Source organism: Luteimonas rhizosphaerae (assembly GCF_002849595.1).
GTDB lineage: Bacteria > Pseudomonadota > Gammaproteobacteria > Xanthomonadales > Xanthomonadaceae > Luteimonas > Luteimonas cellulosilyticus.
Genome location: NZ_NRQR01000023.1, coordinates 1 through 50668 on the forward strand (window position 1 = coordinate 1; position 50668 = coordinate 50668).

General features: G+C 68.7%; 48 protein-coding genes, 2 tRNA genes and 1 pseudogene. 14 read left to right on the top strand and 37 right to left on the bottom strand.

From position 1 onward, the window contains the following. Positions 1–280 precede the first annotated feature (280 nt). Entirely contained in the window at positions 281–1126 is an 846-nt protein-coding gene (gene rpsB / locus CJ022_RS11510; protein ID WP_101926796.1) for a 30S ribosomal protein S2, read from the top strand. A 165-nt stretch (positions 1127–1291) separates the two neighbouring features. After that, positions 1292–2170 carry a translation elongation factor Ts gene (gene tsf / locus CJ022_RS11515; RefSeq protein WP_101926797.1) on the top strand — a complete coding sequence of 293 codons (879 nt, stop codon included), beginning with the start codon at positions 1292–1294 and terminating at the stop codon, positions 2168–2170. Positions 2171–2383: 213 nt separating this feature from the next. Here tsf and CJ022_RS11520 read toward each other — a convergent pair whose 3' ends face one another. Beyond that, positions 2384–2971 carry an SCO family protein gene (locus tag CJ022_RS11520; RefSeq protein ID WP_199171528.1) on the bottom strand — a complete coding sequence of 196 codons (588 nt, stop codon included), beginning with the start codon at positions 2969–2971 and terminating at the stop codon, positions 2384–2386. Positions 2972–3199: 228 nt separating this feature from the next. On the opposite strand from CJ022_RS11520, the gene CJ022_RS11525 reads away from it, so the two are divergent. Next, positions 3200–3727 carry a copper chaperone PCu(A)C gene (locus CJ022_RS11525; RefSeq protein ID WP_101926799.1) on the top strand — a complete coding sequence of 176 codons (528 nt, stop codon included), beginning with the start codon at positions 3200–3202 and terminating at the stop codon, positions 3725–3727. A gap of 255 nt (positions 3728–3982) precedes the next feature. On the opposite strand, the gene CJ022_RS11530 is transcribed toward CJ022_RS11525, so the two are convergent. Continuing rightward, the gene (locus CJ022_RS11530) at positions 3983–5128 is read right to left on the bottom strand and encodes a pyridoxal phosphate-dependent aminotransferase (protein WP_101926800.1); all 1146 of its coding nucleotides are present in this window, start codon (positions 5126–5128) and stop codon (positions 3983–3985) included. A 73-nt stretch (positions 5129–5201) separates the two neighbouring features. Between CJ022_RS11530 and CJ022_RS11535 the strand changes: the two genes are divergently transcribed. The 10 genes from CJ022_RS11535 to CJ022_RS11580 all read left to right on the top strand — a co-directional run bounded on the left by CJ022_RS11535 (position 5202) and on the right by CJ022_RS11580 (position 12612). Then, complete coding sequence (locus tag CJ022_RS11535) at positions 5202–5687, top strand: DUF3293 domain-containing protein (protein ID WP_101926801.1); 486 nt, start codon at positions 5202–5204, stop codon at positions 5685–5687. Positions 5688–5723: 36 nt separating this feature from the next. Next, on the top strand, positions 5724–6365 hold the full coding sequence (gene ccmA, locus CJ022_RS11540) for a heme ABC exporter ATP-binding protein CcmA (RefSeq protein ID WP_101926802.1): 642 nt from the start codon (positions 5724–5726) through the stop codon (positions 6363–6365). Then, positions 6362–7060, top strand: a complete 699-nt coding sequence (gene ccmB / locus CJ022_RS11545) for a heme exporter protein CcmB (RefSeq protein ID WP_101926803.1) — start codon at positions 6362–6364, stop codon at positions 7058–7060. Before ccmA ends, ccmB begins: the two co-directional genes overlap by 4 nt. Before the next feature lie 103 nt (positions 7061–7163). Further along, positions 7164–7928: a heme ABC transporter permease CcmC gene (gene ccmC / locus CJ022_RS11550; protein WP_101926804.1), complete on the top strand. Its 765-nt coding sequence runs from the start codon at positions 7164–7166 to the stop codon at positions 7926–7928. After that, positions 7925–8101: a heme exporter protein CcmD gene (ccmD, locus tag CJ022_RS11555; RefSeq protein ID WP_101926805.1), complete on the top strand. Its 177-nt coding sequence runs from the start codon at positions 7925–7927 to the stop codon at positions 8099–8101. Before ccmC ends, ccmD begins: the two co-directional genes overlap by 4 nt. Continuing rightward, on the top strand, positions 8098–8583 hold the full coding sequence (ccmE, locus tag CJ022_RS11560) for a cytochrome c maturation protein CcmE (protein WP_101926806.1): 486 nt from the start codon (positions 8098–8100) through the stop codon (positions 8581–8583). Before ccmD ends, ccmE begins: the two co-directional genes overlap by 4 nt. A gap of 48 nt (positions 8584–8631) precedes the next feature. Then, positions 8632–10569: a heme lyase CcmF/NrfE family subunit gene (locus CJ022_RS11565; RefSeq protein WP_101926807.1), complete on the top strand. Its 1938-nt coding sequence runs from the start codon at positions 8632–8634 to the stop codon at positions 10567–10569. Further along, positions 10566–11150 carry a DsbE family thiol:disulfide interchange protein gene (locus tag CJ022_RS11570; protein WP_101926808.1) on the top strand — a complete coding sequence of 195 codons (585 nt, stop codon included), beginning with the start codon at positions 10566–10568 and terminating at the stop codon, positions 11148–11150. Before CJ022_RS11565 ends, CJ022_RS11570 begins: the two co-directional genes overlap by 4 nt. Further along, positions 11147–11593 (top strand): cytochrome c-type biogenesis protein, encoded by a 447-nt coding sequence (locus CJ022_RS11575; RefSeq protein WP_101926809.1) that lies wholly within the window; start codon positions 11147–11149, stop codon positions 11591–11593. Before CJ022_RS11570 ends, CJ022_RS11575 begins: the two co-directional genes overlap by 4 nt. Next, the gene (locus tag CJ022_RS11580; RefSeq protein WP_233198736.1) at positions 11593–12612 is read left to right on the top strand and encodes a tetratricopeptide repeat protein; all 1020 of its coding nucleotides are present in this window, start codon (positions 11593–11595) and stop codon (positions 12610–12612) included. Before CJ022_RS11575 ends, CJ022_RS11580 begins: the two co-directional genes overlap by 1 nt. Before the next feature lie 324 nt (positions 12613–12936). Here CJ022_RS11580 and dctA read toward each other — a convergent pair whose 3' ends face one another. The 32 genes and pseudogenes from dctA to trpB form a co-directional block, all read right to left on the bottom strand. Beyond that, a complete protein-coding gene (dctA, locus tag CJ022_RS11585) occupies positions 12937–14355 on the bottom strand; it encodes a C4-dicarboxylate transporter DctA (protein ID WP_101926842.1) in 1419 nt (472 codons plus the stop codon). A 325-nt stretch (positions 14356–14680) separates the two neighbouring features. Then, positions 14681–16789 carry a polyribonucleotide nucleotidyltransferase gene (gene pnp, locus CJ022_RS11590; RefSeq protein ID WP_101926811.1) on the bottom strand — a complete coding sequence of 703 codons (2109 nt, stop codon included), beginning with the start codon at positions 16787–16789 and terminating at the stop codon, positions 14681–14683. Positions 16790–16912: 123 nt separating this feature from the next. Next, a complete protein-coding gene (gene rpsO, locus CJ022_RS11595) occupies positions 16913–17176 on the bottom strand; it encodes a 30S ribosomal protein S15 (RefSeq protein ID WP_101926812.1) in 264 nt (87 codons plus the stop codon). A 142-nt stretch (positions 17177–17318) separates the two neighbouring features. Beyond that, positions 17319–18302 (bottom strand): tRNA pseudouridine(55) synthase TruB, encoded by a 984-nt coding sequence (truB, locus tag CJ022_RS11600; protein ID WP_101926813.1) that lies wholly within the window; start codon positions 18300–18302, stop codon positions 17319–17321. A 96-nt stretch (positions 18303–18398) separates the two neighbouring features. Continuing rightward, entirely contained in the window at positions 18399–18758 is a 360-nt protein-coding gene (rbfA, locus tag CJ022_RS17270; RefSeq protein WP_199171530.1) for a 30S ribosome-binding factor RbfA, read from the bottom strand. Positions 18759–18880: 122 nt separating this feature from the next. Beyond that, on the bottom strand, positions 18881–21499 hold the full coding sequence (gene infB / locus CJ022_RS11610; RefSeq protein ID WP_101926815.1) for a translation initiation factor IF-2: 2619 nt from the start codon (positions 21497–21499) through the stop codon (positions 18881–18883). 76 nt (positions 21500–21575) lie between these two features. Then, positions 21576–23087 (bottom strand): transcription termination factor NusA, encoded by a 1512-nt coding sequence (gene nusA / locus CJ022_RS11615; protein WP_101926816.1) that lies wholly within the window; start codon positions 23085–23087, stop codon positions 21576–21578. An 8-nt stretch (positions 23088–23095) separates the two neighbouring features. After that, positions 23096–23740 carry a ribosome maturation factor RimP gene (locus CJ022_RS11620; RefSeq protein ID WP_101926817.1) on the bottom strand — a complete coding sequence of 215 codons (645 nt, stop codon included), beginning with the start codon at positions 23738–23740 and terminating at the stop codon, positions 23096–23098. Positions 23741–23978: 238 nt separating this feature from the next. After that, positions 23979–24055: transfer RNA gene (locus CJ022_RS11625), tRNA-Met, on the bottom strand. Between the two features lie 116 nt (positions 24056–24171). Then, a complete protein-coding gene (gene nuoN, locus CJ022_RS11630; protein WP_425490872.1) occupies positions 24172–25632 on the bottom strand; it encodes an NADH-quinone oxidoreductase subunit NuoN in 1461 nt (486 codons plus the stop codon). Between the two features lie 31 nt (positions 25633–25663). Next, the gene (locus CJ022_RS11635; RefSeq protein WP_101926819.1) at positions 25664–27175 is read right to left on the bottom strand and encodes an NADH-quinone oxidoreductase subunit M; all 1512 of its coding nucleotides are present in this window, start codon (positions 27173–27175) and stop codon (positions 25664–25666) included. 14 nt (positions 27176–27189) lie between these two features. Further along, positions 27190–29343 (bottom strand): NADH-quinone oxidoreductase subunit L, encoded by a 2154-nt coding sequence (gene nuoL, locus CJ022_RS11640; RefSeq protein ID WP_101926820.1) that lies wholly within the window; start codon positions 29341–29343, stop codon positions 27190–27192. A 7-nt stretch (positions 29344–29350) separates the two neighbouring features. Then, positions 29351–29677 carry an NADH-quinone oxidoreductase subunit NuoK gene (nuoK, locus tag CJ022_RS11645; protein WP_101926821.1) on the bottom strand — a complete coding sequence of 109 codons (327 nt, stop codon included), beginning with the start codon at positions 29675–29677 and terminating at the stop codon, positions 29351–29353. Then, positions 29674–30297 carry an NADH-quinone oxidoreductase subunit J gene (locus CJ022_RS11650; protein ID WP_101926822.1) on the bottom strand — a complete coding sequence of 208 codons (624 nt, stop codon included), beginning with the start codon at positions 30295–30297 and terminating at the stop codon, positions 29674–29676. The genes nuoK and CJ022_RS11650 overlap by 4 nt, the downstream gene beginning before the upstream one ends. Positions 30298–30300: 3 nt before the next feature. Then, positions 30301–30789 carry an NADH-quinone oxidoreductase subunit NuoI gene (nuoI, locus tag CJ022_RS11655; protein ID WP_101926823.1) on the bottom strand — a complete coding sequence of 163 codons (489 nt, stop codon included), beginning with the start codon at positions 30787–30789 and terminating at the stop codon, positions 30301–30303. Beyond that, complete coding sequence (gene nuoH, locus CJ022_RS11660; RefSeq protein WP_101926824.1) at positions 30789–31874, bottom strand: NADH-quinone oxidoreductase subunit NuoH; 1086 nt, start codon at positions 31872–31874, stop codon at positions 30789–30791. Before nuoH ends, nuoI begins: the two co-directional genes overlap by 1 nt. Beyond that, entirely contained in the window at positions 31871–34117 is a 2247-nt protein-coding gene (nuoG, locus tag CJ022_RS11665) for an NADH-quinone oxidoreductase subunit NuoG (RefSeq protein ID WP_101926825.1), read from the bottom strand. Before nuoG ends, nuoH begins: the two co-directional genes overlap by 4 nt. After that, complete coding sequence (gene nuoF / locus CJ022_RS11670; protein ID WP_101926826.1) at positions 34114–35481, bottom strand: NADH-quinone oxidoreductase subunit NuoF; 1368 nt, start codon at positions 35479–35481, stop codon at positions 34114–34116. Before nuoF ends, nuoG begins: the two co-directional genes overlap by 4 nt. Before the next feature lie 15 nt (positions 35482–35496). Beyond that, entirely contained in the window at positions 35497–36024 is a 528-nt protein-coding gene (nuoE, locus tag CJ022_RS11675; protein ID WP_101926827.1) for an NADH-quinone oxidoreductase subunit NuoE, read from the bottom strand. Continuing rightward, complete coding sequence (locus CJ022_RS11680) at positions 36021–37283, bottom strand: NADH-quinone oxidoreductase subunit D (protein ID WP_101926843.1); 1263 nt, start codon at positions 37281–37283, stop codon at positions 36021–36023. Before CJ022_RS11680 ends, nuoE begins: the two co-directional genes overlap by 4 nt. A 53-nt stretch (positions 37284–37336) precedes the next feature. Then, positions 37337–38098 carry an NADH-quinone oxidoreductase subunit C gene (locus CJ022_RS11685; protein ID WP_101926828.1) on the bottom strand — a complete coding sequence of 254 codons (762 nt, stop codon included), beginning with the start codon at positions 38096–38098 and terminating at the stop codon, positions 37337–37339. Beyond that, a complete protein-coding gene (locus CJ022_RS11690; protein WP_101926829.1) occupies positions 38091–38669 on the bottom strand; it encodes a NuoB/complex I 20 kDa subunit family protein in 579 nt (192 codons plus the stop codon). Before CJ022_RS11690 ends, CJ022_RS11685 begins: the two co-directional genes overlap by 8 nt. Then, positions 38660–39016: an NADH-quinone oxidoreductase subunit A gene (locus CJ022_RS11695; RefSeq protein ID WP_101926830.1), complete on the bottom strand. Its 357-nt coding sequence runs from the start codon at positions 39014–39016 to the stop codon at positions 38660–38662. The genes CJ022_RS11690 and CJ022_RS11695 overlap by 10 nt, the downstream gene beginning before the upstream one ends. Positions 39017–39321: 305 nt before the next feature. Beyond that, positions 39322–39406 (bottom strand) — tRNA-Leu (locus CJ022_RS11700). Between the two features lie 63 nt (positions 39407–39469). After that, positions 39470–39904: a preprotein translocase subunit SecG gene (gene secG, locus CJ022_RS11705; protein ID WP_101926831.1), complete on the bottom strand. Its 435-nt coding sequence runs from the start codon at positions 39902–39904 to the stop codon at positions 39470–39472. A 45-nt stretch (positions 39905–39949) separates the two neighbouring features. Further along, entirely contained in the window at positions 39950–40702 is a 753-nt protein-coding gene (gene tpiA, locus CJ022_RS11710; protein WP_101926832.1) for a triose-phosphate isomerase, read from the bottom strand. A gap of 235 nt (positions 40703–40937) precedes the next feature. After that, positions 40938–41891, bottom strand: coding sequence for an isopenicillin N synthase family dioxygenase (locus CJ022_RS11715; RefSeq protein ID WP_101926833.1), 954 nt, complete (start codon positions 41889–41891; stop codon positions 40938–40940). Positions 41892–41906: 15 nt separating this feature from the next. Further along, positions 41907–43256, bottom strand: coding sequence for a phosphoglucosamine mutase (glmM, locus tag CJ022_RS11720; RefSeq protein WP_101926834.1), 1350 nt, complete (start codon positions 43254–43256; stop codon positions 41907–41909). 13 nt (positions 43257–43269) lie between these two features. After that, positions 43270–44160: an acetyl-CoA carboxylase, carboxyltransferase subunit beta gene (gene accD, locus CJ022_RS11725; RefSeq protein WP_101926835.1), complete on the bottom strand. Its 891-nt coding sequence runs from the start codon at positions 44158–44160 to the stop codon at positions 43270–43272. Positions 44161–44301: 141 nt separating this feature from the next. Further along, positions 44302–45080 (bottom strand): annotated as a pseudogene (gene trpA / locus CJ022_RS11730) (tryptophan synthase subunit alpha). 109 nt (positions 45081–45189) lie between these two features. After that, on the bottom strand, positions 45190–45702 hold the full coding sequence (locus CJ022_RS11735) for a hypothetical protein (RefSeq protein WP_143703948.1): 513 nt from the start codon (positions 45700–45702) through the stop codon (positions 45190–45192). A 20-nt stretch (positions 45703–45722) separates the two neighbouring features. Further along, the gene (gene trpB / locus CJ022_RS11740) at positions 45723–46940 is read right to left on the bottom strand and encodes a tryptophan synthase subunit beta (protein ID WP_101926837.1); all 1218 of its coding nucleotides are present in this window, start codon (positions 46938–46940) and stop codon (positions 45723–45725) included. 106 nt (positions 46941–47046) lie between these two features. Here trpB and CJ022_RS11745 point away from each other — a divergent pair, with 106 nt between their 5' ends. Next, a complete protein-coding gene (locus CJ022_RS11745; RefSeq protein WP_101926838.1) occupies positions 47047–47931 on the top strand; it encodes a LysR family transcriptional regulator in 885 nt (294 codons plus the stop codon). A 317-nt stretch (positions 47932–48248) separates the two neighbouring features. On the opposite strand, the gene CJ022_RS11750 is transcribed toward CJ022_RS11745, so the two are convergent. The 3 genes from CJ022_RS11750 to CJ022_RS11760 form a co-directional block, all read right to left on the bottom strand. Further along, positions 48249–48884: a phosphoribosylanthranilate isomerase gene (locus CJ022_RS11750; protein WP_101926839.1), complete on the bottom strand. Its 636-nt coding sequence runs from the start codon at positions 48882–48884 to the stop codon at positions 48249–48251. Then, positions 48881–49669 carry a tRNA pseudouridine(38-40) synthase TruA gene (truA, locus tag CJ022_RS11755; RefSeq protein WP_101926840.1) on the bottom strand — a complete coding sequence of 263 codons (789 nt, stop codon included), beginning with the start codon at positions 49667–49669 and terminating at the stop codon, positions 48881–48883. Before truA ends, CJ022_RS11750 begins: the two co-directional genes overlap by 4 nt. Before the next feature lie 8 nt (positions 49670–49677). Then, positions 49678–50668 (bottom strand): FimV/HubP family polar landmark protein (locus tag CJ022_RS11760; RefSeq protein WP_284700105.1); only part of this gene is annotated, 991 nt, incomplete at its 5' end.

Below are 50668 nucleotides of genomic sequence, written 5' to 3' on the forward strand. Positions count from 1 at the left end.
CGGGCGGCCCGGCGGTCCGCCGCCCGCCCGGTCGCGGCGGCGGCACGGGCCTGCTATAGTCCCGCTGCTGTGCGGGGCGACCCGCCACGCCGATGCCGGGCGTCACCGGTAAATACACACCTGCTGTCATCGCCCGTGCCGGGGTGTCCCGAGGTCCGTCAGGACCCGGGATCTGGCCACGGAGACCGCAGGGAGGCCCAACCCCGGAACCACGCACCCGCAAGGGCGCACCGCCCATCAACCACCGTGGCGGCCGGTTCCACTGTCAGGAGTGTCATCAATGCCCCAGATCACCATGCGCCAGATGCTGGAAGCCGGCGTCCATTTCGGCCACCAGACGCGCTACTGGAACCCGAAGATGGGTCCGTACATCTTCGGTGCCCGCGGCAAGATCCACATCATCAACCTCGAGAAGACGGTTCCGCTGTTCAACGACGCGATGAACTTCATCTCGGGCATCGCCCAGAAGCGCGGCATGATCCTGTTCATCGGCACCAAGCGCAGCGCGCGCGAGCCGATCAAGGAAGAAGCCGAGCGTTGCAACATGCCCTTCATGACCCAGCGCTGGCTGGGCGGCACGCTGACCAACTTCGCCACGGTGAAGAAGTCGGTGTCGCGCCTGAAGGAGCTGGAAGCGGCCGAGACCGACGGCACGTTCGAAAAGCTGGTCAAGCACGAAGTGCTGGGCCTGCGCCGCGAGCGCGACAAGCTGGAAGCCTCGCTGGGTGGCATCAAGGACATGAACCGCCTGCCCGACGCGCTGTTCGTCATCGACATCGGCCATGAAGACATCGCCATCAAGGAAGCCAAGAAGCTCGGCATTCCGGTGATCGCGGTCGTCGACACGAACTACGATCCGGCCCTGGTCGACTACGCGATTCCGGGCAACGACGACGCCATCCGTGCCGTGCAGCTGTACGCACGCGCCGCCGCCGACGCCGTGCTGGAAGGCAAGGCTGCCGCGCCGCAGGCCGCGACCGTGCGCGAGGAAGAGTTCAGCGAAGGCGACAAGGGCCGCTCCAGGAAGCCCGCCGCGAAGAAGGCCGAAGAGAAGCCGGCCGACGACAAGCCGGCTGCCGAGGCCGAGACGGCGGCGGCGCCGAGCGAAGAGAAGACCGCCGAGTAATCGGCCTGCCATGCGGCTGCGCGAGACTGCGCAGCCGCATCGGCGATCGCGCGTGGGCCCGGCCATCCGGCCGCCACGACGTCCGGAGGCGGCGATCCGTCCATCCGGCACCCATCCCGAGGGCGGGCCGCGGCCCGCCATCTCTGCATCACATCGAGGACATCCATGGAAATCACCGCATCCCTGGTCAAGGAACTGCGCGAGCGCACCGGCGCCGGCATGATGGAGTGCAAGAAGGCACTCTCCGAGAACAACGGCGACATCGACACCGCTGCTGAAGCCCTGCGCAAGTCGGGCCTGGCCAAGGCCGACAAGAAGGCCGACCGCGTCGCCGCCGAGGGCCGCATCGCCGCCGCCCAGGGCGACGGCAAGGCCGTGCTGGTCGAGATCAACTCCGAAACCGACTTCGTGGCCAAGGACGACAACTTCCTGCGCTTCACCGACGCCGTCGCCCATGCGGCGCTGGCCTCCGACGCCGCCGATGCCGACGCGCTGAAGACCGCCAAGGTCGAAGCCGGCGACACCGTCGAGGAAACCCGCGCCGCCGTCATCGCCAAGGTCGGCGAGAACGTGCTGGTCCGTCGCCTCGTCCGCGTCGAGACCGCGAACAACGTCGCGGCCTACGTGCACGGCGGCCGCATCGGCGTGCTGGTCGAGCTCAAGGGCGGCGATGCCGACCTCGCGCGCGGCCTGGCGATGCACGTCGCCGCGATGAACCCGCCGTACAACAAGGCGGCCGACGTGCCGACCGAGTTCGTCGAGAAGGAAAAGGAAATCGAACTGGCCAAGATGTCCGAGAAGGACAAGTCGAAGCCGACCGACATCCTCGAGAAGATCATCAGCGGCAAGCTCAACAAGATCGTCAGCGAAGTCACGCTGTACGGCCAGCCCTACGTGCTCGACACCGACAAGACCGTCGAAGCCGTGCTGAAGGCCGCGGGCGCCGAAGTCGTCGGCTTCCAGCGCCTCGCCGTCGGCGAAGGCATCGAGAAGGTCGTCGAGGACTACGCGGCCGAAGTGATGAAGCAGGCCGGCCTGGCCTGATCCATCGCCGGATCGTGTGAGGAGAGAGGGCCGCGCGAGCGGCCCTTTTTCATGGGTGCGGACCGGGCGCCACGCGTGATCGACGCGTGGCGCGGACGCCACCTGCGGGCGCGCGCTCTTGCGCGACGGGTGCATGCGCATGCCCGCCACACATGAGCGCGCGGGCGCGGCGCGCCTGCAGAATCAGCTGGCGCGCGCGCCCGAGCCCTCGCCTCACCCCGCGTCGCGCTGCATGACCAGGCGGATGTCCTCGATCATCTCCTCGCGCGGCTGGTCGTACTGGAACGCGAGCCGCAGGCGCCCGTCGGGGCCGACCAGGTAATTCACCATCGTGTGGTCCATCGCATACGACGACGCCGTCGGCACCTTGCGGTAGGTCACGCGGAAGCTGTTGGCCGCGCGGCGCGTGGCCGCGTCGTCACCGCGCAGGGCGACGAAGCCGGGATCGAAGGCGCCGACGTAGTCGCGCAGGATGTCGGCGGTGTCGCGCTCCGGGTCGACGGTCACGAACACCACCTGCAGCCGGTCGCCGTCGTCGCCGAGCGCGCGCCGGACCTGCGCCGCTTTCAGCAGGCTGGTCGGGCAGACCTCCGGGCAATGCGTATAGCCGAATGACAGCAGCACGTAGCGGCCGCTGAAATCGGCCAGCGTGCGCGGCGCGCCATCGGTATCGGTCAGCACGAGACTGCGGCCGTAGGACGCGTCCGACAGGTCGACTCCATGGAAGGGCCCGTCGTCGCGCGCGCCGCAGGCGGCGAGCAGCAGGCTCAGGACCAGAATCGACGGGAGACGGGCGCGCACGACGGAAGTCCGGGAGTCAGGGGAATGGCGGGCAGCAGCACCGCGGGCGCCGCCGGCCGTGGCAGGCCGCCGCAGGGCCCCGATTCTACGCCGCCGCACTGTCGCCCCCCAGTCGATGCGCTGCGGCATTTTGTCGCAGCATCCGGAACGCCGCCGTGGCGCCGGTATCATCGCCCGTCCCGGGACGCGCGCCGGCGTGTGCCGCGCCCAGCCGATGGAGACTCCCGCATGTCGACCCGCCTCGCCGTCCGCGCCCCGCGCGCCGCGCGCCTCACCCTGTCCCTGCTCGCCGGCCTGGTCCTCGCCGCCTGCGCGCCCGCGGACGAACCGGCCGCGGCTGCGACCGGCAGCGCAGCCGCCGGCGAGGCGATCACGGTGTCCGACGCGTGGATCCGCCAGCCACCGCCGACCGCGGCCGTTGCGGGCGGCTATCTGACGCTGCACAACGCGGGCGCGACCGACGACCGCCTGGTGTCCGTGGAAACGGCGGCGGCCGGGCGCGTCGAGATGCACGAGATGCAGATGGACAACGGCATGATGCGGATGCGCGAACTGCCCGACGGCGTGCCCCTGCCCGCAGGCGCGGCCACCGCCCTCGCGCCGGGTGGCAACCACCTGATGCTGCTCGATCCGCAGCAGCCGCTGGAACCCGGCGCGACGTTCCCGGCGACCTTGACCTTCGAACACGCCGCGCCGATGACGGTCACGTTCGAGGTCCGGCCGATGTCCGGCGAAGCGCCGCATTCCGCCCACTGACGCGGGTCGCTGCGGCACGTCGCAACCGCACGCCCTGGACGCGATCCGGCGGCTGCAACGACGCGCGTGCTTCCGGCGTCGCGATCGCGTTGCGGGAAGGCCCGTGACAGAACGGGCCGCCCCGTCGTCGTCACCGCATCTGGAATGGGCGCCGCGGATTGACCCGATCAGCCTTGCAACTGGCCGCATGCTCCGGCACACGCGATGCGCGGATGACGAATCACGCCACGCCGCGCTGACGCCGCCGCGCGCCGCTCAGAGCGCCTGCAGCCGCGCGATCGCCGCGTCGAGCGTCGCGTCATTCTTCGCGAAGCACAGACGCGCCAGGCGCTGGCCGGGCGGCGGCGCGTCGTAGAACGGCGACAGCGGAATCGCCGCGACGCCCTTCTCGATCGTCAGCCAGCGGCAGAACGCGGCGTCGTCGAGATCGCTGACGGCCGAATAGTCGACCAGCTGGAAATAGCCGCCCGGCACCGGCAGCGGCACCAGGCGCGTGGTCGCGAGCTGGGCGGCGAACGCATCGCGCTTGGCCTGGTAGAACGCGCCGAGCTGCTCGTAGTGCTCCGGATGGTCGCGCAGCATCGCCGCGAACGCGTGCTGGGCGGGCGCGAAGGTGCAGAACACGTTGTACTGGTGGACCTTGCGGAATTCCGCGCTCAGCGCCGGCGGCGCGATGCAGTAGCCGAGCTTCCAACCGGTGCAGTGGTAGGTCTTGCCGAAACTCGAGACGACGAACGCGCGCGCGCGCAGTTCGGGATGGCGCAGGATCGACTCGTGGCGCGCGCCGTCGAAGACGATGTGTTCGTAGACCTCGTCCGACAGCAGCGCGATGCCGGTGTCCTGCAGCAGGTCGGTCAGCGCGGCGATGTCGGCCGCGCCGAACATCGCGCCCGACGGGTTGTGCGGGCTGTTGACGATCAGCATCCGCGTCTTCGGCGTGATCGCATCGCGCACGCGCTGCCAGTCGACGGCGAAGCTGCGCGGATCCAGCGGCACGTGCACCGCGACCGCACCGGCCAGCTCGATCGCCGGCTCGTAACTGTCGTATGCGGGATCGAGCACGATCACTTCCTCGCCGGCGCGGACGACGGCGTGGATCGCATTGAACAGGGCTTCCGTCGCGCCGCTGGTGACGGTGATTTCGGTCTCTGCATCCGGTCTGTGACCGTAGACACGTTCCGTCTTGCTTGCGATGGCTTCTCGCAAAGTCGCGATGCCGGTCATCGGCGCATACTGGTTGTGCCCGGCGCGCATCGCATCGGCGAGTCCGTCGACCAGCGGCCGGGGCACATCGAAATCCGGGAAACCCTGGCCCAGGTTGACGGCGCCATGTTCGCTGGCCAGCTGCGACATCACGCTAAAGATCGTGGTGCCGACCTTGGGCAGTTTGGTCCGGATCATGGACGGGTTTCCGTTACAGAGACTGTGGGGATGCCGAGTCTACGGACCCGGGCACACGGGATAAACCGCCGCCATGACGACGCCTGATCCAGCCATCGACGAAACGCGCCTGCTCGAGCTGCTGCACGCCTACCTGGCGGCGCGCTACCGCTGGCAGTACCGCGGCGACTGGCACGACATCATCATCGGCCTGCCGACGCCCGGCCTCGACCTGCGGTACCCGGAAGCGACCTCGTTCGGCCTGGTGTCGGCGTGGAACCCGCTGTCGGTGATGAAGTCCGGCGTCGAGAACCGCCGCGCCGACCGCCTGCTCGAGCAGAGCCTCGTCGCGACCGGTCTGCCCCACATCCCCGCGTTCGCCAGCGCTTCCGACCGCAGCTGGCGGGAGCCGAGCTGGATCGTGTTCGGCATGCCCGTCGACAGCTTCGACGCGCTGGGCCGCAACTACGGCCAGCTCGGCACCCTGTGGTGGCAGCCCGACCAGGCCGTGCGTCTGCGGATCGATGCGGCACGGCCGCCGGGACTCGAAGGCGACCAGCATGTCGACTGGTTAAGATAGCCGCCCGACGGCCGCTCCCGGTCGGATCTCCGGCCCATGCCTCCTGTCGCTGCACGCCCGCCCCTGCTCGCTGCCCGCGCGCTGCGTTTCTCGCGCGACGAGCGTGCCGTGTTCGGACCGCTCGACTTCGCCGTCGCGCCCGGTGAGGCGCTGCTGGTCCGCGGCGACAACGGCGCCGGCAAGACCACGCTGCTGCGCGTACTGGCGGGCCTGCTGGACGCCGACGCGGGCACGGTCGAAATCGACGGCATTCCGGTCGCGCGTGCGATGCGCGGCGGCACGATGGCGTATCTCGGCCACCTGCCGGGACTGAAGGCGGATCTCGATGCGATCGAGAACCTCGCCTTCACTGCGCAGCTGCACGGCCAGCGCGCCAGCCAGACCCTCGACAGCGCCCTGGCGGTCGTCGGCCTCGCCGGGCATGCACGGCTGCCGGTGCGGCAGATGTCGGCCGGCCAGAAGAAGCGCCTGTCGCTGGCACGGCTATGGCTGTCGCCGGCGTCGCTGTGGCTGCTCGACGAGCCCTACGCCAACCTCGACCTGCAGGGCATCGAACTGGTCAACCGCATGGTCCGCGCCCAGCTCGACGACGGCGGCGCGGCGCTGGTGACCACGCACGGCGCCTACGCCGCGCCGCCGGTGCGCACGCGCGAGCTGGTCCTGGAGCGCCTGGCGTGAAGGCGTCGCACGCGGTCGTGCCGTCCCTGACCGGCACTGCGCGCGCCCTGCTCGCGCGCGACCTGCGGCTGCTGTGGCGGCGCCGCGGCGATGCGTTCCAGCCGGCGCTGTTCGCGCTGCTGGTGGTCGTGCTGTTCGCGCTGGCGCTGGGCAACGACCCGGCGATGCTCGCGCGGGTCGCGCCCGGCGTGCTGTGGGTCGCGGCGCTGCTGTCGGGCCTGCTGGCGCTCGACACGCTGTTCCGCGGCGACGCCGACGACGGCTCGCTGGAGCAGTGGATGCTCGCGCCGGTACCGCTGGCCTGGCTGGTGGCCGTGCGCACCCTGGTGCACTGGGCGACGACGACACTGCCGCTGCTCGTCGCCACGCCGCTGCTGGCCGAACTGCTGCACCTGCCGCGCGCGCAGTTGCCGGTGCTGCTGGCCGGGCTGGCACTCGGCACGCCGCTGCTGAGCCTGCTCGGCGCGGTCGTGGCCGCGCTGACCATCGGCATGCGCCGTTCCGGTATCCTGTTGGCGCTTCTGGCCCTGCCCCTGTACGTCCCGGTGCTGGTGTTCGGTGCCGGCAGCGTCGCGATCGCGGCACAGGGGCACGATCCCGCAGGCGGCTTGCTGCTGCTGGGCGCCGGCCTCGTCGCCGCGCTGGTCCTGGCCCCCGTTGCGGCGGCGGCTGCGATCCGCATCGCGATGCACTGATCCGCCCGCGCCGGGCGCACGGAGCTTCCGGCCGAACGACGCGTGATGAACGCGCCCGCCCGCGACACCTGCTCCGGCATCCGTCGCCAGCCACCGTCCCTGCATGCATCCCATCGTCCGCTGGTTCCATCAACTCGGCTCACCGCCCACCTTCGACCGCTTCGCGCGGCGCTGGGCGCCGTGGGCGTACGGACTGGCGCTGGCGACGATGGCTTGGGGCCTGTACGGCGCGCTGTTCGTGGTCCCGGCCGACTACCAGCAGGGCGACAGTTTCCGCATCCTCTACATCCACGTGCCCAGCGCCTGGATGAGTCTTGCGGTGTTCGCCGCGATGGCGGTCTACGCGGCGATCGCGCTGATCTGGCGCATCAAGCTGTGCGAGATCCTGGCGATGGCCTGCGCGCCGATCGGCGCCGCGTTCACGGTCATCACGCTGGCGACCGGTTCCATCTGGGGCAAGCCGATGTGGGGCACGTGGTGGGACTGGGACCCGCGCCTGACCAGTGAACTGATCCTGCTGTTCATGTATCTCGGCATCATCGGCCTGTACCACGCGATCGACGACCGCCGTACCGCCGCGCGCGCGGCGTCGCTGCTGGCGCTGGTCGGCGTGGTGCTGCTGCCGGTCATCCGCTACTCGGTGGTGTGGTGGGATTCGCTGCACCAGGGCCAGACCATTCGCGTGTTCGGCGAATCGACGATCGACGGCAGCATGGTCGGCCCGCTGCTGTGGATGCTGGTCGCGACCAAGTGCTGGTTCGTCGGCTCGCTGCTGACGCGTGCGCGCGCCGACAACCTGCGGCGCGAAGCCGGCAAGGACTGGGTGCGCCAGCTGGTCGAGCCGCCTGCGCCGGGAGCACGCGCATGAGCTATCTGGAATACGTGATCGCCGCCTACGCGGTATTCGTCGTCGTGCTGGTGTGGGATTTCGTCGCGCCGCGCATCGGCATCGCCCACAGCCTGCGCGCCGCGCGGTTGCTGGCGGCGCGCCGCCGCGCGCCTGCCGCCGCGCCCGCCCCCGATCAGGAGTTGACCCGATGAACCCTATCCGCCGCCGCCGCATGTGGTTCGTCGTCGCGCTGGTTGCGGCGTCGGCGCTGTCGGCCACGCTGATCGCGTTCGCGCTGCAGCGCAACGTCGCCTATCTGTACACGCCGAACGAAATCCTCGGCGGCAGCGCCGGCCCGTCGGTCGCGTCGGGCGACGCGCGGTTCCGGCTCGGCGGCATGGTCTCGGACGGCTCCTTCAGCCGCGCCAGCGGCTCGATGGAAGCGCGCTTCCGGGTCACCGACGGCGACGCGGAACTGCCGGTCAGCTACACCGGCATCCTCCCGGACCTGTTCCGCGAGAACCAGGCCGTCGTCGCCACCGGCCGCATGAACGCCGACGGCGTATTCGTTGCCGAGCAGGTCCTGGCCAAGCACGACGAGACCTACGTGCCGAAGGAAGTCGCCGACAAGATGGGCCTCGCGCACGAGAAGCACGGCATCGAGACGCCGGCCGACGCGGAACGCGCGCAGTGACGGCATCGTCGCGTGCGATGACGGCGGGCCTGCGACCGGTGGACCGCGATGCTGCCTGAAGTCGGCCAGATCGCCCTGCTGCTGGCGCTGGTCGCGGCGTTCCTGCAGACTCTGCTGCCACTGCTGGGCGCGCACCGCGGCATCGCCCCGTGGATCGCCAGCGCGCGGCCGACGGCCTACGCGCAGTGGGCGCTGATGTTCGTCGCCTGGGCGATCCTGACCGCGTCGTTCGTGCAGCAGGATTTCTCGGTGCGCTACGTCGCCGAGAACTCCAACTCGCTGCTGCCGATGGTCTACCGCTACACCGCGGTCTGGGGCGGCCACGAGGGCTCGCTGCTGCTGTGGGTGTTCGTGCTCGCGAGCTGGAACGCGGCCGTCGCCTGGTTCTCGCGCGGCCTGCCGGACGTGGTGCTCGCGCGCGTGCTCGGCATCATGGGCGCGGTCTGCCTCGGCTTCCTCGCGTTCCTGATCTTCACCAGCAATCCGTTCGAACGCATCCTGCCGATGCCGCTCGAAGGCCGCGATCTCAATCCGCTGCTGCAGGACCCGGGGATGATCATCCATCCGCCGATGCTCTACATCGGCTACTCGGGCTTCGTGGTGCCGTTCGCATTCGCGATCGCGGCGCTGCTCGACGGCAAGGTCGATGCGCACTGGCTGCGCTGGACGCGGCCGTGGACCAACGTCGCCTGGGCGTTCCTGACGCTGGGCATCGCGCTGGGCTCGTGGTGGGCCTACTACGAACTGGGCTGGGGCGGCTGGTGGTTCTGGGATCCGGTGGAGAACGCCAGCTTCATGCCGTGGCTCGCCGGCGCGGCGCTGCTGCATTCGCAGGCGGTCACCGAGAAACGCGGCAGCTTCCACGGCTGGACCCTGCTGCTGGCGATCGCGACGTTCTCGCTGTCGCTGCTGGGCGCGTTCCTGGTGCGCTCGGGCGTATTGACCAGCGTGCACAGCTTCGCCGCGGATCCCGCGCGCGGCCTCTTCATCCTCGTGTTCCTCGGCATCATCGTCGGCGGCTCGCTGCTGCTCTACGCGCTGCGCGCACCGGATGGCCGCGACGGCAAGCCGTTCACCGCGGCCTCGCGCGAAACCCTGCTGCTGGCCAACAACCTGTTGCTGGTCGCGGCCTGCGCGATGGTGTTGCTGGGCACGCTGTATCCGCTGCTGGCCGACGCGCTGGACCTGGGCAAGATCTCGGTCGGCCCGCCGTATTTCTCGCTGCTGTTCGTGCTGCTGATGGCGCCGCTGGTGCTGCTGCTGCCGTTCGGCCCGCTGACGCGCTGGCAGAACGAGGACGTCGCGCGGCCGGTGCGCCTGCTGCTGCCCTGGGCGGGACTGGCGATCGGACTGGGCCTCGCCGGCTTCTTCTTCGCGCCGCAGGGCGCGTGGAAGGTGGCGATGGGCCTGGCCGGCGCCGGCTGGGTCGCGGCGGGCACGCTGCGCTTCGTCTGGAGCCGCTTCCGCGCACAGTCCAAAGGCGCGCGGTTCACCGCCGAGATGCTGGGCATGTCGCTCGCCCACTTCGGCATCGCCGTATTCCTGGTCGGCGCCTTGCTGGTCGAGGCGCTGAACATCCAGCGCGAAGTCGCCCTGGCGCCCGGCCAGTCGCTGACGATCGGCCGCGACAGCTTCCATCTCGACGGCGTCGCCCACCACGAAGGTCCGAACTACACGTCCGATCGCGGCACCGTGCGGCTGCTGCGCGACGACCGGCTCGTCGCGACCCTGCATCCGGAGAAGCGCGCCTACGCCAGCGGCGGCCAGGTCATGACCGAAACCGCAATCCGGCCGGGCGTGGGCCGTGACGTCTACGTCGCGCTGGGTGAACCACTCGGCGATGGCGCGTGGGCGGTCCGCGTGCACATCAAACCCTTCGTCCGCTGGGTCTGGGCGGGCGCCTTCCTGATGGCGCTCGGCGGCTTCGTCGCCGCGACCGACCGGCGCTTCCGCCGGCCGCGGCCCGTCACCGGAGCCCCCGCATGACGGCGCCGGTCACGACACACCGGTCGCTCGGCCGCTGGCTGCCGTTGCTGGCCTTCGGCGCACTGATCGCCCTGCTCGCCGCGGGCGTCTGGCTGAGCCGGAATCCCGACCGCGATGCCCTGCCGTCGCCGCTGATCGGCAAGCCGGCGCCCGCATTCGATCTTCCCGTGCTCGGCGCACCGGCGCAGCGGATCGCGTCCGACTCGCTGCGTGGCGAACCGTATCTGCTGAATGTCTGGGGCAGCTGGTGTCCGGGCTGCCGCGAGGAACATGCGGTCGTCACCCGCGTCGCCGAGACCGGGCGCGTCCGCGTGATCGGCTACAACTGGAAGGACGAGCCCGGCGATGCCACGCGCTGGCTCGAACAGTTCGGCAATCCCTATACGCTGGTGCTGGCGGACTACGACGGCCGCTACGCGATCGACTGGGGCATCTACGGCGCGCCGGAAACCTTTCTCGTCGATGCCGGTGGCACCATCGTCTGGAAGCACGTCGGGCCGATGACCGACGCGACCGTGCGCGAACAGCTGCTGCCCCTGCTCGACCGGATCGCGCCCGCGGCGCAGGCAGGGTCGCGATGATCCGCGCCGCCCTGCTCGCCCTGCTGCTGTGGTGCGCCTGGCCCGCCACCGCGCAGGCCCAGGTCGCGGTCGACGCCGCGCCGCTCGTCTTCGACAGCGCCGCGGAGGAAACACGCTTCCACGCGCTCGTGGCCGAACTGCGCTGCGTGATGTGCCAGAACCAGTCGCTGGCGGATTCGAACGCGCAGATCGCCCACGACCTGCGCCGCGAAGTGCTGACGCTGATGCGGCGCGACCTCGACGATGCCCAGATCAAGGACCACCTGGTCGCGCGCTACGGCGACTTCGTGCTCTACAAGCCGCGCATCGATCCGCGTACCTGGCTGCTGTGGTTCGGCCCGCTGCTGCTGATCGCAATCGGCGGCGGCGTGATCTGGCGCATCGTGCGCACGCGCAACCGCGGCGCCGATCCGGTGCCCGTCGACGAGACCCAGGAGTGGTGATGCCGCTGTTCGTCGCAATCGCGGTGCTGATGACGCTGGTCACGACGACCGCGCTGGTCTGGGCACTGCGACGCGGTGCATCGGGCGCGATGCTCGGCATCGCCTTCGCGGTGCCGGTGCTGGTGGCCGGTCTCTACGTGCTGGTCGGCACGCCGGCCGCGCTCGATCCCGACGAACTGCAGGCGCCCGAATCGCTCGCCGACGCGGTGGCGCAACTGGAGCGCGATCTCGCACGCGATCCGCGGCAGCCCGAAGGCTGGCTGCTGCTCGGCCGCGCCTACGCCGACATGCGCCAGCCCGACAAGGCGCTGCAGGCGATCGAGCGCGCCGCGCAGTTGCTGCCCGACGAGGACAGCGTGCAGGTCGAATACGCCCAGGCGCGCGCCGATGCCGATCCGGCGCGTCGCTTCGACGACGTCGCGGTGACGACCCTGCGCGAGGTGCTGGCGCGCAACCCGGCGCAGCAGCACGCGCGCTGGTATCTCGGCATCGCCCAGCGCCAGGCCGGCGACAACGCCGGCGCCGCCGAGACCTGGGCGCCGCTGCTGACCCAGCTCGACGGCACGCTGGCGGTCACGCTGCGCGAGCAGATCGACGTGGCGCGCGCCGCCGCCGGACTGCCGCCCCTGCCCGCGGCGGCGCCGGCCGCATCGCCGACGGAGGCCGGCGCGCATGCGATCAGCGTGCGCGTCGCGCTCGATCCCGACTTCGCTGCGCGCGTGCGCCTGCCCGGCGAGACCAGCGTCTTCGTCATCGCCCGTGTGCCGGGCGGCCCGCCGATGCCGGTCGCGGTGCAGAAGCATCGGCTGCAGGATCTGCCGCTGGACCTCCGGCTCGGCGATGGCGACAGCCCGATGCCGACCCAGGTGCTGTCGGCACTCGACGAGGTCGAGGTGTTCGCCCGCCTGTCGGCCAGCGGCGATGCGAGCCGTCAGGCAGGCGATCTGGAGTCCGCGCCGGTGCGCGTGACGCTGCCGGCGTCGACGCCGGTCGATCTGGTGATCGGCGCCGGGGACTGACGGGCCGGCGATTCCGATATGTCGTGGCGGGTGTGCTGCGAAGCGTGCGACGACGCGCGCGCTGGAGGTCCGCAAGCACGACCCGCCACGTGCAGAGTCCTGACGCTGTCGGCTGTCGGCCACGGAGAAGGCGCGACACGAGCCTCGCCTCCGATGTCCGGCACGACCCGTGTCGCGGTCGATACGCGCCGTCGCCCTGCCGATGATCGGAACCGGCCGAGCCGGTCGATGGCTCCTGCACGCGCCGCAGGCTCGACGCCTCGCCTGATCCGGCGAGCCGCCGGAGCGCGGGATGCGTCGCCGTCAGCCACCAGTCTTCGTCGCTCATCGCGACCTGGGCGATCTGCGCCCCGCACCTTGCCTGCGGTCAGGCGCGAGGCGACTCGACCACGACGTCGGGCGCCGTCGCCGTAGCAGGGAGGGATCGTCGAGCACTTCGGCCAGGCGCGCGCGATCAAGCTGGCCGGTCCAGCGCGCCACGACCAGCGTGCCGATGCCATTGCCGGCGAGATTGGTCAGCGCACGGCCTTCCGACATGAAGCGGTCGATGCCGACGATCAGCGCGATGCCGGCCAGCGGAATCACGCTCTCGAAGGCCGCCAGCGACGCCGCCAGCGTCACCAGGCCCGCCCCCGACACGCCGGCCGCGCCGTTCGACGAGATCAGCATGAAGACCAGCAGCGCGATCTGGGTGCCGATGGGCACTTCGATGCCGAAGGCCTGGGCGATGAAGATCGCGCCCATCGCCATGTAGATCGCCGTGCCGTCGAGATTGAACGAATAGCCGGTCGGGATCGTCAGGCCGACGACGGACTTCGGCACGCCGGCGCCCTCGAGTTTGGCCAGCATCCGCGGCAGCACGGTTTCCGACGACGAGGTGCCGAGCACGATCAGCAGCTCGTCGCGGATCATGCGCAGGTACTTGAAGACATTGAAGCCCGACCACCAGCAGATCGGCCCCAGCACCAGGAACAGGAACAGCAGGCAGGTCAGCCAGAAGCTCAGCATGAAGTAGCCCAGCGAGCCGAGGATCGCGCCGCCGTACTCGCCGATGGTGAAGGCCATGCCGCCCATCGCGCCGAGCGGCGCGAACCACATGACGATCTTGATGACGCCGAACATCACCTGCGCCACCGTGTCGAGCGCCGCGACCGCGGGCTTGCCGCGTTCGCCGAGCATCGAGATCGCGCAGGCGACGAGGATCGCCATCACCAGCACCTGGATCAGCTGGCCATCGACGAAGGCGCCGAGAAACGAGGTCGGCACCAGGTGGAGGAGGAAGCCGGTCAGCCCTTCCCCGGCAGCGGCACCCGCGCTCGCCAGGGTGCCTTCCGCCGCGGAGGCGTCGAAGGTCGCCATGTCCAGCCCGAGGCTGCGGCCCGGGCCCAGCACGTTGATGACCACCAGGCCGATGCCCAGCGCGAACACGGTCGTGACGTTGAAGTAGACGACGGTCTTGAGCGCCAGGCCGCCGGCCTTGGCCAGGTTGCCGAGTCCGGCGATGCCGACCGCGACGGTGGCGAAGATCGTCGGCGCGATGACCACCTTGACCAGCTTGATGAAGAGATCCGCCAGCCACTTCATCTGCGCACCGACCTGCGGCGCGGCGAGGCCGATGACGATGCCGGTCGCGATGCCGACCAGCACCCAGAAGTACAGGTGCTGCCAGAACCGCTTGCGCGGTGCGGCGGGTCCGGGCGTCGGGGCGTTGACGGGTGTGTCGGGGTGCGTATCGGTCTGCATGGCCTCAGCCTGCCAGAAGCGCCGCGGCGGCGCGCTCATCCAATGGGACTAGATCGGCCCGGATGCCCGGCGTCGCGCGCGTGGGCGGTGGCGAGCACGGTGGCGCCGTCCACAGCTGGGCCTCATGTGCGCGGATCGGGACGTGCCTTCGCGTCCAGGACGATGCGCGACCTTCGTCCGTTCCGGCAGCAGGCGTCGCGCCATCGACGTGTCAGCTGGCGACCGCAGCGCTGCGGATGCGATCGGGCATCAGCCCCCGAACGACACGCACAAAAAAACGGGCCTGTCGGCCCGTTTTTTTTGTCGCTCACGATGCGTCGGCGGATTACTCGGCCGGCGTGCCTTCGCCTTCGGCGACGGCCTTCATCGACAGGCGGATGCGGCCCTGCTTGTCGACTTCCAGCACCTTGACCTTGACCACGTCGCCTTCCTTCAGCACGTCACCGACCTTCTCGACGCGCTCGTTGGAGATCTGCGACACGTGGACCAGACCGTCCTTGCCGGGGGAGATCGTCACGAATGCACCGAAATCCATCAGCTTGACGACCTTGCCCTCGTAGATACGGCCCGGCTCGACGTCCGACGTGATCTGCTCGATGCGTTCCTTCGCGGCGCGGCCGGCGGCGGCGTCGACCGAGGCGATCGTGATCGTGCCGTCGTCCTGGATGTCGATCTGGGTGCCGGTCTCCTTGGTGATGCCCTGGATGACCGAACCGCCCTTGCCGATGACTTCGCGGATCTTGTCGGGGTGGATCTTGATCGTGATCAGGCGCGGCGCGAACTCGCTGAGTTCGGTACGGGCCGTGGTCAGCGCGTTGCTCATCTCGTTGAGGATGTGCAGACGACCCTGCTTCGCCTGGGCCAGCGCGACCTTCATGATCTCTTCGGTGATGCCCTGGATCTTGATGTCCATCTGCAGCGCCGAGATGCCGTTCGTGGTGCCGGCGACCTTGAAGTCCATGTCGCCGAGGTGATCCTCGTCGCCCAGGATGTCGGACAGCACGACGAAGTCGTCGCCTTCCTTGACCAGGCCCATCGCGATGCCCGCGACCGGTGCCTTGATCGGCACGCCCGCGTCCATCAGCGCCAGCGAGGAACCGCAGACCGACGCCATCGACGAGGACCCGTTCGACTCGGTGATCTCGGACACGACGCGGATCGTGTACGGGAACTCTTCCATCGTCGGCATCACGGCGAGCACGCCGCGCTTGGCGAGGCGGCCATGGCCGATCTCGCGACGCTTCGGACCCATCATGCGGCCCGCTTCACCGACCGAGTACGGAGGGAAGTTGTAGTGGAACAGGAAGTGTTCCTTGTACTCGCCGGCGACCGAATCGATGATCTGGCCGTCGCGGGCGGTGCCCAGCGTGACCGCGACGATCGCCTGGGTCTCGCCGCGGGTGAACAGCGACGAGCCGTGCACGCGGGGCAGCACGCTGACGCGCGAGGCGATCGGGCGGACGGTGTCGAGCGCGCGGCCGTCGATGCGGATCTTGGTCTTGAGGACCGACTCGCGCATCGTCTGGTATTCCTGCTCGCCGAATTCCTTCGACAGCTCGCCCGACGACCAGGCATTGGCTTCGGCCTGCGGGGCCAGCGCTTCGACGATCGCCTTCTTGAGCTTGGAGATCGCGTCCTTGCGCTCGAGCTTGTCGCGCACCTGGAAGGCGCTGCCGAGCTGTTCGCCGACGGCGTTACGGATCGCGGCGACCAGGCCTTCGTTGGCGGCCGGCGCGGACCATTCCCACTTCGGCTTGCCGGCTTCGGCGACGAGTTCGTTGATCGTGTTGATCGCGACCTGCATCTGCTGGTGGCCGAACATCACCGCGCCCAGCATGACGTCTTCCGACAGTTCCTTCGCTTCCGACTCGACCATCAGCACCGCGTTGGCGGTACCGGCGACGACGAGCTCCAGATCGGAGTCCTTCAGCTCGGTCACGGTCGGGTTGAGCAGGTACTGGCCGTTCTTGTAGCCGACCTTCGCGGCGCCGATCGGGCCGTCGAACGGTGCGCCCGACAGCGACAGCGCGGCCGAGGCGCCGAGCAGCGCGAGGATGTCGCCGTCGACGTCCGGGTTCATCGACATCACGGTGGCGATGATCTGGACTTCGTTGCGGAAGCCGTCGGGGAACAGCGGGCGGATCGGACGGTCGATCAGGCGCGAGATCAGCGTTTCCTTCTCGGTCTGGCGGCCTTCGCGCTTGAAGAAGCCACCCGGAATGCGACCGCCGGCGTAGAACTTCTCCTGGTAGTCGACGGTCAGCGGGAAGAAGTCCTGCCCTTCACGGGCGGTCTTGTTGGCGACCGCGCTGACCAGGAGCACCGTGCCTTCGCACGAGACCATGACCGCGCCGCCGGCCTGACGTGCGATCTCGCCCGTTTCGAGCGTGACCGTCTGGTTACCGAACTGGAAGCTCTTTGTCACTTTTGCCACGTTGGAATTCCTTGGATGACTCTTGCGATGAACCGGTGCGGGACCCATGCCCCGGCCGGGTGGATGCGGCGAGCACATCCAAAAAGAACCGCGGCGCATTTCTGCGCCGCGGTGGGAAACGGATTAGCGACGCAGACCGAGCTTCTCGATCAGGGCCTTGTACCGGACTGCATCCTTGCGGTGCAGATAGTCGAGCAGGCTGCGACGACGGTTGACCATCATCAGCAGGCCGCGGCGGCTGTGGTGGTCCTTCTTGTGCGTCTTGAAGTGCTCGGTCAGGTGCACGATGCGTGCGGTCAGCAGGGCGACCTGGACTTCCGGGGAGCCGGTGTCGTTCTCGCCGCGCTTGTTGTCTTCGATGATCTTGCTGTTGTCGATCGTGGTCATTGCAATGCCTCGTGACGCGGGTCCGGCAGAAACGCCAGCGTGTCGGAGACCCGACTGCGTACCGCGGGGACCGCCTGTGGAATGGATGCTGCGGATTTGCCCTGAAAAAGGCTGCAAAAGTATACCGCCGGGGCGACCCCGGTCACAAGGTGCCCGGCCCGATGGCGTCGGCACGCCGAAACATGCGCTGGGCGCGCAGTTCGCCGGCGGCATTGACCTGGCCCAGGCCTTCGGCCCGGCCGCCGGGGCCGAAGACGGCGACCTCGCCTGCCGGCCGGTACGGCCCGTTCAGGTGCTGGCCGTGCTGGAGCCGGGCTGCCTGGGCGGCATCGACGTGGACGGCAGGCCAGGCCAGCATCCCCGCTTCGACATCCAGCAGGCTGGCCAGGAGGTTGTGTTCGCCGCGGACGGCCAGGGCCTGGAGTTCCTCTAGCGTCCACATCCGGGGATCGCGGAACGGGTCGACCCACAGCCGCCGCAGTTCCGCGACGTGCGCCCCGCAGCCGAGCAGCTCGCCCAGATCCCGGACCAGGCTGCGGACGTAGGTGCCCGAGCCGCATTCGACATGCAGCCGCAGCAGCGGCCCGCCATCGGGATCGAGCACCGGATCGAGCAGGTCGGCGGCCGACTGCAGTTCGAAGGCATGGACATCGACCGGCCGCGTGTCGATCTCGACGATTTCGCCGCGCCGCGCCTTCGCATACAGCGGCTCGCCGCCGCGCTTGAGCGCCGAGTAGATCGGCGGACGCTGCTGGATGCGCCCGGTCAGCTGCCGCAACGCGGCGTCGATCTCGGCGATCCGTAGCGCCGGCACCGGGCGCTCGCGCAGCGGCTGGCCGTCGGCGTCGTCGGTATCGGTGACCACGCCGAGCCGGGCGACGGTGTCGTAGGCCTTGCGCGCGCCGAGCAGGCCGCCCGCGATCTTGGTCGCCTCGCCGAAGCAGACCGGCAGCAGACCGGTGGCCAGCGGATCGAGACTGCCGGTATGCCCGCCCTTGTCGGCCCGGAACAGGTGGCGCACGCGCTGCAACGCCTGGTTGGAACTCATGCCGGTCGGCTTGTCGAGCAGCAGTATGCCGTCCAGCTTGCGGAACCTGGTGCGTGGCCGGTCGGGCTGCCGCGTCATGGCCGAACCCCGCGCATGATGCGGCCGCCTGCAGGGCGCCGGCAGCCGATCGGAAACGCAGGAAATGCCACGCGGGACCGGATCATCGGTCCCGGGTCACTCGGACGAACCGGGACCCAGGTCGCGCAGCAGATTGTCGATGCGCTCGCCGCGATCCACCGAATCGTCGTACTGGAAATGCAGTTCGGGCACGTGGCGCATCTTCACTGCCTGCGCGAGCCGGTACCGGATCTCGTGCGCGACCGCCTTGAGCCCCTTCATCGCCTCGTCGGCGCGCTCGGACTGCAGCGCGGTGACGAAGACCTTGGCATGCGCCATGTCGCGCGTGACCTCGACGTCGGACACGCTGACCGACGGCAGGCCGTGTTCGGACACGGCCTCGCGGACCAGGGTGCCGAGTTCGCGGCGCAGCTGGGCGGAGACGCGGTCGGTGCGATGGAAGGATTTCTGGGCCAAGAGAGGTCTTCGTGAGCGGAGGAAACGGAAAAACGGAAAACGCCGCGCGACCGGAGCCGTGCGGCGCAGGCGCCGCCGGACCGCGCGTGCGCGGATCCGCTGCGGCCGGTCGCAGCGCCCCTTTACAGGGTGCGCTGGACCTCGATGCGTTCGAAGCACTCGATCTGGTCGCCCGGCTGGACGTCGTTGTAGGCCTTCACGCCGATACCGCATTCGGTGCCGTTGCGGACCTCGTCGACGTTCTCCTTGAAGCGACGCAGCGACTCGAGTTCGCCCTCGAACACCACCGTGTTGTCGCGCAGCACGCGGATCGGCTTGGTGCGGCGGACCACACCCTCGACGACCATGCAGCCTGCGACCGCACCGAACTTGGAACTGCGGAACACGTCGCGGACCTCGGCGGTACCGATGATCTCCTCGCGGATTTCCATGCCGAGGATGCCCGACGCGACCTGCTTGACCTGGTCGATCACGTCGTAGATCACCGAGAAGTAGCGCAGGTCGAGACCGTTGCCTTCGATGACCTTGCGCGCCGACGCATCGGCGCGGACGTTGAAGCCGATGATCGTGGCCTTCGCCGCGGCCGCCGAGTTCGCGTCGGATTCGGTGATGCCACCGACGCCGGAGACGATGATGTTGATGCGGATCTGGTCGTTCGACAGCGCGGTGAGTGCCTGGCGCAGTGCTTCCGAGGAGCCCTGCACGTCGGCCTTGATGACCAGGTTGAGCGACAGCTGCTGCTCGCTCTGGCCCATCTGCGCCATGATGTCTTCCATGCGGTTGCCGGCGGCCTGCACGAGACGCGTCTCGCGACGCTTGGTCTCACGCTGCTGCGCGACTTCCTTGGCCAGGCGTTCGTCCGCGACGACGACGAAATCGTCGCCCGCTTCCGGCACGCCCGACAGACCGAGCACCTGCACCGGGATCGACGGACCGGCCGTCTGCACCTGGCTGCCGGTCTCGTCGAACAGCGCCCGCACGCGACCGTACTGGATGCCGCAGACGAGGTAGTCGCCGCGCGCCAGCAGGCCGTTCTGCACCAGCACCGTCGCCACCGGGCCACGACCCTTGTCGAGCGAGGATTCGATGACCGCACCGCTGGCGCGACCTTCGGCCACCGCGCGCAGTTCGAGCACCTCGGCCTGCAGCGAGATCGCATCGAGCAGATCGTCGACGCCGTCGCCATTCTTGGCCGACAGTTCCACCATCTGCGTGTCGCCACCGAACTCTTCGGCCACGATCTCGTGCTCGAGCAGTTCGTTCTTGACGCGCGACGGGTCAGCGCCCGACTTGTCGATCTTGTTGATCGCGACGATCAGCGGCACCTTCGCCGCCTTCGCCAGCTTGACCGCCTCGACCGTCTGCGGCATCACGCCGTCGTCGGCCGCGACCACCAGCACCACGATGTCGGTGATCTTGGCGCCGCGGGCACGCATCGACGTGAACGCTGCGTGGCCCGGGGTGTCCAGGAAGCTGATGACGCCCTTGTCGGTTTCGACGTGGTACGCGCCGATGTGCTGGGTGATGCCGCCGGCTTCACCGCTGGCCACCTTGGTGCGGCGGATGTAGTCGAGCAGCGAGGTCTTGCCGTGATCGACGTGACCCATGATCGTGACGACCGGCGGACGCGTGCTCTGGTCGCCCTGGGCTTCGCCGGCGTGTGCGATCAGCTCGCTCTCGGCGTCGTCGGCCTGCGCGCGGACCGGGTTGTGGCCCAGTTCCTCGACGATCAGCGCAGCGGTGTCGTGGTCGATGCTCTGGGTGATGGTCGCCATGACGCCCATCTTGAACAGCGCCTTGACCACGTCGCCGCCCTTCATCGCCAGCTTCTGGGCGAGATCGGCCACGGTGATCGCATCGCCGATCGCCACTTCACGGACCATCGGGCCGGTCGGACGCTCGAAGCCGTGCGGGCCACCGCCGCTGCGCGACTGGTTGCCGGAACGCCGCGGCGGCGCCGAACGCGCCTTGCCCCGCGCACTGCTGCGGCGGGCGCGGTCCGAGGCACTCAGGTGCAGCTGACCGGCGAAACGCGCGGTGCTTTCGTCGTCCTCGACGCCGGCGACCATGGCATGCGAGCCACGGTTGCCCTTGCCGCCCGGCTTGGCGGCGTTGCGATCGTCGGCGCGCGGCGCGGCCGGCGGCTTGTGGCCATGGCCATGCGTCGCGGCGGGCGCCTTGCGGGCGACCTCGGCCTCGTCGGAGGTCACGACCGCCGCGGCGGCGATGACTTCCTTGCGCAGGCGCTCGGCTTCCGCTTCGGCGTCGCGCTTCTTCTGCGCGGCCTCGTCGGCGCGGCGCTGGTCCTCGTCGGCCAGGCGCTGCTGCTCGGAAAGATTGCGCTGGCGCGACTCTTCCAGCTTGCGCAGGATGTCGGCGCGCTCGCTGTCCGGGTCGGCGATGGCCGCCCGCATGGCGTCCTCGCTCGGCTTGACCAGCGTGACTTTCTTGCGCACCAGCACGTCGACCGTCTGGCGATTCTTGCCACCGCCAACGGTCAGTTCCTGCTTGCGGCTACGGTTGAGCGTGATCTTCTTCGGCGCGGCGACTTCCTCGACCGGGGCATCGCCCTTGCCGTGCGCGCGCTTCAGGAAACCCAGCAGCTTCAGCTTTTCCGCGCTGGTCACGACCTGGTCGGGATCGCTGAACGGCATGCCCGCTTCGGACAGCTGCTCAAGCAGTTTCTCGACCGGCGTGTTCACCAGTGCGGCCAGCTTGCGGATGGTGGTTTGTTGCGACATTCGTGATTCGTATCCCGTTCGCGCCGGCCGGAACCGGCGCATGAGTGATGCATTCTACCCGCGACGCGCTCCGGCCTCAGCCTTCACGTTCCAGACGGGCGATTTCCTCGGCACGTGCGGCCAGGATCAATGCGGCGGCGCGGGCGTCGTCGAGCCCCTCGATGCCGAACTCCACGACTTCGTCGGCGCCCAGGTCCGACAGGTCCTCGCTGGTGCGCACGCCGTGCGAGGCCAGCGCGAACGCGGTCTCGTCGTCCATGCCCTCGAGTGCCAGCAGGTCGTCGGCGGGGGCGTTCTCGTCGACGCCCTCCTCGACCGCCAGGGCGTCGTTGAGCAGCGAATCGCGGGCGCGGCCACGCAGTTCCTCGACGATGTCCTCGTCGAAGCCCTCGACCGCCAGCAACTCGCCGACCGGCACGTAGGCGATTTCCTCGACCGTGCTGAAGCCTTCGGCGACCAGGATGCCGGCGATTTCCTCGTCGACTTCCAGCTTCTCCTGGAACAGGGCGCGCGCGGCGTTCTGTTCCGATTCCGATTTCGCGGTGACCTGGTCCTGGGTCATCACGTTGAGCTGCCAACCCGACAGGCGGCTGGCGAGGCGCACGTTCTGACCGCCCTTGCCGATCGCCTGGGCCAGCTTGTCCTCGGCGACCGCCAGATCCATCGAGTGCTTGTCCTCGTCGACGACGATCGACTGGACTTCGGCCGGCGCCATCGCGTTGATGACGAACTGCGCCGGGTTGTCCGACCACAGCACGATGTCGACACGCTCGCCGTTCAGTTCGTTCGACACCGCCTGCACGCGCGAACCGCGCATGCCGATGCAGGCGCCGATGGGATCGGTGCGGGTGTCGTAGGCCAGCACGGCGATCTTGGCGCGGTCGCCCGGATCGCGGGCGCAGGCCTTGATCTCGACCAGGCCCTGGCCGACTTCCGGCACTTCGAGCTTGAACAGCTCCATCATGAATTCCGGCGCGGCGCGGCTGATGAACAGCTGCGGGCCACGCGGCTCGTTGCGCACGTCGAACAGGTAACCGCGGATGCGGTCGCCGGCGCGGACGACGTCGCGCGGAATCGCCTTGTCCTTCTGGATCAGCGCTTCGGCGTTGCCGCCGAGGTCGACGTAGACGTTGCCGCGCTCGACGCGCTTGACGACGCCGGTCACCAGTTCGCCGACGCGATCCTTCCAGGCATCGACGACCTGCTGGCGCTCGGCCTCGCGGACGCGCTGCACGATGACCTGCTTCGCGGCCTGGGCGGCGATGCGGCCGAAGTCGACGTTCTCGATCTGCTCTTCGATGTAGTCGCCGACCTCGACGCCGTCGGCTTCGTCGATCGCGTCCATCATGCGGATCTGGCGATCCGGCGATTCCATGACGACGTCGTCCGCCACCACTTCCCAGCGGCGGAAGGTCTCGTAGCTGCCGTCCTTCGCATCGATGGTGACGCGGGTCAGGACGTCCTGCTCGTGGTAACGCTTCTTGGCGGCGGTGGCCAGCGCGGCCTCGATCGCTTCGAGGATCACGGACTCCGGCACGCCCTTCTCATTGGCGACCGCATCGACGACCAGCAACAGTTCCTTGCTCATCTTTTCATTCACTCCGCAGCGGTCGGCTTGGGCGCCGACGGCGTGTTGTCACGTGTTGTGTTGTGTTTCTTGCCGGCCGCGCCATTGGCGCGCCCCTTCTTGTCTTTCGATGGCGCCAGGCCCAGCGCCGCCCAGTCGGGCATCAGCCGGGCTTTTTCGATGTTGTCCATGCCGACGACAAACGCGGCGCCATCGACGTCGAACGTGATGGTGTCGCCGTCGACGGCCACGATGCCACCCTGGAGACGGCGGCGGCCGTCGTGCGGCAGCTTCAGATTCACCTTCGCCCGCTCGCCGAGCACGCGCGCGAACTGCGCCGCCGTGAACAGCGGACGGTCGACGCCCGGCGACGAGACTTCCAGCGTGTAGTTGCCGGTGATCGGATCCTCGACGTCCAGCTGGGCCGACACCTCGCGGCTGACCGCTTCGCAATGCTCGATGGTCACGCCCTGCACGGCGGGCGCGTCACTGTCGACGGACGGTGCGGCGTCGCCGGAAACCGCTGCGTCAGCGCTCGCGTCGTCGCGGTCGATGTACAGGCGCACCAGCGCGCCACCGGGCGCCGGCAGGTATTCGATGCCCAGCAGTTCGAGCCCGAGGGCTTCCACCGTCGGTGCCAGCAATGCCGTGAGTTGTGTCGCCTTGTCCGCCACTGATCCCTCGTCCGTTGCCGCAGTGCAGGTGATGCGTCGGTTGCTGCCGGGCCATCCGACCCGGCCCGGTAGGCCCGGTCGCCGCGATCCGATCGCGGAAAACGACAAAGGGCCCGAAGGGCCCCTTGTCCGATACCACTGGATGTCGGCGCCGAAGCGAAGCAGTTGCTTCGGCAAAGCCCAGACTTTCCGTATCGGCATGTTCTCCAGAACGAACATGCCGCAACACTCGAAAAGTTGGTAGCGGGGGCAGGATTTGAACCTGCGACCTTCGGGTTATGAGCCCGACGAGCTGCCAGACTGCTCCACCCCGCATCAGGAGCGGAATTATGAAGTTCCCTGTCGGGAAATGCAAGAGGTAAAGAACGATTCCGCCACCATTCCCTACCCCGCTCCGCATCGGACACGCATGCGGAGCGAACCTGCGTAGTTTAACCGAATGCGGTCTGGCACCACACCATCAGCGGACTCCAGAACAGGCCCAGGCCGAGCAGCGCGAGCGCATTGACCGCGAACATCGCCTGCAACGGGCGGCCCGGACGCTGCTGCATCGGGGTCGCGTTCGGTGTGTCGAAGTACATCACCTTGATGACGCGCAGGTAATAGAACGCGCCGATGACCGCGAACACGATGCCGACGATGGCCAGCCACATCAGGTCGCCCTCGAGCGCCGCCTGCAGCACCACCAGCTTGGCCCAGAAGCCGAGGAACGGCGGCACGCCGGCGAGCGAGGCCATGATGCACAGCACCAGGCCGGCCATCCACGGGCTGCGGGCGTTGAGGCCCTTGTAGTCGTCGATGCGGTCGGCCTCGAAGCCTTCGCGCGACAGCATGACGATGGCGCCGAACGCGGCCAGCGACATGATCGCGTAGGCGATCGCGTAGAACATCGCGGCGGCATACCCGTCCGGACCGCCACCGGCGAGCCCCAGGAACAGGAAGCCCACGTGCGACACGGTCGAGTAGGCCAGCATGCGCTTGAGGTTGGTCTGCGCGATCGCGAACAGGTTGCCGACCGCCAGCGACAGCGCGGCGAGCAGCGCCAGCAGCAGCTGCGTCTGCTCGTGCACCGGGCCGAGCGCGACGTCGAGCAGGCGCCAGGTCATGCCGAATGCGGCGAGCTTGGGCATCGAGCTGATGAAGGCGCTGATCGCGGTCGGCGCGCCGTGGTACGCGTCGGGCAGCCACATATGGAACGGCGCGGCGCCGAACTTGAACGCGATGCCGACGACGACGAAGACGGTGCCGGTCAGCAGCAGCACGCGCCCGTCGCCCGACAGTCCGGCGATCGCCTCGTTGATACCGGTCAGCGACAGCGTGCCGACGGCGCCGTAGATCAGCGACATGCCGAACAGCAGCATGCCGGACGCCAGCGAGCCGAGCACGAAGTACTTCATCGCACCTTCGGACGACATCGCGTTGTCGCGGTCGCAGGCGACTAGCGCATAGGAACACAGCGCCAGCAGCTCGAGGCCGACGTAGATCATCGTCAGGTTGCCCGCCGAGACCATCAGCATCATGCCGGCGGTCGCGAACAGGAACAGCACCGGGATCTCGCCCTGGTAGAGGTTGCGCTCGCGCAGGTAGGGCCAGGCATAGGCGAGCGCGCCGGCGGACACCAGCAGGGCCGCGACCTTCAGCACGTCGGCAGCGTTGTCGCGGACGAACATGTCGGCCAGCGCACTGCCCTGCCCGCCCGTGCCCGTCGCGATCAGCGCGGCGGCAGCCAGCAGCGTCAGTACCGCCAGGACATGCGTGACGACGCGGCGGCGCGGATCGATGAACAGGTCGAGCATCAACAGGGCGAACGCGCCGAGGATCACGACGAGCTCGGGCACCAGCGGGCCGAGCTCGGCGATCGTGCGGACAGGAGGTGTCATCGGAGCGGAAATCATCGCGGCGCGGCTCTCATCGAAGTCTGACTCACAGCTTGCTTGCGGCGATCACGTTCGCCAGTTGCGCGATGGACGGCTCCATCAGGTCGGTCAGCGGCTTGGGGTAGATGCCGATGGCCAGCACGCCGATCGCGAACACCGACAGCACCAGGATCTCGCGGCCGTTGATGTCCTTGAGCTCGGCGACGTGGGCATTGGCGACCTCGCCGTAGAGCACGCGCTTGACCAGCCACAGGGTGTAGCCGGCACCGATCACCAGGGTCATCGCGGCGAAGAACGCGAGCATCGGATTGCTCTGGAACGCGGCCAGGATGACCATGAACTCGCCGACGAAGCCCGAAGTGCCCGGCAGGCCGGAGTTGGCCATCGCGAACAGCACGAAGAACGCGGCGAACCACGGCATCAGGTTCGCCACGCCGCCGTAGTCGCGGATCATGCGGGTGTGCATGCGGTCGTAGAGCACGCCGACGCAGGAGAACATCGCGCCGGAGATGAAGCCGTGCGAGATCATCTGCACCATCGCGCCCTGCAGGCCGAGTCGCGCCGCGTCGGTCGCGCCGACGTCGCGGACCAGCGCGAAGGCGATGAACACGCCCAGGGTGACGAAGCCCATGTGCGAGACCGACGAATACGCGATCAGCTTCTTCATGTCCTGCTGGACCAGGGCGACCAGACCGACGTAGACGATCGCGATCAGCGACAGCGCGATGACGAGCCAGGCCCACTCGTGGCCGGCGTCCGGCGTGATCGGCAGGCTGAAGCGCAGGAAGCCGTAGCCACCGATCTTCAGCATGATCGCCGCCAGGATCACCGAGCCGCCGGTCGGCGCCTCGACGTGGGCGTCGGGCAACCAGGTGTGGACCGGGAACATCGGCACCTTGACCGCGAACGCGGCCAGGAACGCGAAGAACAGCCACATCTGCTCGGTCGCGCTGAGCGGCACCGCGTACAGGTCGGGCAGCTGCCAGCTGCCGGCCTGGAGGTACAGGTAGATCAGCCCGACCAGCATGAAGACCGAGCCGAGGAAGGTGTAGAGGAAGAACTTCACCGACGCATACACACGGCGCGGACCGCCCCAGATGCCGATGATGATGAACATCGGGATCAGCATGCCTTCGAAGAACACGTAGAACAGCAGCGCGTCGACGGCCGAGAACACGCCGATCATCAGGCCCTCGAGGATCAGCATCGCCGCGTAGTACTGGTTGACGCGCTTGTCGATCGAGGTCCACGCACCGACCAGCACCAGCGCGGTGGTCAGCGTGGTCAGGATGATCAGCGCGACCGAGATGCCGTCGACGCCGAGGTGGTACTCGATGTCGAACGCGGGAATCCACTCGCGCCGCTCGGCGAACTGCATCGCGGTCGCGGTGTAATCGAACGCGGTGAACAGCGGCAGGCTGACGACGAACACCAGCAGCGCGATCGCCAGCGACACCCAGCGGGCGGCGCCCGGCCGCGAGTTGCCGAGCGCGAGCACGAGCGCACCGCCGAGAATCGGCAGCCAGATCAGGAGACTGAGAAGAGGCCAGTTCGACACGTATCGTTATTCCGTCAGCGCCAGTACTTGATGAGGATGGCCAGAAGCACGATCAGGCCGACGATCATCGCGAATGCGTAGTGGTAGAGATGCCCCGACTGCAGGCGGCGCGCCAGGCTCGACGTCAGGTCGACGACGCGCGCCGAACCGTTGACGAACAGACCATCGATGACCCGCGTGTCGAACATCCGCGAGAGCTTGCCGAGCGCGACGCCGCCACCGGCGAAGCCGCCGATCCACAGGTCGTCCATGCCGTACTTGTTCTCGAGCACGCGAATGGGCAGGCGGAACACGTGCGCGGCCTTCGCCGGCAGCTCGGGCTTCCACCAGTACATGACGGTCGCCAGGACGAAGCCCGCGACGACCAGCCAGAACGCCGGCGCGACGAAGCCATGCATCGCGAACGCCGCCGGGCCGTGCCACAGCTCTTGCTTCAACGCGGCGAGCACGTCGTTGGAGGCCAGCACGTGGATCACGCCGTCGAAGAAGCCGCGCGCCTCGTGATGGCCGGTCCAGTCGGTACCGAACAGCATCGGACCGGCGGTGAAGTAGCCGATCAGGATCGAGGGGATCGCCAGCAGGATCAGCGGCAGCGTCACGACCCACGGGGATTCGTGCGGCTCGTGCGCACCGTGATGCCCATGGTCGTCGTGCGCGTGGGCGTGATGGCCGGTCGCGGCGACCGCATGGCCGTGGCCGTCGTCGTGCAGCGGCTCGTGATGCGTTTCCTGCGCATGTGCGTCATGCGTGGCGTGGGCGTCGGACGCATGCGCGTCGCGGAAGCGCTCCTTGCCGAAGTACGTCATGTAGAGCAGGCGGAAGCTGTAGAACGAGGTCACGAACGCGCCGAGCAGCACCGACCAGTACGCGTACTGGAACACCCAGCCGCCGCCGTCGCTGGCGTGCTTGGCCGCCTCGATGATCGTGTCCTTGGAGTAGAAGCCGCTGAAGAACGGCGTGCCCACCAGGGCCAGCGTGCCGATGACGCTGGTCCAGAAGGTGATCGGCATGTACTTGCGCAGGCCGCCCATCTTGCGCATGTCCTGTTCGTGGTGCATGCCGATGATCACCGAGCCTGCCGCCAGGAACAGCAGCGCCTTGAAGAACGCGTGCGTCATCAGATGGAACACTGCGGCCGAATATGCCGACACGCCGAGCGCGACGGTCATGTAGCCGAGCTGCGACAGCGTCGAATACGCGACGACACGCTTGATGTCGTTCTGCACGATGCCGATCAGGCCGGTGAAGAAGGCCGTGGTCGCACCGATGAAGAGGATGAACTGCAGCGCGGTCTCCGACAGCTCGAACAGCGGCGACATGCGCGCCACCATGAAGATGCCGGCGGTGACCATCGTCGCGGCGTGGATCAGCGCCGAGATCGGCGTCGGGCCTTCCATCGAATCGGGCAGCCACACGTGCAACGGGACCTGGGCCGACTTGCCCATTGCACCGATGAAGAGGCAGATGCAGACCAGGGTCGCGACCGACCATTCGAAACCGGTGAACAGCTCGACCGTCTGTCCGCCGCCGATGGTGGAATCCGCGGCCGCGAACACGGTCGCGTAATCGAGGCTGCCGAACCAGTACAGCACGCCGGCGATGCCGAGCAGGAAACCGAAGTCGCCGACACGGTTGACCAGGAACGCCTTCATGTTGGCGAACACCGCAGTCGGCTTCTTGAACCAGAAGCCGATCAGCAGATACGACACCAGGCCCACCGCTTCCCAGCCGAAGAACAGCTGCAGGAAGTTGTTGCCCATCACCAGCATCAGCATCGAGAAGGTGAACAGCGAGATGTAGCTGAAGAAGCGCTGGTAACCCGGGTCCTCGGCCATGTACCCGATGGTGTAGACGTGCACCAGCAGCGCCACGAAGGTCACCACGACCATCATCATCGCGGTGAGGTTGTCGACCAGGAAGCCGACATGCGCCGAATAGTTGCCGACCTCGAAGAACGTGTAGACGTTCTCGTTGAACGCGGGCGCGCCCTGCAGCAGCTGCCACAGCACGTAGACCGACAGCGCGCAGCTGACGGCGACGCCGGCGATGGTCACCGTGTGTGCGCCGGCGCGTCCGACCTGGCGTCCGAACAGGCCCGCGACGATCGAGCCCAGCAACGGCGCCAGCACGATCGCCAGCAGCATGCCTTGGGAAATTGCGTACTCCATGCCCGGCTCAGCCCTTCAACGTGTCGAGTTCGGCGACGTTGATCGTGCGCCGGTTGCGGAACAGCGTGACCAGGATCGCCAGGCCGATGGCGGCCTCGGCGGCGGCCACGGTCAGGATGAAGAACACGAAGATCTGCCCGGACGCATCGGCGAACTCGCGCGAGAACGCGACGAAGTTGATGTTGACCGCGAGCAGCATCAGCTCGATCGACATCAGCAGGATGATCACGTTCTTCCGGTTGAGGAAGATGCCCGCGACGCTGATGCAGAACAGCACCGCACCCAGCGACAGGTAATGGCCCAGCGCGAGGCCTTCGCCGAAGATCTCGGTCATTTCGTCTCTCCTGCGCCGCCCGTCGCCGCGACCGGCTGCATCGACACCACGCGCACGCGGTCCGAGGCCTGGACCCGCGCCTGGGCGCCGGGGTTCTGGTGCTTGGTGCCGGGCCGGCGACGCAGCGTCAGCATCACCGCCGCGATCACCGCGACGGTCAGGATCACCGCCGCGATCTCGAACGGCAGCAGGAAATCGGTGAACAGGCGACGCGCGATCCACACCGTGTTCGACACACCGGCCGCTTCGACCGGATCGGTAGCGAACGGCACCATCTTCGCCTTGACGCCGATCAGCGTGACGATCTCGACCAGCATCACCACCGCGACGATCAGGCCGACCGGAAGGTAACGCACGTAGCCTTCGCGCAGCGGGGCGACATCGACGTCGAGCATCATCACCACGAACAGGAACAGCACCATCACCGCGCCGACGTAGACCAGCACCAGCGCGATGCCGAGGAACTCGGCGCCGGCCAGCAGCCAGGTGCAGGCGACGGAGAAGAACGTCAGCACCAGGAACAGCGCGGCGTGCACCGGGTTGCGGGCGCTGATCACCGCGACCGCGGACATCACGGTGACCGCGGCGAAGACGAGGAATGCAATCAGGTCGAAATTCATGACTTACCTGTACGCGGAGTCGGCGGCGCGGCGGTCGGCGATCTCGCCTTCGAGGCGATCGCCGATGGCCAGCAGCTGCGGCTTGGTCACGATGTTCTCGCCGCGGTTCTCGAAGTGGTATTCGTGCAGGTGGGTCTCGACGATCGAGTCCACCGGGCACGATTCCTCGCAGAACCCGCAGTAGATGCACTTGAACAGATCGATGTCGTAACGCGTGGTGCGGCGGGTGCCGTCCTCGCGCTGTTCCGAGTCGATGGTGATCGCCAGCGCCGGGCACACGGCCTCGCACAGCTTGCAGGCGATGCAGCGCTCTTCGCCGTTCGGATACCGACGCAGCGCGTGCAGACCGCGGAAACGCGGCGACTGCGGCGTCTTCTCCATCGGGTACATCAGCGTGTACTTGTCGCGGAACAGGTACTTGAGCGTCAGCCACATGCCGCCGAGCAGCTCGAGCAGCAGCAGGCTCCGGAACCAGGAAATGAAACCGCCCATTACTGCCCTGCCTCGAAGACGCCGAAATATGCCATCAGTGCGGTGACCACGATCCAGCCGATGCTGATCGGGATGAAGACCTTCCAGCCCAGACGCATGATCTGGTCGTAGCGGTAGCGCGGGAACGACGCGCGGAACCAGATGAAACAGCTGGCGAAGAAGAACACCTTCGCGAACAGCCACCACCAGCCGTCGACCGACAGCAGCGGAATGCCCAGCCCCTGGAACGGCGACAGCCAGCCGCCGAGGAAGAACGTGGCGGTCAGGAAGCTGATCAGGATCATGTTCGCGTATTCGGCGAGGAAGAACAGCGCGAACGCCGACCCCGAATACTCGACCATGTGGCCGGCGACGATTTCCGACTCGCCTTCGACGACGTCGAACGGCGCGCGGTTGGTCTCGGCCACACCGGAGATGAAGTAGATGACGAACAACGGCAGCATCGGCAGCCAGAACCAGTCGAACAGGCCCTTGCCGCCGGCCTGCGCCATGACGATCTCGGTCAGGTTCAGGCTACCCGCGCCGACCATCACGCCGACCAGGGCGAACCCCATCGCGATCTCGTAGCTGATCATCTGCGCCGAGGCGCGCATCGCGCCGAGGAAGGCGTACTTCGAGTTCGACGCCCAGCCCGCGAGGATGATCCCGTAGATCCCGAGCGAGGTCATCGCCAGCAGATACAGCAGGCCGGCATTGGCGTTCGACAGCACCAGCTGCGCGTCGAACGGCACCACGGCCCAGGCCGCGAACGCGGGCGCGAGCGTGATCAGCGGAGCGAGCACGTACAGCACGCGCTGCGCGTTGGTCGGCTGGATGACTTCCTTGAACAGCAGTTTGAAGACGTCGGCGAAGGCCTGGAAGATGCCCATGCCGACGTACATCGGTCCGTGGCGCACATGCATCCAGCCGATCAGCTTGCGCTCCCAGACCACGTAGAACGCGACGGCGATGATCACCGGCATCGCGATGACGACGATCTTCAGCACGATCCAGAGGATCACGCCGATCGCGCCCAGCGACATCAGCCAGTCGTGCAACGGCGCGGTGGCCTCACCGAGCAACGTCGCGGTATTCGTCACGCTCATGCCGCCACCACCTTGACCTTGCCGGCCGACAGCGCCGCCGTGGCGCCGTAGCCCGATTCCACCCATGCCGCACCCGCGCCGACGCGATCGTCGATCGTGACCTGCAGCGTCGCGGTACCGGCCGCGTTGGAGACCTTCGCCATGCCGTCGTCGGCCACGCCGACCGCGGCCGCATCGTCGGGATGCAGCACGAGGCGCGGCCCCAGGGTCAGCGGATGCGCCTGCAGTGCCGCCGCACGACGGGTCAGGCCGTCGACGCGGTAGATCGCCTGGGTCACGGCCAGTTCGAGACCGTCACCCGACAGCGTGGGCACAGCCGACGCCTGCACCGCGACCTGCTTGTGCGCCAGGCCGTCGCGCAGCCCGGCCAGATCGGTGAACTCGAAGCCCGGCACGGCGAGCTCGCCGCCCAGCGCGCGCAACACGCGCCAGCCGGCACGCGCCTCGCCCGGCAGCTTGCCGGCCGCGACGGCGCGCTGGTCGCGACCGTCGAGATTGGTCAGCGTGGCGTCGATCTCGGCCAGGGCGCCGATCGGCAGGATCACGTCGGCCACCGCACGCGTCGACGCGCAGGCGAAGTGGCTGAAGGCGACGACCTGGGCCGCGCCCAGCGCCTGCAGCGCCTGCGCCTGGTCGGCGAAGTCGAGACCCGGCTCGATGCCGTAGATGACGTAGGCGCTGCGGCGCTCGGCGAGCATCGCATTCGCGTCGCGCGTCGTCGGCAGCACGCCATGGCGCGCCAGCCCGAGCGCGTTCGCGCCCTGCGGGATCCGGCACAGCGCGGCGCCGGTCGACGCAGCGAGCGTCGCGGCCGCGGCGCGGATGTCGGCCGCATGCAGGCTGGCTTCGGCCTGATGACCGACGAGGATCGCGGCGTGGCTGGCGCCGCGCAGCGCATCGGCGAGTTCCGTCGAGCGCAGCATCGCGGCGATCTGCGACGGCGGCACGATCGCCTTGTCGGCGATGTCGAAGGTGAAGTCGAAGTCGACCGGATTGACGACGTAGACCTTGGCGCCACGCTTCCACGCCTGGCGCACGCGCTGGTGCAGCAGCGGCACTTCGTGGCGCAGGTTGGAACCGACGATGACGACCGCATCGGCCTTGTCGAGTTCCGCGACCGGCATCGCGAACGCTTCGGCGACCGCGCCATCCGACAGGTCGCGCTGGGCGATGCGGTGGTCGAGGTTGCCGCTGCCGAGCGCGTCGGCGAGGCGCGCGAGCAGCGCGCCCTCTTCGTTCGAGGTCGCGGGATGCACCAGCAGGCCGAGTTCGTCGGCGGGGTTGTCGCGCAGGATCTTCGCCGCACGCGCCAGCGCCTCGTCCCACGAAGCCTCGCGCCAGCCGTCATCCGAACCGCTTGCGTTGTCCTTGACCATCGGCCGCAGCGCGCGGTCCTCGGCCGACAGGCCCTGGTGCGACCAGCGATCACGATCCGACAGCCAGCACTCGTTGACGGCCTCGTTGTCGCGCGGCACCGCGCGCATCACGTCGCCGCGGCGCAGATGCAGGAACAGGTTGCTGCCGAGCGCGTCATGGCCGCCGAGCGACTCGCGCGCGATCAGCTCCCAGGGGCGGGCGCGGAAGCGGAACACTTTGTTGGTCAACGCGCCGACCGGGCACACGTCGATGACGTTGCCCGACAGCTCGGTCGTCAACGGCTTGCCGTCGTAGGTGCCGATCTGCAGGTTCTCGCCGCGCTGCATGCCGCCCAGCTCGTAGGTACCGGCGATGTCCGCGGTGAAACGGACGCAACGCGTGCACTGGATGCAGCGCGTCATCTCGGTGGCGACCAGCGGGCCGAGATCCTCGTCGGCGACGACGCGCTTGCGCTCGGCGAACCGGCTGACCGAACGGCCGTAGCCGAGCGACAGATCCTGCAGCTCGCACTCGCCGCCCTGATCGCAGATCGGGCAGTCGAGCGGATGGTTGATCAGCAGGAACTCCATCACGTTGCGCTGCGACTTCAACGCCTTTTCGCTGCGCGTGATGACCTGCATGCCGTCCATCACCGGCGTGGCGCAGGCCGGCGCGGGCTTGGGCATCTTCTCGACCTCGACCAGGCACATGCGGCAGTTCGCCGCGATTGCCAGCTTGTCGTGGTAGCAGAAGCGCGGGATCGGAATGCCGGCCTTGTCGGCGGCCTGAATGATCATCGAGCCCTTGGGCGCGGCCAGTTCGACACCGTCGATGAAGACGGTGACGTGGTCGGGCTGCAGGTTCGGATTCACGGGCTGTGCGCTCATGCGGCGGCCCTCTTCTCGACGACGGTGCCGTCGCGCCGGTCGTCCACCAGGAAGCGGCCGTTGACGATCGCGTACTCGAATTCGTCCCAGAAATGATGCAGGAAGCCCTGCACCGGCCACGCAGCGGCTTCGCCGAACGCGCAGATGGTGTGGCCTTCGATCTGGCCGGCGGCGGCCCGCAGCATCTGCAGGTCGTCCAGCGTGGCCTGTTTCTCGACGATGCGGGTCAGCATGCGGTACATCCAGCCGGTGCCTTCGCGGCACGGCGTGCACTGGCCGCAGCTTTCCTTGTAGTAGAACCGCGCGATGCGCTGGCAGGCGCGCACCATGCAGGTGGTCTCGTCCATGACGATCACCGCGCCCGAGCCGAGGCCGGAGCCGGCCTTCTGCAGCGCGTCGTAATCCATCGTCAGGCCCATCATGGTCTCGCCGGGCAGCACCTTCATCGACGAGCCGCCGGGGATCACGGCCTTGATCGCACGGCCGTCGCGCATGCCGCCGCACAGCTCCAGCAGATCGGCGAACGAGGTGCCGAGGCGGATCTCGTGGTTGCCGGGCCGGGCGACGTGGCCCGATACCGAGAAGATCTTGCAGCCGCCGTTGTTCGGCTTGCCCAGGCCCATGAACCACTCGGCGCCGTTGCGCACGATCGCCGGCACCGAGGCGAAGGTCTCGGTGTTGTTGATCGTCGTCGGCTTGCCGTAGAGGCCGAAGTTCGCCGGGAACGGCGGCTTGTAGCGGGGCTGGCCCTTCTTGCCTTCCAGCGACTCCATCAGCGCGGTTTCCTCACCGCAGATATAGGCGCCCGCGCCGAGCGCGTTGTAGAGGTCGATGTCGACGCCCGAGCCCAGCACGTTCTTGCCCAGCCAGCCATGCTTGTAGGCTTCGGCGGTGGCTTCCTCGAGATGTTCGAAGGGCTCGTGGTGGAACTCGCCGCGCAGGTAGTTGTAGCCCACCGCGCTGCCGGTCGCGTAGCAGGCGATCGCCATGCCTTCGATGACCGCATGCGGGTTGTAGCGCAGGATGTCGCGGTCTTTCGCGGTGCCCGGCTCGGATTCGTCGGAGTTGCAGAGGATGTACTTCTGCATCTCGCCCTTGGGCATGAAGCTCCACTTCAGGCCGGTCGGGAAACCCGCGCCGCCACGGCCGCGCAGGCCGGACTGCTTGACCATCTCGACGACGTCGGCCGGCGCGATCTTCTCTTCGAGAATGCGGCGCAGCGCGCTGTAACCACCCGTCTTGAGGTAGTTCTCGTAGCTCCACGGCTTGTCGAAATGCAGCGTGGTGTAGACCGCCTGGTGCTCCTTGGGCGCCGGTCCGACGGGACCGTAACCTTCGGAAGCATGGGGATGGTGATGTGCCATGTCCGCGCGTTCGCCTTACTTCAGACCGTCGAGCAGCTCGTCGACGCCTTCGGGCGTGAGCTTCTCGTGGTAATGACCGTTGATGACCACGACCGGCGCACCGCAGCAGGCCGCGACGCACTCTTCTTCGCGCTTGAGGAACACACGGCCGTCCGCCGTCGATTCGCCGAGCCTGCAGCCCAGCTTCTTCTCGGCGTGCGTGACCAGATCCTCGGCGCCGTTGAGCCAGCAGCTGATGTTGGTGCAGAACGCGACGTTGTTGCGCCCGACCGGCTGGGTCTCGAACATCGAGTAGAACGTCGCGACCTCGTAGGCCCACACCGGCGGCAGGTCGAGATACTTGGCGACGCCGGCGATCAGCTCGTCGGTCAGCCAGCCCCCGTTCTGTTCCTGGGCGGCGAACAGGCCCTGCAGCACCGCGGAACGCTTGCGGTCCTCGGGAAACTTGGTCAGCCAGTGGTCGATGTGCGCGCGGGTGTCGCCGGTCAGGACGACCATCGGGTCCACGTTGCGTGCGTTCTCGAAATTGCCTGTCGCTCTCATCGGTCAACCTCACCGAACACGATGTCATAGGTCCCGATCATCGCCACGACGTCCGACAGCATGTGTCCCTTGACGATCGTGTCCATCGACGACAGGTGCGCGAAGCCCGGCGCGCGCAGATGCACGCGGAAGGGCTTGTTGGCGCCGTCGGAGACCAGGTAGCAGCCGAACTCGCCCTTGGGCGCCTCGACCGCGCTGTAGGTCTCGCCGACCGGCACGCAGTAGCCTTCGGTGAACAGCTTGAAGTGGTGGATCAGCGCTTCCATGTCGTCCTTCATCGATTCGCGCGATGGCGGCGACACCTTGTAGTTGTCCAGCATGACCGGACCGGGATTCGCCCGCAGCCAGGCGACGCACTGCTCGATGATCCGCACCGACTGCCGCATCTCGACGATGCGCACCAGGTAGCGGTCGTAGCAGTCGCCTTCCACGCCGACGGCGATGTCGAAGTCGACTTCGGCGTACTTGGCGTAGGGCTGGGTCTTGCGCAGGTCCCATTCGATGCCCGAGCCACGCAGCATCGGGCCGGTCATGCCCCAGGCCAGCGCCTGCTCCGGCGGAATCACGCCGATGCCGACGGTGCGCTGCTTCCAGATGCGGTTGTCGGTCAGCAGCGTCTCGTACTCGTCGACGCGGCTGGGGAAATCCTTCGCGAACGCCTCGAGGTAATCGAGCATCGAGCCTTCGCGCCACGCATTGAAGCGCTTGAGCTTGGCGCCCTTGCGCCACGGCGACTCGCGGTACTGCGGCATGCGGTCGGGCAGGTCGCGGTAGACGCCACCGGGACGGTAGTAGGTCGCGTGCATGCGCGCGCCCGAGACCGCCTCGTAGACGTCCATCAGTTCTTCGCGCTCGCGGAACGCATACAGCATCACCGCCATCGCACCGAGGTCGAGCGCGTTCGACCCCACCCACATCAGGTGGTTGAGGATGCGCGTGATCTCGTCGAACAGCGTGCGGATCCACTGCGCACGCGCCGGCGCCTCGATGCCCATCAGGGTCTCGATCGCGCGCACGTAGGCGTGCTCGTTGCACATCATCGACACGTAATCCAGACGATCCATGTAGCCGATCGACTGGTTGAACGGCTTGGATTCCGCCAGCTTCTCGGTGCCGCGATGCAGCAGGCCGATGTGCGGATCGGCGCGCATGACGGTTTCGCCGTCCATCTCCAGGATCAGGCGCAGCACGCCGTGCGCGGCCGGATGCTGGGGACCGAAGTTGAACGTGTAGTTGCGGATTTCCTGCTTCAGCGCCATGGCGTCGGGGGTGGCGACGGCCTGGTGCAGCGAGGTGGTGGTCGGCACGGCGCTCACTTGGCGGGCTCCTCGGCATTGCGCGACATCCGCTCGCCGTACGCGGTGGCGTAGCGGGCATCGTCGCGGATCACGCGCGGCACGCCGACGCGCGGCTCGACCGACGTCACCGGCTCGTACACCACGCGCTTGCGCTCGGCGTCGTAACGCACTTCGACATTGCCGATCAGCGGAAAATCCTTGCGGAACGGATGCCCGACGAATCCGTAGTCGGTCAGGATCCGGCGCAGGTCCGGATGTCCTTCGAAAATGATGCCGAACAGGTCGAACGCCTCACGCTCGAACCAGTTGGCCACCGGCCACAGACCGGTCAGCGACGAGACGAGCGGCAGGCCGTCGTCGGGCGCGAAGCACTTCACGCTCAGGCGCTGGTTGTGCTGGACCGACAACAGCTGCGCGACCGCGGCGAAGCGGCGCAGAGGTGCGGGAATGACATCGCTGCCGCCGGGCTGCGCGACCTGCCGGCTGTGGGTTTCGCCGAACTTGAAGCGGCCCGCGCCGCGGCCTTCGACGCCGCGGCTGAAACCCTCGGACGACACGTCGGTGTCCCACTCGTCGCTGCCGTGGCCCAGGTAGTCCAGGCCGCAGACATCGATCAGTGACTCGAAGCCGAACTCGTTGCGCAGGACGCGGCAGGTGTCGAGCCAGTCGCCGCCGGTGACGAGGAAGACCTCGCCCCGCGGCAGCGCCACGGAGACGTCGGCATCGGGAAACCGCGCGCGCAGGCGCGCGGCGAAGTCGGTATTGGACTCACGCATCGCGCAGCCCCGTCTTGGTCTCGCCGAAGTTGGTCGCGCGGCGGATCTTCTTCTGCAGCTGCAGGATGCCGTAGACCAGCGCCTCGGCCGTCGGCGGGCAGCCCGGCACGTAGACGTCAACCGGCACGATGCGATCGCAGCCACGGACCACCGAATACGAGTAGTGGTAGTAGCCGCCGCCATTGGCGCAGCTGCCCATCGAGATGACCCACTTCGGGTCCGGCATCTGGTCGTAGACCTTGCGCAGCGCCGGGGCCATCTTGTTGACCAGCGTGCCGGCGACGATCATCACGTCGGACTGGCGCGGGCTGGGACGGAACACGACGCCGTAGCGGTCGAGATCGATGCGCGCGGCGCCGGCGTGCATCATTTCCACCGCGCAGCAGGCCAGACCGAAGGTCATGGGCCACATCGAACCCGTACGCGCCCAGTTGAGCAGCACGTCGGAACTGGTGGTGACGAAGCCGCGCTCGAGCAGCGGATTCTCGCCTTCCGGGCGCAGGATGTCGTCGACCCGGCCTTCCGGCAGCGGGTTGTTCATCAGGCGCGCGACGGTCTGGTTCATTCCCATTCCAGCGCTCCCTTCTTCCACACGTAGACGAAGCCGAGCAGCAGCATGCCGGCGAAGATGCCCATCTCGATCAGGCCGAGCACGCCGAGTTCGCGGAACACGGTGGCCCAGGGCACGATGAAGATGATTTCCAGATCGAAGACGATGAACTGGATCGCGATGAGGTAGTAGCGCACGTCGAACTGCATGCGCGCGTCTTCGAACGCCTCGAAGCCGCACTCGTAGGGCGAGAGCTTCTCGAGCGTGGGACGCTTGGGCCCGATCAGGTTGCCCACAACCAGCAAGGCAATGCCGATTCCCGTGGCAACGATCAGGAACAGCAGGGTCGGCAGATATTCGGCCAGCACTCGGATGTTCTCTCGGCTACTCGCCGCGTGATGCGGCATTGGCTCGACGTCGACGACGTCGCGTGCGAAGCGCGCTCGCTTCGTGGTGCGCCCGGACAGACTGGACTGGAACGCGTCCGCGTCCGGGTCACGACACGTGCACGCGCACCGTTGCCCGCGCCTGTTTCGCCGCGCGGCGCGGCCCCGCGTGTACGAGCCTCATCGGCACGCCGGATGCGTCCTGGCGCGAGCAGCACCCAGACGCGAAAACCCCGCTCGCGCGGGGTTCCGGGTGAAGCGCGCATCCTGCGATGCGGTGTTGCAGATGGTGCCCAAGGGGGGACTCGAACCCCCACGACCGAAGCCGTTACCACCTCAAGGTAGTGCGTCTACCAATTCCGCCACCTGGGCATTGTTGCGAACCGCGTTCCGTCGGACCGTACCGGCGCCGGGGAGCCGCGCATTATAGCGGGATCAATCGGCTTGCGGTGCATCCGCAGGCGGCGCAGGTGCATTTTCCTGCACCGGCGCTGCAGGCACGGCACCGGCGTCGGGCGCAGGCGCCTGCGTACCCGTCGGCGCGGCGGGCACTGCGCCCGAGGGCGCCGGCGCGGCAGGAACCTGGCTCGGCTGCGACATCACGCCCAGATCCATGTCCAGCGCGTTCGGGTTGGCGCGGTGCATCGCGTACCACGCCATGAACAGGGTGACGCCGAAGAAGCTGATCGCCAGCCACTTCGTGGCCTTCGACAGGAAGTTCGACGAGCCGCGCGCACCGAACACGGTGGCCGACGCGCCACCGCCGAAGCCGGAGCCGGCCTGGGCGCCCGCACCGCGCTGCATCAGGATCAACGCGATCATGGAGATCGCGATGATGACGAACAGGATGTTGAAAATCGTCAGCAGCATTGCGTGGGCGCTCTGGAACGTAGGGTGGAAACGGGTCTGCCGGCCTCAGCGCGCCGCGGCGACGAGGAGAGCCAGGAAATCGGGAGCCGCCAGCGAAGCGCCTCCGATCAGACCGCCATCGACATCGGGCTGCGCGAACAGCGCGGCGGCATTGTCCGGCTTGCAGCTGCCGCCATACAACAGCGGCAACGCGTCGGCGATTGTAGCATCGCGGCGCGCGACCTCGCCACGCAGGAAGGCGTGCACCTGCTGGGCGAGTTCCGGGCTCGCGGTCAGGCCCGTGCCGATGGCCCAGACCGGCTCGTAGGCGATGATGCCGCCCGCCAGCGCCTCGACGCCGGCCAGCGCGAGCACCGGCGCCAGCTGTCCGGCGAGGACCTCCTCGGTACGCCCGGCTTCCCGTTCCTCGCGGGTCTCGCCCAGACACAGGATCGGGACCAGCCCGGCGGCGCGTGCGGCCACGTACTTGCGTGCGACCAGATCGCTGCTCTCGGCGTGGTACTGGCGCCGCTCGGAATGCCCCACCAGGGTGTGGGTGGCGCCGATGTCGGCCAGCATCGCCGCGGCGACCTCGCCGGTGTAGGCCCCCTTCTCGTGCTCGCTGACGTCCTGCGCACCGAAGGCGACGCCGCGTCCACCGCGGCTGGCGACCAGGCCGGGCAGATACGGGAAGGGCGGCAGCACGATCGCCTCGACGCCATTGTCCGGCAGGCCTGCGGCGATCCCGTCGACCAGGGATTCGGCGAATGCACGGCTGCCGTGCAGCTTCCAGTTACCGGCGACGATCCTGCGGCGCATCGGGCCACTCCTTGCGAAAACGTGCCGCAAGGATAGCCGATGCCTGGTTTTCGGCCTCCCGGCGAGGCGTTCGAGGCAGTGCCGCGATGCGGCGACGGCGCGCGGCAGGTCCGGCAAACAGGGGCAGCGGCGACGAGGGCCTCCCGCGACGCCCTCGCGGCACGCCGGCGCAAAAGAACGCCGCGCTGTCGAGGCACGTCTGTGCTGGCGCAGCCCGGCGGCCGGTAGCGTCGCCCTACTTGAGCTTGATCTCGCGCAGCCGTTCTTCGAGATATCCCTGCGCGGTGATCGCCTCGGGATACCGGCTCGGGTTGTCGGCGGTGACCGTCGCCGGCAGCACGTCGATGACGAAGTCCGGGTTCGGATGCAGGAAGAACGGCACCGAATAGCGCGGCTGGCGCGCGGCCTCGCCGGGCGGGTTGGTGACCCGGTGGGTCGTCGACGGATACACGTGGTTGGTCAGGCGCTGCAGCATGTCGCCGATATTGACGACGATGGTGTCGGCGTCCGATGTGAACGGCACCCACTCGCCCTGCGACGACTTCACTTCCAGGCCCGCCGCGCTCGCACCGACCAGCAGCGTGATCAGATTGATGTCCTCGTGCGCGCCGGCGCGCACGTTGGGAATGTCGTCGGCGGTGATCGGCGGATAGTGGATCGGCCGCAGGATCGAATTGCCGCTGTCGGTCTTGTCGACGAAATAGTCCGCCGGCAGGTCGATGTGCAGCGCGAGCGCCGACAGCACCTGCGCGCCCAGCGCATCGAGCCGCTGGTAGAGGCCGTAACCGTGTTCGCGGAACCCGGGGACCTCGTCGGGCCACAGGTTCGGCGGCATCACCTCGCGGTACGGCGAATCGTCCGGTATCTCGCGGCCGATGTGCCAGAACTCCTTGAGGTCGAAATGCGTGGCGCCCTTCGCCGTCTCGACGCCGAACGCGGTGTAGCCGCGCGCGCCGCCGCTGCCGGCGAGGTGATAGCGCTGCTTGGTCGCTTCCGGGAGCGCGAAGAACGCCTTGAACACGCGGTAGGCGGCGTCGATGTCGGCTTGCGGGATGCCGTGGCCGCTGATGCCGGCGAAGCCCCATTCGCGGTAGGCCGCGCCGAGTTCGGCGACGAAGGCCGCGCGGTCGCCGGCGTCGACCGGGTGGGTGAATCTGCGGATGTCGAGGGTCGGGATACGGGCGGTCATGACGGGCTCTCGTGGTCAGGCGGCAGCGGCGCGCACGGCGTCGGCCAGGGGATCGAGGGTCGATTGCATCAGCGCGTCGTCGTCGGCCTCGACCGTGACGCGGACCACGGGCTCGGTGCCCGACGGACGCAGGAACGCGCGTCCGCGGCCCTGCACCGCGGCCTGGGCGGCCGCGAGCGCGGCCTGGACGGCGGGCGCCTCGGCGGGCTTCGCGGTGCCGGCGTAACGCACGTTGACGGTCTTCTGCGGCACCTTCGACAGGCCGCGCAGCGCTTCCTGCAGGCCGATGCCGCGACGGCGCAGCACTTCGAGCACCTGCAGTGCACTGATGATGCCGTCGCCGGTGGTCGCACGATCCAGGCACAGCAGATGCCCGGAGGTTTCGCCACCCAGGACGCCGTCGTGTTCGAGCAGCATCTTGTGCACGTAGCGGTCGCCGACCTTGGCGCGCGCGAAGCCGATACCGGCCTCGCCGAACGCGCGTTCGAGACCGAAATTGCTCATCAGCGTGCCGATCACCGGGCCCTGCAGCCGGCCGGACTGCTGCCAGTCGCTGGCGAGCACGTACAGCAGGTCGTCGCCGTCGCGCACGGTGCCGTTGCTGTCGACGAACAGCACGCGATCGCCGTCTCCGTCGAAGGCGATGCCGAGGTTCGCACCGCTGTGGGCGACGCGCGCGGCCAACGCCTCGGGATGGGTCGAACCGACACCGTCGTTGATGTTGACGCCGTTGGGCTCCGCGCCGATGACCTCGACCTGCGCGCCCAGTTCGCGCAACACGATGGGGCCGACCTGATAGGTCGCGCCATTGGCGCAATCGACGACGATGCGCATGCCGCCCAGGTCGAAGCCGCGCGGCACCGAACTCTTGCAGGCCTCGACGTAGCGACCGACCGCGTCGCGCGTGCGCACGGCCTTGCCGAGTTTTTCGGACGCCACGGTGCGGAACGGCGACTCCAGCGCGGCTTCGATCGCCAGCTCGGTCGCGTCGTCGAGCTTCTCGCCCTGCGCGGAGAAGAACTTGATGCCGTTGTCGTGGTGCGGATTGTGCGAGGCGGAGATGACGATGCCGCCATCGGCGCCGAGCGAGCGCGTCAGATGCGCGACGGCGGGCGTCGGCATCGGGCCCATCAGCTGCACGTCGACACCGGCCGCGACCAGCCCGGCTTCCAGCGCCGCCTCGAACATGTAGTTGGAGATGCGCGTGTCCTTGCCGATCACCACCTGCGGCCGGCGCCAGGCACCAGCGCGCGAATGCAGCGCGTGGCCGTAGGCGTTGCCGAGGCGCAGCACGAAATCGGCCGAGATCGCACCCTCGCCCACCCGGCCGCGAATGCCGTCGGTGCCGAAATACTTGCGTGTCATGGCGTCTCCGGAGTCAGGCCGCGACGGCCGGGTCGGCCTCGACCGGCGGCTGGCGCAGCATCATCGCGGTCAGCCGGGCGATGCGTTCGCGCAGCTCGCGGCGGTCGCAGATCTGGTCGATCGCGCCGTGCTCGAGCAGGAACTCGCTGCGCTGGAAGCCTTCCGGCAGCGTCTCGCGCACGGTCTGCTCGATGACGCGCGGCCCGGCGAAGCCGATCAGCGCCTCGGGCTCGGCCATGTTGATGTCGCCCAGCATCGCGAACGACGCGGATACACCACCGGTCGTGGGGTGGGTCATCACCGAGATGTAGGGCAGGCCCGCGGCGCGCAGGCGCCCGAGCGCGGCCGAGGTCTTGGCCATCTGCAGCAGCGAGAACAGGCTTTCCTGCATGCGCGCGCCGCCGCTGGCGGAGAAATTGACGAAGGGCGAACCGATCTCCAGCGCGCGCTCGGCGCCCCGGGTGAAACGCTCACCGACGACCGAGCCCATCGAGCCGCCCATGTAGGCGAAATCGAAGGCCGAGGCCACGATCGGGCGGTGCTTGAGCAGGCCCTGCATGACGATCAGCGCGTCGCGCTCGCCGGTGGCACGCTGCGCGGCCTTGATGCGGTCGACGTACTTCTTCTGGTCTTTGAACTTCAGCACGTCGGTCGGGCCGAGTTCGCCGCCGATCTCCTGGCCGGAGCCCGGATCGAGGAACGCCTTGAGCCGCGCTCGCGCACGGATCGGACGATGATGGTTGCACTTCGGGCACACCTCGAGGTTCTCCTCGAGCTCGGGCCCGTACAGCACCGCGCTGCAGCGCTCGCATTTCTCCCACAGGCCCTCGGGAACGCTGCGCTTGCGGACCGCGGCCGAATCGGTGCGGATACGCGGCGGCATGATCTTCTGCAACCAGGACATGGCGTCTCACTCTTGCGTCCGCCCGTCAGGGCGTGAAGCGCGGGAGTTTAGCGCACCGCCCGAGTCCGACCGTTCGCCCCGGACGCACCGCGGCCGGGGCGCGGTTCCAGCCTGTTCAGCTCGCCGCGCGCCGAAGCCCGGTCAGGCCGGCGTGTCGAGCGCCTCGCGCAGCGGAACGAGGAAGGCCTTGGCGCGCGAGCCCGCGTCCTCGGCATCGACCGCACCGTCGAGGGCCGCGACCAGGGCACTGCCCACGACCACGCCATCGGCGTCGACCGCCATCGCCGCGGCGCTCGCCGCGTCGCGGATGCCGAAGCCCGCGACGACCGGCGCGACGCTGGCCTGGCGCAGCTGGCGCAACCGCGTCGAGGCCTGCACCGTGTCGAGCCGGTCGGATGCCCCGGTCACGCCGGCGAAGCTGACGTAGTACAGATACCCCTGCGCCTGCGCGCACAACGCGTCGAGCCGCACGTCGGTGGTCCGTGGGCGGCGAAGCCGGCGCGGAACTCCCCTGCTTCTTCCGGGGGCAGATCGACGAGCAGCACGCCATCGACACCGGCCGCCTGCGCGTCCGCCGCGAACGGCGCGGCGCCGCGGATGTCGATCGGATTGAGATAGCCCATCAGCACGACCGGCGTGATGTCGTCCTGCGTGCGGAACTCGCGTACGGCGTCGAGCACGTAGGCCATGCCCGCGCCCCGCCCCAGCGCGCGCTCGGAACTGCGCTGGATCGTCGGGCCGTCGGCCATCGGATCGGAGAACGGCACGCCGAGCTCGATGACGTCGGCCCCGGCCGCGACCAGGGCGTGCATCACCGGCACGGTCGCTTCGAGCGAAGGATCGCCAGCGGTGAAGAACGGGATCAGGGCCTTGCGGCCGGCGTTGCTGAGCGCGGCGAAACGGGTATCGATGCGGGACATGGCAATGAACTCTTCGAACGCATGGAACATGAAAGAAGGTGTGCGCTCGAGCCGGCGACGCACGATGACGGTTGCGATAACGAGGGAAACCAGGACAAGGGCGGTGACGTCAGGCGCAGCCTTCGCTCAGCCTCACCGCATCAATCTGCCACCAGAGGATGACGTCGACGAATCGGCCATCCGCGATCTGGACGCGGATCGCGCGACTCCGTAGTACGTCGTACCAGTTGACGGAGTAGCCACCCGGCCAGTGGTACTTGTGTTCTTCGATGATCACGCCGGAGGGCAGCCGCGCCATGGCCTCGGCCATGCGCATTCCCGTTCGCAATCCGAACGGTGCGCGGGGCTCCAGCGTCGGTACAACGGCGTGGGACGAGAAGATCTCGAATCGCGCGATCCGCCCGTCCCTGACCATCATGGAGATGCCCTCTGGGAGACTGCCTCCCAGCACTTGCGTGCACGCCGTCGGCTCAGGCCAGTCCTCCATACGCCAACGAGGATCGCCAGGCGGAATCGGAAACGGATCGCCGATACGCAGGCCGGAAACGCTGTCGGTCAATCCAGCCGGGCCGGCGACTGGCGTCTGTGCGGAGGATGTGGCGGCAGCCAGTGCGGCAGTCACAAGGAATGCCGCGGTGAACCTCACAACACGAAGCCCTCCCGCTGCGCGATCGTGTGGACGTCCTTGTCGCCGCGGCCGGACAGGTTGGCGAGCACGAGCGCGTCCTTCGGCAATTCGCGGGCCAGCTTGATCGCCTGCGCGATCGCGTGGCTGGATTCGAGCGCGGCGAGGATGCCTTCGGTCCGGGCCAGCTGGTGGAACGCGGCCAGCGCTTCGTCGTCGGTGATGCCGACGTACTGCGCGCGGCCGGCGTCGGCGAGGAAGGAATGCTCGGGTCCGACGCCCGGGTAATCGAGGCCGGCGGAGACCGAATGCGTTTCGGTGATCTGGCCATCGTCGTCGCAGATCACGTAGGTGCGGTTTCCGTGCAGCACGCCCGGGCGACCGGCGGCGATCGAGGCCGCGTGCCGGCCGGTGTCGATGCCGTCGCCTGCGGCTTCGGCGCCGACGATGCGCACATCGCGATCGTTGAGAAACGCATGGAACAGGCCGATCGCGTTGCTGCCGCCGCCGACGCAGGCCGTGATCGCATCCGGCAGACGGCCGTACTCGGCCAGCATCTGCTCGCGTGCTTCGCGGCCGACGATCGCGTTGAAGTCGCGGACCATGCGCGGATACGGATCGGGACCGGCGACGGTGCCGATGATGTAGAAGGTGTCGGCGATATTGGTCACCCAGTCGCGCATTGCCTCGTTGAGCGCGTCCTTGAGCGTCGCCGAGCCGCTGGTCACCGGCACCACGGTCGCGCCGAGCAACTGCATCCGGTAGACGTTGATCTTCTGGCGCTCGATATCGGTCGCGCCCATGTAGACCACGCATTCCAGGCCCAGCCGCGCGGCGACGGTCGCGCTGGCCACGCCGTGCTGGCCAGCACCGGTCTCGGCGATGATCCGGGTCTTGCCCATGCGGCTGGCGAGCAGTGCCTGGCCGACAGTGTTGTTGATCTTGTGCGCGCCGGTGTGGTTCAGGTCCTCGCGCTTGAGCAGGATACGCGCGCCGCCGACCGCGTCGCTGAGCCGCTCGGCGTGATAGATCGGGCTCGGCCGGCCGACGTAATGCGCCAGATCCTTGTCGAAGGCCTGCTGGAACGCGGGATCGGCCCGGGCGGTGTCGTAGGCCGCCGCGAGTTCGGCGATCGGCCCCATCAGGGTCTCGGCGACGTAACGCCCGCCGTAGCGGCCGAAATGGCCGTCGGCATCCGGGTAGGCGTGGAAATCGGGAATCGGTGCTGCGGACATGGCGGTGGACGGCGGGCCGTCTGGATCGGGGGAGAACGCACTCTAGCGCACGCATCGCCTCGACAGAATCGATAAGATCGCGTCGATACGTCAGGAAAACTCACCAATGCCGCTGCCCGCACTGCCACCGCTCAATGCGATCCGCGCGTTCGAGGCCGCGGCGCGCCTCGGCAGCCTGAGCCGCGCGGCCGACGAACTCCACGTGACCCACGGCGCGGTCAGTCGCCAGGTGCGGCTGCTCGAAGAAGCCATCGGCACCGCATTGTTCACGCGCGCGGGGCGCGGCCTGCGCCTGACCGATGCCGGTATGCGGCTGCGCGACGCAGCCGGCGACGCTTTCGACCAGCTGCGCGGCGCGATCACCACGATCCAGCGCACCGCGGGCAGCAGCGCTCTGGTGCTTGGCTGCCCCGGCAGTCTGCTGGCGCGCTGGATGATTCCGCGGCTGCCGGACCTAGCCACCGCCCTGCCCGCGCTGACCCTGCACCTGTCGCCGCACGAGGGCGCATTCCCGCCGACGCTCGCCGGTATCGACGCGGCGCTGCTGATCGGCGCGGCGCCCTGGCCCGACACCTGGCGGGTGCAGCCACTGGCGGCCGAGCGGATCGGGCCGGTGCTGAGCCCGCGTGTGGCCGACGCCGCGCGGCTCGCGGCGCTGTCGCCCGCGCAGTTGCTGCGCGAGCCGTTGCTGCACACGACCTCGCGCCCGCAGGCCTGGCCGATCTGGGCGGCGCGGTCGGGCGTCGATGCCGCGCCGCGACTCGGGACCGGCTTCGAGCACCTGTATTTCCTGCTCGAAGCGGCGACGGCCGGTCTCGGCGTCGCGATCGCGCCGCAGGAGCTGGTCGCCGGCGACATCGCCGCGGGCCGGCTGCTCGCGCCCTGGGGCTTCGTCGAAACGGACGCGCACTGGGTGCTGGCCACGCGACGCGACGACACCGATGCGCGGCTCGATCAGCTGACGACGTGGCTCAGAACGCAGCTGGCATGAGCGTTCCCGCGCGTGCGCAGCTGTCGGCATCGGCGGGGCCATGACGGAGCATGCAGGAGCGCGCGCGACCAGGCGTTTCCCTGCGACGTCTCATCGCGCGCAAGCGCGCTCCGACAGAGGATGACGGCGGGGTCGGCCGCGACCTGGCCATGCGCGCGACGCTCCGCGAGTCGACACATTGCCGAACGCAGCTGCCCTGCAGGAGCACGCTCGCGCGCGACTGGGGACATCCTCGCGAGGCCCTGCCGCGCGCCTACCGCCGGCCTCTTCCGTCGGCACGATGGCCGATGGCGCCACCGCCCGCGCAGCGGCATGCGTTATCGCGCGCTGCGCACCGCGTCGACGAATGCGCGCATCCGCGCGGCCTCCTTGATGCCGGGCGTGGATTCGATGCCGCTGGAGACGTCGACCCCGTCGGGGCGCGCGGTGGCGATCGCCTGCGCGACGTTGCCCGCATCCAGGCCACCCGCCAGCCAGAACGGCCGGTCCAGCGCCTGCGGCAGCGCCTGCCAGTCGAACGCATGCCCGCCGCCGCCGGGCGCGCCGGCCGCGTGACCGTCGAACAGGAATGCGGCCGCGGTCGGGAATGCCGGCAGCGAGGCCAGCGCAGCGGCCGGATCCCCACCCATCGCGATCGCCTTCCAGTACGGCAGGCCGAAGTCGCGACAGAACGCGTCGTCTTCGCCGCCGTGGAACTGCAGCACCTCGGGCGCGAGCGTCTCGACGACGGCCGCGACCTCGGCGGCCGGGTTGTCCATCATCAACGCGACCAGCGCGACCTGCGCCGGCACCGAGGCCCGCAGCGCGCGCGCGGCGTCGAGGGTCAGCCGGCGGCTGCTGCGCGCAGCGAACACGAAGCCGATGCAGTCGACGCCGAGCGCGACCGCCGCGTCGATATCCGCGGCACGGGTCAGGCCGCAGAACTTGATCCGCGTGGCCGGCGATGCGCTCATGCGGCGAGCGTCACTTCGGCCGGCAGTCCCCACGCGGGCTCGTACAGCGGCCCGAGAAAGACCAGACCCGCCGACGGCGCGGTCGGTCCGGCGACGGTGCGGTCGCGGCCGGCCAGCAGCGCGCCGATCCACGCCTCGGGCTGCGCCCCGGCGCCCACTTCCAGCAGCGACCCGACGATGTTGCGCACCATGTGGTGCAGGAACGCATTCGCCTGCACCTCGACGATCACCTCGTCCTCGTCCCGCCGCACCGAGATGCGCTGCAGGTTGCGGCGCGCGTGCGGCGCCTGGCAGTGCACGGTGCGGAAAGCGGAGAAATCCAGCTCGCCAATCAGCACCTGCGCCGCGCGATGCATCGCGTCGGCGTCGAGCGGCCGCGCTTCCCACGACAAGTACTGGCGGTGCAGCGCCGGACGGATCAGGCGATTGAGGATGCGGTAGCGGTACTGGCGCGCGCGCGCCGAGAACCGGGCGCTGAACTCGTACGGCATCGGCTGGCACCAGCGCACGCAGACCTGCGGCGGCAGCAGCGACGTGGTGCCCAGCATCCAGGCGCGCGGCGTGCGCGTGGCCTCGCTGTCGAAATGCACGACCTGGCAGCGTGCGTGCACGCCGGCGTCGGTACGGCCCGAGCAGGTGGTGCCGACGGGATGGTCGGCGATCCGCGACAGCGCCGTTTCCAGCGCCGCCTGTACCGACTCGTTGCCGCCCTCGCCCGCCTTGCTCAGGCGCTGCCAGCCGAGGAAGCCATGGCCGTCGTATTCGACGCCAATCGCGTACCGCACCGCGCGCCTCAGCCCAGGGTGCGCAGCAACGCCGCGGCGTCGGCGCCGGCAGCGGCGTCCGGGCCGTCGATGACTTCCTGCAACAGGCTGCGGGCGGTCGCGGTATCGCCGAGTTCGATGTAGGCGCGGGCCAGCTCGATGCGCTCGACACCGACCGGCGCCGACTGGCCCGGCGTCGCGTCGCCGGCCGCGGGCGCCGACGGCGCGTCGGACGGCAACTCGTCGTACGGCGGCACGTCGGATTCGAGCGGCGTCGCGTCGTCGAGCGGCATCGCGTCGTCGATCGGCGCTGTCTCGTCCAATGGCGGTGCGACGGACGGAATCACCGGTTCGCGTGCAGGCGCATCGCCGGCGTGCCACGCGGGCGACGCGCCCGAAGCGACCACGGGAGCGGCCGCGGCCACTGCGGTCGGCGCGGCCTTCACGAATGCGGGCGCCGGATCCGCCGCGGGTGCGGCGCCCGAACGGGACGTGGAGCCGGTCGACGTGCCTGCCGCGAATCCCGCCGGCTTGCCCACGCGCGGCGTGGCGACGGCACCGCCGCGACGACCGAGCAGGAAGGCCAGCGCGCCGACGACCAGCAGCGCCAGACCCAGCCAGATCCACGGGAATCCGCCACCGGCCGCCGGCGTCTGCGCATTGCTCTCGGCCATGCGCTGCTGGGCGGCGGCGAGCTCGGCATCCTTCATTTCGATGAGCTGTGCCTGCTGCGCCTGCAGTTGCTCGAGATCGGCCAGACGCGCCTTGAGTTCGTCGATTTCCGCGGTCCGCGCGGCGACGGTCTCGTTGGCCTGTTGCAGTTCCTGACGCAGCATGTCTCCCCCACCCCCGGCATCGATGCCGGATTGCGTTCCCGCCTGTTGGCCGTCACCCGACGGCGGTGTGATTTCGAGCCGCGCGTCGGCCGGTGCCCGCACGGGCGCCGGCGTTGCGGCCGCCGGCGACGCGGGTGCCGGCGTGGCGTCCTGCGTCGCCACCGGCACGTCCGGCTGCGGCGCG

Coding starts and splice junctions, on each gene's coding strand:
- rpsB (WP_101926796.1), top strand. CDS start 281: ATGCCCCAGATCACCATGCGCCAGATGCTGGAAGCCGGCGTCCATTTC.
- tsf (WP_101926797.1), top strand. CDS start 1,292: ATGGAAATCACCGCATCCCTGGTCAAGGAACTGCGCGAGCGCACCGGC.
- CJ022_RS11525 (WP_101926799.1), top strand. CDS start 3,200: ATGTCGACCCGCCTCGCCGTCCGCGCCCCGCGCGCCGCGCGCCTCACC.
- CJ022_RS11530 (WP_101926800.1), bottom strand. CDS start 5,128: ATGATCCGGACCAAACTGCCCAAGGTCGGCACCACGATCTTTAGCGTG.
- CJ022_RS11535 (WP_101926801.1), top strand. CDS start 5,202: ATGACGACGCCTGATCCAGCCATCGACGAAACGCGCCTGCTCGAGCTG.
- ccmA (WP_101926802.1), top strand. CDS start 5,724: ATGCCTCCTGTCGCTGCACGCCCGCCCCTGCTCGCTGCCCGCGCGCTG.
- ccmC (WP_101926804.1), top strand. CDS start 7,164: ATGCATCCCATCGTCCGCTGGTTCCATCAACTCGGCTCACCGCCCACC.
- ccmD (WP_101926805.1), top strand. CDS start 7,925: ATGAGCTATCTGGAATACGTGATCGCCGCCTACGCGGTATTCGTCGTC.
- ccmE (WP_101926806.1), top strand. CDS start 8,098: ATGAACCCTATCCGCCGCCGCCGCATGTGGTTCGTCGTCGCGCTGGTT.
- CJ022_RS11565 (WP_101926807.1), top strand. CDS start 8,632: ATGCTGCCTGAAGTCGGCCAGATCGCCCTGCTGCTGGCGCTGGTCGCG.
- CJ022_RS11570 (WP_101926808.1), top strand. CDS start 10,566: ATGACGGCGCCGGTCACGACACACCGGTCGCTCGGCCGCTGGCTGCCG.
- CJ022_RS11575 (WP_101926809.1), top strand. CDS start 11,147: ATGATCCGCGCCGCCCTGCTCGCCCTGCTGCTGTGGTGCGCCTGGCCC.
- CJ022_RS11580 (WP_233198736.1), top strand. CDS start 11,593: ATGCCGCTGTTCGTCGCAATCGCGGTGCTGATGACGCTGGTCACGACG.
- dctA (WP_101926842.1), bottom strand. CDS start 14,355: ATGCAGACCGATACGCACCCCGACACACCCGTCAACGCCCCGACGCCC.
- rpsO (WP_101926812.1), bottom strand. CDS start 17,176: ATGACCACGATCGACAACAGCAAGATCATCGAAGACAACAAGCGCGGC.
- truB (WP_101926813.1), bottom strand. CDS start 18,302: ATGACGCGGCAGCCCGACCGGCCACGCACCAGGTTCCGCAAGCTGGAC.
- infB (WP_101926815.1), bottom strand. CDS start 21,499: ATGTCGCAACAAACCACCATCCGCAAGCTGGCCGCACTGGTGAACACG.
- nusA (WP_101926816.1), bottom strand. CDS start 23,087: ATGAGCAAGGAACTGTTGCTGGTCGTCGATGCGGTCGCCAATGAGAAG.
- nuoL (WP_101926820.1), bottom strand. CDS start 29,343: ATGGAGTACGCAATTTCCCAAGGCATGCTGCTGGCGATCGTGCTGGCG.
- nuoK (WP_101926821.1), bottom strand. CDS start 29,677: ATGACCGAGATCTTCGGCGAAGGCCTCGCGCTGGGCCATTACCTGTCG.
- CJ022_RS11650 (WP_101926822.1), bottom strand. CDS start 30,297: ATGAATTTCGACCTGATTGCATTCCTCGTCTTCGCCGCGGTCACCGTG.
- nuoI (WP_101926823.1), bottom strand. CDS start 30,789: ATGGGCGGTTTCATTTCCTGGTTCCGGAGCCTGCTGCTGCTCGAGCTG.
- nuoH (WP_101926824.1), bottom strand. CDS start 31,874: ATGAGCGTGACGAATACCGCGACGTTGCTCGGTGAGGCCACCGCGCCG.
- nuoG (WP_101926825.1), bottom strand. CDS start 34,117: ATGAGCGCACAGCCCGTGAATCCGAACCTGCAGCCCGACCACGTCACC.
- nuoF (WP_101926826.1), bottom strand. CDS start 35,481: ATGGCACATCACCATCCCCATGCTTCCGAAGGTTACGGTCCCGTCGGA.
- nuoE (WP_101926827.1), bottom strand. CDS start 36,024: ATGAGAGCGACAGGCAATTTCGAGAACGCACGCAACGTGGACCCGATG.
- CJ022_RS11680 (WP_101926843.1), bottom strand. CDS start 37,283: ATGGCGCTGAAGCAGGAAATCCGCAACTACACGTTCAACTTCGGTCCC.
- CJ022_RS11685 (WP_101926828.1), bottom strand. CDS start 38,098: ATGCGTGAGTCCAATACCGACTTCGCCGCGCGCCTGCGCGCGCGGTTT.
- CJ022_RS11690 (WP_101926829.1), bottom strand. CDS start 38,669: ATGGGAATGAACCAGACCGTCGCGCGCCTGATGAACAACCCGCTGCCG.
- secG (WP_101926831.1), bottom strand. CDS start 39,904: ATGCTGCTGACGATTTTCAACATCCTGTTCGTCATCATCGCGATCTCC.
- tpiA (WP_101926832.1), bottom strand. CDS start 40,702: ATGCGCCGCAGGATCGTCGCCGGTAACTGGAAGCTGCACGGCAGCCGT.
- CJ022_RS11715 (WP_101926833.1), bottom strand. CDS start 41,891: ATGACCGCCCGTATCCCGACCCTCGACATCCGCAGATTCACCCACCCG.
- glmM (WP_101926834.1), bottom strand. CDS start 43,256: ATGACACGCAAGTATTTCGGCACCGACGGCATTCGCGGCCGGGTGGGC.
- accD (WP_101926835.1), bottom strand. CDS start 44,160: ATGTCCTGGTTGCAGAAGATCATGCCGCCGCGTATCCGCACCGATTCG.
- trpB (WP_101926837.1), bottom strand. CDS start 46,940: ATGTCCGCAGCACCGATTCCCGATTTCCACGCCTACCCGGATGCCGAC.
- CJ022_RS11745 (WP_101926838.1), top strand. CDS start 47,047: ATGCCGCTGCCCGCACTGCCACCGCTCAATGCGATCCGCGCGTTCGAG.
- CJ022_RS11750 (WP_101926839.1), bottom strand. CDS start 48,884: ATGAGCGCATCGCCGGCCACGCGGATCAAGTTCTGCGGCCTGACCCGT.